We start from the raw sequence: 43,258 nt of genomic DNA, 5'->3' as shown, positions 1-43,258 counted from the left end.
CGAAAAAATCTACGCCAATCTGACGGACTTCATTTTATCAGCGATTCCTAAAGATTTCGTTAAGGCAACGAGAAATTACTTGTTCTGGTCAATGAGTGCCTGAACTTCGGCAGCCTTGCCGTCGGAGCCAAGAACCTCTTTGATCTTGTGGGAAACGAGCTCCTTGATGTAGCTGCGGCCGTCGGTCAGATACTGGCGCGGGTCGAAGTGTCCCGGCTCCTTCTTGAAGTGCTCGCGAATGCCCGCCGTCATTGCAAGACGGAGGTCGGAGTCGATGTTGATCTTGCAGACGGAGGACTTTGCCGCACGGCGCAGCTGATCCTCGGGGATGCCGACGGCATCCGGCATATGTCCGCCGTTCTCGTTGATGATCTTCACATACTTCGGAATGACGGAGGACGCTCCGTGGAGAACAATGGGGAAACCGGGGATGCGCTTCTCGATCTCCTCCAGGATGTCGAAACGGAGTGGGGGCGGAACGAGAACACCGTCTGCGTTGCGCGTGCACTGATCCGCCGTAAATTTGAACGCGCCGTGCGAGGTGCCGATCGCAATTGCGAGGGAGTCAACACCCGTCTTCTCGACGAAGTCCTGCACTTCCTCGGGCTTCGTGTAGGACGCATCCTCTGCCGAGACATTGACATCGTCCTCAATGCCTGCGAGCTGACCGAGCTCTGCCTCGACAACAACGCCGTGTGCGTGTGCGTACTCGGCAACGCGCTTTGCAAGCGCGACATTCTCGGCGTACGGGAGGTGGGAGCCGTCAATCATGACGGATGTGAAGCCGCCGTCGATGCAGGACTTGCAGATGTCGAAGTCCGCGCCGTGATCGAGGTGCAGTGCGATGGGAATATCGTTGATTTCAAGAGCTGCCTTGACGAGATGGACAAGGTACTCATGACGAGCGTACTTGCGTGCACCCGCAGAGACCTGCAGGATCAGAGGGGACTTGAGCTCTCCTGCAGCATCGGTGATGCCCTGGACGATCTCCATGTTGTTGACGTTGAAAGCACCGATGGCGTAGCCGCCCTCATAGGCTTTCTTAAACATTTCCTTTGTTCCAACAAGTGGCATGTGATTACCCCCTATTAAAGCTAAAAACATCTCACGAACGATCTTATTATAGCATAGTTTATTTACGGAAGATACCGTTTTTTGAAATTTCCCATCCATTCTGCTATAATGAGTGGACTAATTTATAAAGGCAGGTGCGTTGCGTGCAGTTAAAGCGCTTGGAAGCGTACGGATTCAAGTCATTCGCCGAGCGGATTGTCGTCCAATTCGATCAGGGGATCACTGCAGTCGTTGGACCGAATGGGAGCGGCAAAAGCAATATTACGGACGCCGTTCGCTGGGTTCTGGGCGAGCAGAATATTCGTATGCTGCGCGGGCTGCGCTCTGAAGACATTATTTTTGCGGGCTCTGCCGCCCGACGTGCACTCAGTGTTGCCGAGGTTGTGCTGGTCTTTGACAATACGGATAAGAAACTGCCCATCGACTACGATGAGGTCGTCGTGAAGCGCCGTCTTTATCGAAACGGCGACAGCGAAGTATATCTGAATGATTCGCGCTGCCGTATCAAGGATATCTATCAGCTCTTTGCGGATACGGGAATTGGTCACGATGGCATGAGCATCATCGGACAGAATCGATTGAATGACATCCTGGACAGTCGTCCCGAGGAGCGCCGCGTGTTCTTCGAGGAGACGGCGGGTATCACGAAGTACCGTACACGCAAGCAGGAAGCTCTGCGCAAACTGCGTGAGAACGAGGGCGATCTCGTTCGCCTGAACGATATCATGTATACCCAGGCAGCAGAGCTTGAGCCGCTTGCCGTGCAGTCGGAAAAAACGATGCAGTTTCGCCAGCTCGATGCCGAGCGGCGGAAATATCAGCTTACCTCGCTTGTGCAGCAGCATGAGAGACTCTTGCGGGAGCAGGAGTCTCTCATGCAGACACTGAACGAGCATCGTGATGAGGAGGCGCGCGAGATGCGTGCGCGCAGGGAGGCTGAAGAGAAAAAGAATGCGCTCGAGGCGGACATTGCGCTGATTGACGGGCGTATGCAGGAGAACACCCGAAAGCTCCGCAGACAGCAGGAGAAACTGGACGTACTCCGACAGGAGGAGTCCCACATCAAGGGGCGGCAGGATCAAGGATCCAAGCGCAAAACGGACGTTGAGGGGATGCGTCAATCTGCCGTTGCAAAAAAGCAGGCAACGGAGCAGGAAATTGCCCAAATCGATGCGATCTTGGCACAGCAGAACGCTGCGATACAGGAAAAAAAAGCGGAGCAGACGGACGTGCAGCAGGAAATCGCACGTGTGCAGGCGGTGCTTTCCAATGAGGAACGGACGATGGCGCAGCACGCATCATCGCGCACAGCCGTACAGCGTGTACTTGCACGCCTGAGGGAGCGGCTTGCAGTTGCGCGGAATGCTGCGGAGCAGGGGGATGAGAGCAAGGAGCGTCGGCAGGAGGAAATCGAGCGTCGTCGCACGGCCCTTGCGGAGGCACAGACAGAATGTGAGTGCAAAAATCACACGCTCGTACAGTCCGAAAAGAATTTGCAGAGCATATCGCAGGAACAGCGTCGTCTTTATGAAGACATTGAGAAACTGCGCAGTGTGATTGAGCATGGCGAGGCACAGCTTCGAAAGTCGGATGCGGAGCTCCTTCGTCTCCGACAGAATCTTGACTTTCAGCGGCGGATACAGGACAGCTATGAGGGCTTCGGGCGGGATGTGCAGACCGTCCTGCAGGCGACGGAGGGGTGGCGGCGCGGCATCGCGGGAACGGTCGCCGATCTCATTCGCATCCCGGAGCGTTATCTCACGGCGATTGACGTTGCTCTCGGCGGGAGTGTGCGGAATGTCGTCACGGAGGACACGGATACGGCAAAGTCTGCCATATCGTATTTGAAGCGAAAGAACGGCGGACGCGTCACCTTCCTTCCGCTGACGACGATTACCGTGCGTCCGCCCCGTGAGATTAACCTCGGACGCTATCACGGTGTCATCGGATGGGCAAATACGCTGGTTCAGGCAGAGGGGAAGTTTCAGCGGGTCGCGGATCATCTGCTCTCTCAGACGCTTGTGATGGAGACCTTGGATGATGCTCTGATTGCGGCAAAACAGGAGGGCTATCGCCTCCGCATTGTGACGCTCACGGGCGAGCTCCTGAATCCGGGCGGTTCGCTCACGGGCGGCGGACGCAAGAAGGAGCGATCCACACTGCTGAACCGCCGCACGGACATCGAGGCACTGCACAGCCGTCTGCAGGAGCAGGAGGCCGCGCATCGAAAGCTGAATTCCTCGTTGGAGCAGCAAAGACAGCTGTTCAAGGAAAAGAGCGGGCAATCTGCGACTCAAAGGGCTGCGGCGGAGCGTCTGGCGCAGGAACTCATGGAACTGCGTGGAAAATGCGATATTCTAAAGGAACGCATTGTAGATCAGGCGAACACCCTTCATGAGATGGAGCGTGCGGAAGAGGAGCGTTTGGCAAGCGGCGCGAAGCTCATGCAGATACAAATGCGCATGGAACGTCACATTTCCTGCTGTGAGGCGCATGAGGAACGCTTTGCACAGGCAGCCGAGCAGAGCGGTCATCGGTGCGTGGAGCTGCGGAATGAGCAGCAGGGATATGAGGAGCGTTTACACGGGCTGGATGTTTCGATTGCGGCTCTTTCGGCGGAGATCGAGGCTCGCACGCGCAACCGCAAATCCCGTACATTCGACCTTGCAGAAGCGGAACGCACGCTGAAGGAAATTATCACACAGGATGCACTGCTTGCCGATGAGCTGCAAAGGGACAAGGATCGCCTTGCTGAACTGACGAGTGACATTGCGCGTCATGATGCGGTGTTCCAAAAACGTGAGAGACGCGGCGAAGAGCTGAAGGATCAGAGATTGGCGCATGAGGCTGAGAGCCGGATGTTGGACAGTGCCATCAAGAGTGCTGTTGCACGGATTGAGGATATCCGTAGCAAGCAGCATAAATGCGACAACAGTCTGGAGGGCATTCGCATACGTCTGGGAGATTGCCGTGGAACGCTCCTTTCGGAATTTGGGCTGACACCCGAGACTGCGGCTGCAGAGATGATGCACGATGCAGATCCGGATGTCTTGAAAGAGCGTCTGCGCGCTCTCGATACTGCCATTCGTGCGCTCGGTGCGGTGAATCCCAATGCCGTTGAGGAGTATGCGGAGAAGAAGACACGGTACGACGAGGAAGAGAAGCAGATTGCGGATCTCAGAGCGGCAAAACAGGACATCGAGCAAATCATCCAAAAGATCGATCAGGATATGACGCGCACGTTTCGTGAGGCGTTCCGCCAGATTCAGGAGTATTTTAACGAGATTTTCGTGCGTCTCTTTGGCGGCGGCATTGCGGAATTGCGTCTGACCGATAAAGACGATATACTGAGCAGCGGGGTTGAGATCCTTGTGACCCTTCCCGATAAGAAACGACAGAACCTATCGGCTCTTTCGGGCGGTGAGCGAGCACTCACCGTCATTGCGCTCCTCTTCTCGTTCCTGCGGTACCGTCCTTCGCCGTTTTCCATTTTGGACGAGATTGATGCGCCGCTGGATGAGGCGAATGTCTCCCGCTTTGGCGAGTTCCTGCAGGAGTTTGCGAAGCATACACAGTTTATCGTGGTGACACACCGCAAGGGCACGATGCGTGCAGCGGATACAATGTATGGCGTTACGGTTGAAGATGCGGGTGTTTCCAAGGTTCTCTCCATACGGCTGAAGGATTATGAAGCGGAACAGACCGCATAGCACAGAAAGGAGTTATTGTGGGATTCTTTGATCGGCTCAAAAAAGGCCTGACGAAAACACGCGAGAACTTCACACATAATATCGAACGGCTTATCATCGGATATGCCGACATTGACGATGAACTCATCGATGATCTCGAAGAGACCCTGTTGATGGCGGATGTGGGCGTCAAGACGACGGAGACGCTCATCGCAGCGGTACGCAAGGGCATCAAGCAGAAGGAGATCCGTACACCCGAGGATCTGATTCCGTTTTTGGAAAAGGAAATTGTTCGCATCCTTGAAGAGGGTGAGAACACATTTCACATGGCGGAACAAGGACCGACGGTGCTGCTCGTGGTTGGTACGAACGGTGTCGGAAAGACGACGACGATTGGGAAGCTGAGTGCCTATTATCGCAGACAGGGGAAATCTGTACTGCTCGCGGCGGCGGACACCTTCCGTGCGGCTGCCATCGACCAGCTGGAGATCTGGGGCAAGCGTGCGGATGCACAGGTCATCAAGCACGGCGAGGGCTCAGACCCTGCTGCCGTTGTCTTTGATGCACTGCAGGCGGCAAAGGCACGCAATATCGACATTGTCATTGTCGATACAGCAGGGCGGCTTCAGACAAAGTCGAACCTGATGCAGGAGCTTGAGAAGATCTATCGCGTGATTGGGCGCGAGATTCCTGCGGCACCTCATGAGACACTGCTGGTTCTCGATGCAGGCACGGGGCAGAATGCGATTAGTCAGGCGGAACTCTTTACACAGGCAGCACCTGTGTCGGGGGTTGTTCTCACAAAACTGGACGGAACGGCAAAGGGCGGTGTGACGATCGGAATCAAGTCACAGCTCTCGATTCCGATTAAATGGATTGGAGTTGGTGAGGGGATGGATGATCTTCGCCCCTTCCATGCAGAGGATTTTGTGAGCGCTTTGTTTGTAAAACGTTCGGACGAAGCCCAGGAATAGGGGTTTTTGTATGTTTGATGGGAGGGGAGTCCACTATGTATGAGGATCTTGTAGAAGTAAAATGCAGCAGTGAGAATATTTTTGACGGAACGCTGCTTCATGTCCGCCGTGATGTGGTGCGTCTGCCGAATGGGAAAGAGTCCGTCCGCGAGTGGATTCATCATCCGGGGGCGGCGGCAGTGCTGCCTGTCCTGCCGAACGGCAACGTCATCTTGGTGCGCCAGTTCCGTTATCCCATCGGGAAGGTGACCCTCGAGGTTCCGGCGGGGAAGCTCGATATGGTGGGGGAAGACCCTCTGCATTGTGCGCGACGTGAGCTGTCGGAGGAGACCGGTTACACAGCTGAGAAATATGATAAACTGACCGTGATCGCGACAACGGTCGGATTTTCCAATGAGTATATCCATCTGTATCTTGCCCAGAACCTATCGGTTGGAAAACAGCATACCGATGAGGATGAATTTGTCAACGTCGTTCAAATGCCGTTCTCCGATGCGCTGGCGATGGTAAAGTCGGGGGAGATTATAGACTCGAAGACGATCATCTCGCTGATGATGGCAGAAGAACGTCTGCGTGGTTAATGAGTGGGAGAAGTGTATGTTCGGATTTAACTTTGAAGAGATGCTGCTCGGTATCCCCGGGCTCATCATTGCCATGACGTTTCACGAGTACGCACACGCACGCGCTGCTGTATCGCTCGGGGATTTTACGCCGCGCCTTATGGGCCGTCTGACGCTTGACCCGCGTGCGCACATTGACCCAATCGGGCTGATTATGCTGTTTCTCGTGCGCTTTGGTTGGGCGAAACCCGTGATGGTCAATCCCAGTAATTTCCGCCAGCCGAAACGGGATGATATTCTCGTGTCCGTCGCAGGCCCTGCGATGAATCTGCTTCTTGGGTTCATTGCATTCTACATCATCCTGTTCATCCGCACGCACAATGTTGACGTTTCTTCCATTACCTATGGGATCATTCAGATGATTTTCGTCTACAATGTCAACTTTGCAATTTTTAACATGCTCCCGATTCCGCCGCTCGACGGTTCGCACATTCTGCGCAACCTGCTTCCGCCGGATCTCGCCTATCGCTATCAGTCGATCGAACGATACAGTCTGCTCATTATGATTGTGTTCATTGCAACACCGCTGCTGAGTGTTGTCCTGATGCCGCTTTTTCAATTGGTGTACAGCGTCTATAAGATTGCCGGCAGCATTCTTCTGTTCTAGGATCCTCTATGGCGACAGATTACCTTGTGAAATTGGATGCGTTTGAGGGGCCGATGGCTCTCCTCATGCATCTGATTGAAAAGAATAAGATCGATCTCTATGACATTCCTATTGCAGACCTGACACGTCAGTATCTTGACTACATCGATACACTGTACCAATTTGATATTGAATATGCGAGCGAGTTTTTGGTGATGGCGGCGACCCTTCTGCGGATCAAATCGCGTATGCTGCTGCCGAAGACCAATGCGGAGGAGGAGACGGAAGAAGATCCACGCATGGAGCTCGTGGAGCGTTTGCTTGAATACCGATGCTTCAAAGAGGTGTCATCCATTCTCTTTTCTCTGAGCGATGCGCAGAGCCCCTATGTGGAACGTGCTCCAATGCCGCTTCCCGCACATCGTCTTCCGATTACGGGTCTGTCGGCGGAGTCCCTGATGCGGATCTTCTCCGATGTGCAGCGCATTCGTGAGGAGCCTGTGATCCCGGCAATTGTCGTATCTGCGGAGGAATACCGTGTGCAGGACAAGATGTCGGACATCCTCACGCTGCTGCGCCGCAGGAACGGCAGAATCAAGCTGAACGATGCCTTTCCCACAGGAACGCGTGAGGAACTGTTATCTGCATTTTTGGCACTTTTGGAGCTTGCCAAGATGCAGATGGTCTATCTCTCGCAGGAGCATCTTTACTATGAAATTGTGATTTCGGAAAAGGAGGGAAGCCGTGCAGTCTCTTAGTCGGGCAGCTATTTTGGAAGCCGTGCTGTTTGCTGCCGGACTTCCGCTCTCCCTGTCGAAACTGGCTGAAATCATCGAAGCTCCCGAATGGGAGGTACAGGAGACCTTGACGCAGTTGGAACACATCCTGTCGGATCGGGGGAGCGGCATATTTTTACGCAGATCTGCAGGTGGCTATCAGCTCGCGACGCATCCGAATGCCTTTCCATGGGTGAAAAAACTGTCGGAAACAGTGCAGCCGACGCTGTCGTCCTCGGCGATGGAGACGCTTTCCATCATTGCCTACAAGCAGCCGATTACGAAGCAGGAAATAGAGCACATCCGCGGTGTTCGTGCAGAACGTTCGATCGGGCGTCTGCTTGAACTTGAGCTGATCTGTGAAATGGGGCGCAAGCAGGTGATCGGACGCCCGATTCTCTACGGGACGACCGATCTGTTCCTGCGTGCATTTGGATTGGAGCAGATTGCGGATCTTCCTGCATTGCCCGATATGGATGATGTCAAGGACACACTGGACGACGACCAGCTGCGTCTTTTCGAGGAGATGCGTGCTGCTGCGGACATAGTGGAACACGATGCGACGCATGACGATATGGACATGGGGGAACAGAATGTCTCTGTACTTTCGCATACTGCAAAGGATTGAATGGATTGGTTGAATTACTCGCTCCTGCGGGGACAAAGGAAGCGTTTCTTGCGGCGGTTGAAAACGGTGCGAATGCTGTCTATCTGGCGGGAAAAATGTTCGGTGCACGAGCCTACGCCTCCAACTTCGATGAAGATGCGATGGCGGAGGTCATTCGTCATGCGCATCTGAAAAATGTGCAGGTTCATGTTGCGGTCAATACGATTGTCGACGGCGAAGAACTCCCGCAATTAAAAGAGTACCTCTCCTTTCTCTACGATGTGGGAGCGAATGCGATTCTCTTACAGGATCTCGGTGCTGTGCGTCTGGCAAAAGAGATTGTGCCGCAGATGCCGCTTCACGCGAGCACGCAGATGACAGTACATAATCTTGCAGGTGTTCAGGCACTTGAGGAACTTGGCTTCTCACGTGTGGTGCTGGCGCGTGAGCTCTCCATTGCCGAGATTCGGGATATCTGCAGGAAAAGCCGTGTTGAGATCGAGAGCTTTGTACACGGTGCGCTTTGCGTCTGCTATTCGGGGCAGTGCCTGATGAGCAGCATGATCGGCGGCCGCAGCGGAAATCGTGGACGCTGTGCACAGCCCTGCCGGCTGCCCTATACGCTGGTTGATGCAAAGGGAAGTGACGTGCTCGGCGAATCCGCCGGCAACTTCCTGCTCTCACCGCGCGATCTGAATGCAGTCGAACTCATTCCGCAGCTCCTTGATGCGGGGATTGATTCGCTCAAAATCGAAGGGCGGATGAAGCGTCCGGAGTATGTTGCGACGATTGTGCATACCTATCGCAAGGCAATTGACCACCATCTCAATACCAAACAGGATGCTGTCGATGATACGGATCGCGATCATCTGGCGCAGGTGTTCAACCGTGATTTTACAACGGCATATATGGAAAAACGGCAGGGTAGGTATATGATGAGCGACCGCCGTCCGAACAATCGCGGACTTCTGATTGGACGCGTTACGACATATGACCACGCTGCACAGATGGTTTCCGTGAAGCTTACCAGAGCACTCGCCGTACACGATCAGGTGGATTTCTGGGTCAAGGTCGGCGGGCGTGTCAGTGCTGAGATCGAGCACCTGTATGATAAGAGCAGAAAGGAATGTGCGGAGGCTGCTGCGGGGGATATTGTTTCATTTCCCATACGGGGAAAAGTTCACATTCATGACCGTGTATTCAAGGTCTATGATGCAAAACTCATGAATGCGGCAAGGCACTCCTATGATGCCGACTCCTGTGAACGTATCCCTCTTCGTGCCGTTCTTCATGCGCGACTTGGAGAGAGGCTGTGCCTATCACTTACGGACGATGAGGGGAACACAGCGACGGCAGAAAGCGACTACATTGTTGTTTCGGCGAACAATCGGCCGCTCACGGTCGAGACCGCTGAAAAGCAGATGGGGCGTCTTGGTACGACCTTGTTTTCCCTTGCGGAGCTTTCCTGTGATATGGATGATGCGGTAATGGTGCCGGTCAGTGAACTGAACAATCTGCGTCGCTCCGCGATTTCTGCACTGGAAGAGATGCGTATACAGCACTTTGAGGAAAACCGTACCTCCAGCGTGCATTTTGCACAACAGATCGCAGTGGATTCACTCCTGCCATCCTCGGGGTTTGATGCGCTGCAGCCGGCGACACTCATGGTTGCCGTTGATGATATGGAGGCGATGAAGACCGCTGTTGCTGCAGGTGCGGACGGCATTCTCTACGGCGGGGAATCGTTTCGTGGAGTGGCACTCCAACCGAGGGATTATGCGGCTGCTTGGTATTATGCGAAGGACTGCGGAATCCGCATCGACTACAATACGCCGCGCATTGTACGAGGGGACGAGCAGGCTGCTCTGATCCGCCTGTTTGAGAGCTTTGGAGAAAAACAGCCCGCAGCCCTGCACGTTCATCACGTTGGAACGGCATATCTTGCGCGGGATCGTGTGCCCGTAACACTCCATGCGGATTATTCGATGATCTCCTATAATCCGTCTGCACTTCGGTTTCTGTATGCGCATGGATTTGGTGAGGCAACGCTGTCACCGGAGCTCAACGGCAGACAGATGGAACGTCTTGTCAAGGATTGTTCCATTCCGCTCACCGTGGTTGTCAGCGGGCGTCTCCCGCTCATGATTTCGGAATACTGTGTCTTGGGAAGCTTTCTCGGGGGGCTTGATACGGGAAAGTGCTCCATGCCATGCCGCAGACAGGAATTTTTCCTCCGTGACCGCAAGAATGTGGACTTCCCTGTGATGACGGATCAGTTCTGTCGTATGCACATACTCAACAGCAAAAAGCTGTCCCTGCTGCCCTATGTGCATCAGATTCGGCGCATGGGGGTCGCAACCCTGCGAATCGAGGGTCGCGGCCTTTCCTGCAGCGATTTGCAGAGCATCGTTCAGATGTATCGGGATGTACTCGGGCGCAAAGCCCCGCGCAGCGAGGAAGATGAGGAATATCTGCGTATGCAGGAGGGCAAAGACATTACGCGCGGGCATTATTTCCGCGGCATTTTATAAGAGGTACACATGGACACGGCGTCATTTAAGGTTTTGGAATACGGAAAAATCACAAATTGGCTTGCTTCGTTTGCCTCCACCATGCGCGGCAAGGAACTTTGCCGCAGCGTCATACCAAGTGGAGCTTATGATGAAGTCGTGCGCCTCCATCAGGAAACGGCGGAGGCAGTGCAGGTGCAGCAGATGCAGTCGCCGCCGTTCGGAGGTGTTTATGATCTGCGTACACTGCTGAAAAAAGCGTCGATGGGTGCTGTCCTTGAGATCGATGAATTGCGCTCCGTGATGAGCACGATGTGCGGGGTGCGGAATGTGAAATACTTCTTTCGCGATCTCGCATTGGATGTCCCGCATCTGAAGGCGATGGCAAAATCAATTGAAATTCTCGGCATGGTGGAGCGTCATCTCAAAGATACGATTGATGAACACGGCAATTTCCGTGACGATGCCAGCCCCGAACTGCGCAGGATCACACGCGAACTCCAAACGGCGCAGGCACGCGTCAAGGATCGCCTCTCTGCGATTCTGCACGATGCAGCGAATCAGAAATACTTTCAGGAAGCCATTGTTACCGTACGCGATGAGCGCTATGTCATTCCGGTCAAGCAGGAATACCGCAATTATTTTCCGGGCGTAATTCACGATCAGTCTGCCAGCGGAGCGACACTCTTTGTAGAGCCGCTTGCGACTGTGGAGCTGAACAACACCGTACGGCAGATGGAACTTGCACGCGAGCAGGAAATCCAACGGATCTTGCAGAAGCTTTCGACTGAGATTGCACAGAGTGCAGACATCCTTTTGGAAAACTGCACGGTTCTCTCGGAGATGGATCTTATCTTTGCCCGTGCAGGGCTTGCACGTGAAATGCAGGCGTATCCGCCCACATTGAATCAAAGCGGTGTTGTTCATCTGAAGAGGGCACGACATCCGCTGCTCCCGAAGGATAAGGTTGTCCCGATTGACATCGAGCTCGGGCAGAACTTCTCCATTCTGCTGATTACAGGTCCGAACACGGGCGGCAAGACCGTGAGTATGAAAACGCTTGGTCTTCTCGCACTGCTCGCACAGTCCGGCTGCTTCCTGCCGACCGCACCCGATTCGGAGATTCCCGTTTATCGCAATATCTATGCGGACATTGGAGACGAGCAGAGCATCGAGCAAAGTCTCTCCACCTTTTCGGCGCATACGCGAAACATTGTCCGTATCATCGACAAGGCGGAGCAGGGCGACCTCATCCTGCTGGACGAGGTCGGGGCGGGCACCGATCCGGATGAGGGGGCTGCTCTTGCACGCAGCATCATCGCACATTTTTTGCAGCAGGGCATTGCTGTGGTTGCCACAACGCATTATGCCGTATTAAAAACCTATGCCTATGCAGAGTCGGGGATTGAAAATGCCTCCGTCGAGTTTGATCTCAAGACACTGCGCCCGACCTATCGACTTCTGATCGGGATTCCAGGGGCGAGCAACGCCTTTTCCATCAGCCGTCAGCTTGGTCTGCCGCAGGATATTGTTACGCGTGCTGAGATCTATATCAGCGAGGAACACACGCATTTTGAACATGTCGTCAACGAACTCGAACGGGAAAAGCAGGATTACGAGACCAAAAACTGCGAACTGCGCAATAAAGAGGCGGAGATAAAATCCGTGGAGGCGCGTCTCCGTGCCGAACGCGAAACGCTCTCAAATACGCGGCAGGAACTTCTGCATAAGGCGCGCGAAGAGGCGAACAACATTGTTCGTGAAGCGCGTCGCAGCGCAGAGGAAACGATCAAGTCGCTCAAGGAGCAGTTTGACGATCACGGGGTGAAGGCGCGGCGCAAGGCGATTCAGGAGGCAAGAAACCGACTGGACGAAGCATATATCCATGATTCGCTGCCCCAAAAACCGGTGGTCGGAAAAACAATCCATCCCGACGATATTCGGAGTGGCGATATTGTCTATATCGAAAGTCTTGCACAGGAGGGAACGGTTCTGTCTGTTCAAGGCAAGGAACTCACTGTTCAGGTGGGTGGACTGCGTACCATCGTCAAGATGAGTGCGTGTACATTTGTCACGCGAAAAAAAACAAAGAAGAATACCAAGGTGCATGTCGGAACGTCGATTGCGCAAAAAACGTCGGAAATTCGACCCGAAATTGATGTACGCGGCATGACCGTACTGGAAGCGGAGGCCGTCCTCGGGAAGTTTATTGACGACGCTGTATTTACGGGGCTGTCCAAGATCCTTGTGATTCACGGAAAGGGGACGGGGGCACTGCGGCAGGGGTTGCAGGACTACCTGAAACAGCATCGGTCTGTGCTGCGTTTTTCATTCGCCGATATCTCTGAGGGCGGAACGGGTGCGAGTGTTGTCGAGTTGAGATGAGTAGGAGGATTGTCCTTTTTCATAAAATATCCTTACAAAAATTGCAGTTTGTGATAGAATAAAGGAATTGGATTGTAGTCGGGCGCAGTGGAGAAATCTACGAACAGGAAGGTATCTATGCAGAAAAGCGAAAAGAAAGCGACAAAGAAGTCAAAGAACGGCTCCGTTCTCGGAAAAGCAATTCTCGCCATAGGGCTGACACTGTTTGTCATGATTATTGGCGTTGGCTGCGGATTCCTCACGGCAAGTCTGAATACCAGGCCGAATCTGGCAGAGGATATCGTCCCGCCGGCATCGTCGCAGATTTATGACATCAACGGGAACGAGATCGCCAACATTCATGCGGCTGAGAATCGCAGACCTGTCGGCATCAACGAGATTCCAAAAAATCTCCAGAATGCTTTTATTGCCGTTGAGGACAATCGCTTCTACGAGCATATTGGAATCGACCCACGCGGGATCGTGCGTGCCGTCTGGGCGAATATTCGCGGACGCGAAGTCACAGAGGGTGGCTCGACCATCACACAGCAGCTCGCAAAGAATGCGTACCTGACGCAAGATCGAACGATGAAGCGCAAGATACAGGAGGTGTTTCTCGCACTTCAGCTCGAACGACAGTATACGAAGCAGGAAATCCTCGAGCTCTACATGAACCAAATCTATTTTGGTCAGGGAGCCTATGGGGTTCAGGCGGCAGCACGTACCTATTTCGGCAAGGATGTCAAGGATCTGACGCTGAATGAATGTGCGATGCTCGCAGGGATTCCAAAGAGTCCGAACTACTATTCGCCTCTCAACAACATGGAGGCAGCGACAGAGCGCAAAGCTGTCGTCCTCGATCAGATGGTCAAGTATGGCTATATCAGTGCGGGAGAGGCAAGTGCAGCCAAGAAGGAAACACTTGCCATTGTGAAGAACAACAACGATAGTGTCGAGGGGCCTTCCTATTTTGTTGACTATGTGCTTCAGCAGCTCGCAGAGAAATACGGAGACGATGCCATCTACAAGGATGGTCTGAAGATCTACACAACCATCGATATGGACTTGCAGGCAGCGGCAGAGAAAGCCATGCAGAACCTTCCGACGTATTTTACCGATGCAAACGGCATCGTGCAGCCGCAGGGCGCACTCGTTGCGATCGACCCGCATACGGGATACATCAAGGCAATGGTCGGCGGACGTGGCACGGATCAGTTCAATCGTGCCGCACAGGCAGTGCGGCAGCCCGGCTCTGCGTTCAAGCCCTTTGTCTTTGCGGCGGCACTTGAGAATAAATATACGGCAGATTCCATCATTGACGATAAGCCTCTGAAAATTGGCGGATGGGAACCGCAGAACTACAGCCGCAACTTCTCCGGAAAGGTTCGTCTGCGCGACGTTGTGCGTTGGTCGCTCAATGTGCCGACGGTTCGGATCGCACAGGATATCGGCATCGACAAGGCGATTTACTATGCACAGGAGATGGGGATATCGACCTTTGTCCTCGACGGAGCGACAAACGACCGCAATCTCGCGATTGCCCTTGGCGGTATGACGCGCGGCGTCACGCCGCTCGAGCTCACGAGTGCATATGGTACCTTTGCAAATCGCGGTATCCATGTCGATCCGGTTGCCGTCATCCGCGTTGTCTCGCGTACAGGGAAGGTGCTTGAAGAGGTACAGCGGAAGGAAAAAAGCGTCATTTCTGCTGCGAACGCCGCCACGATGACCGCGATGATGGAGGAGGTTATCCGACGCGGTACAGGCACGCGTGCCAACATCGGCAGACCGGCAGCGGGGAAGACCGGAACCACGAGCGACTATCATGACGCGTGGTTCGTCGGATATACGCCCGATCTGGTCGCAGGTGTCTGGATCGGCAATGACAGCAATGGCGACTTACATGGCATGGCGGGAGGAATGACCCCTGCCGTCATCTGGCAGTCGTTTATGCTGAAAGCGCATGCGGGTCTGCCCGTGCGTCACTTTGAAGGTGCTCCTTCTTTTGCCGCATCCTCGGATGATCTCCCCATCGAAGATTCCGAAAAGGAAAAAGACGACAAGAAAAAAACGGATGAGAAGGGGAAGGAAACAGGGAAGTCCGGTGCATCTGCCACAGGAAAGAGCGGAGCAGGTGCAAATCCTGCGCCCGCAGTGCAGTCCACACCGTTTACCGCCGAGGTTCCAGAGCCTGGCATGGGCGTAGAAAAAGGGCAGAACTGAGAAAGAGGTAATAGATTGAATGCCATTGATATACTGAAAGAACGCGGCTTTCTTGCGCAGTGTACGGATGAGGAAGGTCTGCGCAACCTTTTCGAACAGGAGCAGGTTTCCTTTTACACCGGGTTTGATCCGACGGCGGACAGCCTTCATGCAGGCCATTTGATTGCACTCATGGCGATGTCGCATCTGCAGAGAGCAGGGCATCGTCCGATCTGTCTTGTCGGCGGCGGCACAGGAACGGTCGGTGACCCCTCGGGGCGTACGGATATGCGCAAGGTGATGACCGATGATATCATCCGCCATAACTGCGAGTGTTTCCGCAAACAGATATCGCGCTTCATAGACTTTACGGATGAGCGTGCGATTATGGTGGACAATGGGGATTGGCTGCGTAAGCTCAACTATATCGACCTGCTCCGTGATATCGGGGCGCATTTCACCGTCAACCGTATGCTTGCGGCAGAGAGCTATAAGCAGCGGTGGGAGAAGGGGCTGACCTTCCTTGAGTTCAACTATATGATTATGCAGGCATACGACTTCATGGAGCTCAACGAACGCTACGGCTGTAAGCTGGAGATGGGCGGCGATGATCAGTGGTCGAACATCATCGCGGGCGTAGAACTTTGCCGCCGCAAGAGGAATATTACGGTCTTTGGTCTTACCAACAAGCTGCTCACAAAGAGCGACGGGACGAAGATGGGCAAGACGGCGGGCAGTGCGCTCTGGTTGGATGCGGAAAAGACTTCGCCCTACGACTTCTACCAGTATTGGCGCAATATTGACGACGCTGATGTCGAGATCTGTCTCTCGCTGCTCACCTATCTTCCAATGGATGAGGTGCACCGTCTTGCCGCCGCTGAGGGACAGGAGATCAATCGCTCCAAAGAGATCCTTGCATACGAGGCGACCAAGATCGTTCACGGGGATCAGGAGGTGCAGAAGGCGCAGGAAACGGCAAAGGCACTCTTCAGCGGCGGTGCATCGGCGGCTCTTCCGCAGATTCGCGTGGAGCTTGGTGAAAAGCTCGTGGATGCGCTCACACGCGGGAATGTATTCCCGTCCAAGGGGGAGGCTCGCCGTCTGATTCAGCAGGGGGGTCTCACGCTCAACGATGTGCGTGTTGCGGACGAGCATTATGTACTCAGCGAAGCGGATTTCTCTGATGGTACTGCATTGATCAAAAAAGGAAAAAAGAAGCACTATCAGCTTGTATATTGAGAAGGAGATCGAAGCGATGTCAGGACATTCCAAATGGGCCAATATCAAACGCAAGAAGGGCGCAAATGATGCCATTCGCGGCAAGATTACGACGAAGATTGGGCGTGAGATCACGATTGCCGTCCGTATGGGCGGCGGCGACCCGACGGGCAATATGCGTCTGAAACTTGCGCTTTCCAAGGCGAAGGCAAACAATATCCCGAAGGACAATATCAACCGTGCCATACAGAAGGGACTTGGCGCAACTGAGGGGAGCAACTACGAAGAACTCTTTTACGAGGGCTATGGTCCCGGCGGCACGGCTGTCATGCTCGATATTCTGACGGACAACCGTAACCGTACGGCGGCAGATGTTCGTCATCTCTTCTCAAAGTATGGCGGCAATCTCGGTCAGGACGGCTGCGTGTCATGGATGTTCAAGAAGAAGGCGGTCTTTATTGTCGAGCGTGAATCGTTCGATGATGAGGATGCTCTCCTTGAGATCGTCCTTGAGGCAGGTGCGGAGGATATGCGTTCGGAGGACGATGTCTTTGAAATTACTGCCGAGCCGGAAGCTTTTGAGGCGATTGAGGCGGTTCTCGGAGAAAAGGGAATTGAGACGGCATCTGCCGAGGTGACAATGGTTCCGGATACCACGGTTCATCTTGCCGACAAGGATGCGGAAAAGATGCAGACCCTGATCGATGCGCTCGAGGACAACGACGATGTCCAGAACGTCTACAGCAACTATGAAATGGACGAATAAACGGAGGTTCACCGATGAAAGTGCAGACAAGGTGTCTGCACTTTTTTAGGGAAATAAGATGTTAGTACTCGGTATCGATCCAGGCACTGCGATCTGCGGCTACGGCTTTGTAGAGCAGAATGGCTCACATCTGCGGGCACATGCCTACGGCGCAATCACAACGCCATCGAAAATGGCGGTGGAAAAACGACTTTTGAAAATTCATACCGAACTGGTATCACTTATTCAAACGTATTCCCCTGATGCAATGGGGGTGGAACAACTTTTCTTCAATCGGAATGTGACGACAGCGATTCCGGTCGGACAGGTGCGCGGTATTGTTCTTCTAGCTGCGGCTCAGAACAATATTCCAATCGTGGAGCGGACGCCGTTGCAGGTGAAGCAGTCGGTAACAGGGTATGGAAAGGCGACGAAGGAACAGGTTATATACATGGTGACGAAGCTTTTGAACCTGCCTGCTCCGCCTCATCCTGACGATACGGCAGACGCGCTTGCCGTTGCCATCAGTGCGGCACACTGTGTGGACAGCATCGCTTGGCGCAATCGAATGTAGACGGGGAGTACAGAGTCAATGATTGGATTTTTACGCGGAAGAGTTGCATATACATTTCCGGACTATTGTTTTTTGGATGTGCACGATGTTGGCTATCGTGTGTTTATCTCTCATCAGACGCGCAATCAGCTCTCTGTTGGCACAGAGGTCACGCTCTATATCCATACCCATGTGCGCGAGGATGCAATTCTCCTTTATGGGTTCTTTTCACAGGAGGAGTATGACCTCTTTCAGCACTTGATTGGGATTTCCGGCATCGGACCGAAGGTGGCACAGGGGATTCTGTCCGCGACTACGGCAAATGATTTTTATCACCTGATTCATCGGAAGGATGTCAAGGCGATTACGAAGCTTCCCGGGATCGGGAAAAAGACGGCCGAACGCATCATCTTAGAACTCAAGGATAAGCTCTCGGCTTCCTCCTTTGATGTGTCCGATGCAGCCGATGACACGGCCGCCTTGGGGGATGCGATGGGGGATATGGTTTCGGAGGCGATCGAGGCACTCCTCAGTCTTGGCTTCCAGCAGAGTGAAGTCCAGTCTGTGCTCAAGAAAAGGTCCGATTGGGAAAGCACGGAAGAAATCATCCGTTACGCATTGGCAGAACTGCAGCGTTTTTGAGAAAGGGGGGATTCACCGTTGGATATGTACGAGGATGAGGCGCTGGTGTCTTTCGAGGAGCAAAGTACGGACGGATGGCAGTACAGTCTGCGCCCGCGTCGGCTGAGTGAGTACATCGGGCAGGACAAGGCAAAGTCGAATCTGTCCAAATTTATACAGGCGGCACTTTCCCGCAACGAAGCTCTGGATCACGTCCTCCTCTATGGCCCCCCCGGGCTTGGCAAAACAACACTCGCGGCGATTATCGCAAATGAGATGGGAGCAAATTTTCGTCAAACGTCTGCTCCTGCCATCGAGAGACAGGGGGATCTTGCCTCTCTGCTCACGAACTTGCAGGCACACGATGTCCTGTTTATCGATGAGATTCACCGTCTCTCTCATCATGTCGAGGAGATCCTCTATTCGGCGATGGAGGATCACGCGATTGACATCATCATCGGCAAGGGGCCGAGTGCTCGCTCTCTGCGGCTGGATCTTGCGCCGTTTACTCTGGTTGGTGCAACGACAAAGACAGGGGCTCTTTCTGCTCCGCTACGTGACCGATTCGGGATTCAGTCGCGTCTGGAATACTATACCCCTGAGGCTCTTTTGCTCATCATTGAGCGTACGGCGGAGATTCTTTCCGTACGTATCGAGCGTGAGGGTGCTCTGGAGATCGCGCGTCGCTCGCGCGGAACGCCGCGCGTCGCGAACCGCATTCTGAAGCGTGTCCGTGACATCGCACAGGTGGCAGGAGAGAGCATTATCTCCAAAGCGGTGACGATGGAGGCACTGGAAGCCCTTGAGGTTGATGAGATGGGGCTTGAAAACAAGGATCGTCATATGCTCGAAGTCATGATCCAAAAGTTCTCCGGCGGTCCCGTCGGACTGAAGACGCTCGCAGCGGCACTCAGTGAAATGGTGGAGACCATCGAGGATGTCTACGAGCCGTACTTGATCCAACTCGGCTTTATTGCACGTACGGCACGCGGGCGGGTTGTCACGCGCGGCGGATACGAGCATATGGGGATGATGTTTCCCCAAAATGATAACAGACAAGGAGAATTGCTCTGAGATGAAACTGCTCATGCACATGTGCTGCGGACCATGCTCCTGCTATCCACTCAAAAAACTGCGTTTCGATGGCATTGAGCCGACCGGCTATTTTTTCAATCCAAATATTCACCCCTATAAGGAGTGGGAGGAGAGACTGGAAAATGCAAGGAAGTTTGCGGATCTGATGCAGATGGACTTCATTGCGGATGAGACGTATTCCATGCGCGAATTCCTCAAAAAAGCTCTCCCGGCGGAGGGTACAAAGAAGGGACGCTGCCGTATGTGCTATACATGGCGTCTGGAAGAATCAGCACGGTATGCGGCAGAACAAGGATTTGACAGTTTTACCTCGACGCTGTTTTACAGCATTTATCAGCAGCATGATCTGATGCGCTCTGTTGCGGAGCACTTTGCAAAAGAATACGGGATTTCCTTTTACTACGAGGACTTCCGCGTTGGTTGGCAGGAGGGCATCGATCTGAGCAAGGAGCTCGGGCTCTATCGCCAATCCTACTGCGGCTGTGTGTTCAGCGAGGAGGAGCGGTACAGTCGGGTGCTTCGGAAGCTCCAACGCAAGGAGAACAAAGAGAAGAAACGTCTGCGCCTGATGGCATGATAAGCGAAAGAAGGGCTTACGATGAAATCTTATCTTCGCCTGTGTATGTTCTTCCTCTGTGCCGTGTTTATCATGCTGCCACAGCAGGTGTCTGCTTCATGGCAGCCGGAAATCTCTGTAGGGATTAGTCAGGGGATATCTGAGATTCAGCTTTCGGCAACAAACGGAAAGCTGTCTGTCTATGAGAATCCGGAGCAAAAGCCGATTCTTGTGGTGCCGCAGGGGGGAACACTCGATGTTCGTATGATGCGGGAACAGCTTGTCGTAAACGGACGGGAGATCAAAGGGGAGCGTCTGGTGATTCAGCCCGAGTCCTCCGGATTTATCCAGGTAAATCATACCCCGTATCGTGGCTACATCGCCATTCTAAAGAGGACAGGGCTTACCGTTGTCAATTATGTCCTTGTAGAGGACTATCTCTACGGCGTCGTCCCGAAAGAGATGCCGCCGAGCTGGAATGTGGAGGCGTTGCGAGCGCAGAGCGTGGCGGCGCGCACCTTTGCCCTGAAAAATCGCAAGCGTCACAGCGCGGAAGGGTTTGATCTCTGCAGCACCTCGCATTGTCAGGTCTATGAGGGGATGCCGGCAGAGATGCGGACGACAACAGAGGCGGTTGACAGCACGCGTGGAGAAGTCCTTTTCTATAAGGGTGCAATCATGGATGCGCTCTTTCATACAGATTCCGGTGGCATGACGGAGTCCAGCGAATATGTATGGGGCAGCCCTGTGCCGTACCTGCGTGCGGTGACGGAGGTTCAAATGCAGACACAGCCATGGAACCGCACCATTTCCATGAGTGAATTTGCACAAAAACTGGAAAAGAATGGAAGGGCGATTGGAACGCTGAAAGAAGTCCGCTTGTCACCGCTGACTGTGGGCAAGGGGAGTTCTGACCGAAGCCCCTCCGGACGCGTTCGTTCGGCAGAGTTTGTCGGAACAAAGGGGCGCATCACACTTTCGGGCAACGAGCTGCGCTCTACATTTTCCCTCCCGAGCACGCTGTTTTCCATACGCGTCGGCAAGACGGACATAAACTTCAGCGGCTATGGTTCCGGTCATGGCCTTGGACTCTCCCAGTGGGGAGCAAAGGCCTTCGCGGACAAGGGGAAGAGCTACAAGGACATCCTCTTTCACTACTATACGGACGTTACCCTTGAGAAGCTATACTAGGCCAGGTGAACTACGAGATGGATATTTCTGATTTTGACTATGATCTGCCGGAGGAACGTATCGCTCAGATACCGCTAGAGCCGCGTGACAGCGCACGCCTTATGGTTTTGCACCCCAATGAGCATAGGATTGAGCATCGGCATTTTTATGAACTTGGCGATTTTCTAAGAAGCGGCGACGTTCTGATCTTCAACGATACGCGTGTCATCCCTGCACGGCTCATCGGTGCGCGCAGTCAAACGGGCGGGAAGGTCGAGGTCTTTCTCCTGCGCCAAATCGACAAAGACCAATGGGAAGTACTTGTTAAACCGGGGAAAAAAGCGCGTGTTGGCTCTGTCATTCAGTTTGGTGATGAACTTTCCTGTGAGATCATTGCCGATACGGATTTTGGCGGACGTATCGTACGATTTATCTACCACGGTATCTTTGAAGAAATTCTGGATCGCTTGGGTTCCATGCCTCTGCCGCCCTACATTCATGAAAAACTCGAAGACCGTGAGCGATACCAGACGATCTACAGCCGTGTAAAAGGCTCTGCAGCTGCGCCGACGGCAGGTCTCCATTTTACGGGAAATCTCATGGAACGACTGCGCGAACAGGGCATCCAATTCGGCTTTATCACCCTCCATGTCGGATTGGGGACATTCCGACCGGTTCATGTGGATGTGATTGAAGACCATGTGATGCACCGCGAATTTTATTCTGTTCCCACTGAGACGGCGGAGCTTATCCAACGGGCAAAAATTGAAGGGCGACGTGTTGTCGCGGTCGGTACAACGTCGATTCGCACGCTTGAGGCATCGGCTGCAAGCACGGGGCATGTTGAGGCAGGATCGGGATGGACGGATATATTTATCTACCCCGGATATGAATTCAAAGTCGTGGATGCTGTGATTACGAATTTTCATCTGCCGAAATCCACATTGATTATGCTCATCAGTGCATTTGCAGGACGGACGTTTACGCTTGAAGCATATCGGACGGCAGTGGAAGAACAGTATCGCTTTTTTTCCTTTGGCGACGCGATGTTCATTCCATCCAAATCGTAAAAAAGCAACGCGATCAAAAATCGCGTTGCTTTGCATTATGGAAGTTCTTGGAAAACGTCGCGGTGTTGATGGATGATTTCCGCCATCATCCGTTTCCCGTCGATATCCGGGTGCAGCCCATCGGTGGAAAGGTGTGGATCAAGAATCTGCTTCTGTGCATCATAGAAATACGGTTCGATGTCGATGTAGAAATCCTGTGACCGAATCCACATATTGACGGCAGTCATCTTCCACCTCCATGAGAGATCTGTTTCGGAATGGAAGGCGAGTGCAATGCGTTCCGGGTTGAGCGGCAGAAGTGTCAGGAAGATCGGGCGGATGTCATGGGCAAGGCATTTTTTTTGTAGTTCATCCAAATCATCGATGATGTCCTGCGCGGTTATGCCTGTTGCCCGCAGGCTGTTTGATCCCGTCAGGATCAGTAGGTTTGCGGGATGCAGGGGAAGCACGTCCTGCTCGAAGCGTTCCAGCGTTGTATGGGCGGTATCACCGCTCCGTCCGAGGTTGAGGCAGGCAAACGGCAGATATGTGGTATAGCTGTACTCAAGGAATGCGGGCGAGCTTGAGATTGCGCCTCCTCCGTGTGTGATGCTGTCCCCGAGTGCTGCTGCATAGAGGCGATTCTCAGGTGGTGCATCGACAGTGAATGAGGCAAGATCGGACCACGTTCCCACGGTATTTCCCTGCGTATCTACGCCGCGCACACGCCAGTAATACTTACCTGCATAAGGTCGCGCATATTCATCGTAGATGGCATTGGTGGCAGTGATCGTCTGTGCCCATGCCCGATTTGGATCGGGCAGTGTCCCGTGCTCCTGTGCAGGGGGATCGGTCAGCAACTCCACCTCATAATGCGTTACACCATTCAGCGGAATCCATTGATAGACGGGATAGATTGGCTGATGAAAATTTAGTATCAGATCGTATGTATTTGGGATGGGACGGTTCGGAAGCTCGGCGGATTTATCCAGATACAGCGGCTCTGCTGCGGAAAACTCTCCGATTGGCTCATGTTTGAGACCGAGGGCGCGAACACGCCAATACAGTTTTTCATAAGATGAATAGGAACGCAGATCCGCCTGCCATCCATTCGTGAAAATATTGCGCGTGCTCATTAGGTGATTCGTTGGGGAAAGCTCCGTACCGCCTTCTTTTTTTGGGGGGGCAGACAGGATCTCGACCTCGTAGAGAACGGCATTTGGAATGCTGTGCCACACGAGGAAGGGCTTGAGGCTTGCGGGCTGCTCCCTCGTATAGTGGTAGATGGGAATCGGGGCTTTTGCCATAAAGTAGGGCGTTGGAATCGGCGATGATGGGGAAGTTACCGCACCAAACATACCGTAGGCTGTAATCCGATAATAAAACGGGATCGGTGCGGAGGAGATCGGACAGGAAGGTGATGTAGTAAACTCTGTCTTTACATGCTCGTAGATTGACTCGTCAGAAACCGTTCCTGTCGTCTTGAGGTATGTATCAACGCGATAATAGCAGGGGTAGGGAAGACGATCCCATAAGAGTGTTGCGTCTCCATCTGTCTCCTGCACATGGGCGGTCACGTCAATCTGCCTCAGATTCAGGAGATCCATCCGCTCAATGCCAAAGATACATCCAAGAACGGCAAGGAAAATAATGCCCGTGAAGAAAAAATAATGCTTCATGTATTCACCTAACATACATCATTCAGAAAGTTGAGGGATTCCTATGGAAAACAAAGGCCTCGTCATTGTTCATACCGGTGACGGAAAGGGAAAAACAACGGCGGCTCTCGGGATGGCAATGCGCGCATGGGGGAATCATCTGCGCGTGCTCATTCTCCAATTCATCAAGGGCAGCTGGAAGTATGGAGAACTCGAATCCATCAAGACGCTCGCGTCCGTCCATAATTACATTGAAATTCGGCAGGGCGGTCTCGGATTCTCACAGAGAGGCAGCGGCGCAGAGGAAGCGCATCGGTGTGCCGCCGCAGAGCTTCTTCAGACCGCCATGGCTGAGCTTCAGAGCAATGCGTGGGATATGATCATCCTCGATGAATTTAACTATGCCTATTCCTTTGGATTCATCTCATTGGACGACTTGGAGCAGCTGCTTTCCGTACGTCCCGAGAAAACACATCTGATCTTTACGGGGCGAAATGCGGCGCAGGAACTCATCGACCGTGCGGATCTCGTCACCGAAATGCGTCTTGTCAAGCATCCCTTTCAGCAGGGGATCAAAGCGCAAAAGGGAATTGAGTTTTAAGAAACAATCAGATTATAACATATTCCCCATGTGTATGCCAAAACTCTATTTTGCCAAGCTATTGAAAAAAAACATGGAATGCGTTAAAATCTCTGTCATATCTTTGTAAATCATGATTTGTTTATGGATATGTGTATCATCCATAAATGATAGTAGAGGAGAGCTTTATATGAGAAGTGATGTTGTCAAAAAGGGAGCGACACGATGTGCGCATCGCTCACTTTTTCATGCCAATGGATATGGTTCAGATGATCTCAGAAAGCCTCTGATTGGTGTCTGCAACTCGTTCAACGAGATCATTCCGGGGCACTTTCATCTGAATACGATTGCGGAAGCAGTAAAACTCGGCGTGGCAGCCGCAGGTGGAACACCGATTGAATTTCCGTCGATCGGTGTCTGTGATGGTATTGCCATGGGGCATACGGGGATGAAATACTCCCTCGCGAGTCGTGAGCTGATTGCGGACTCAATCGAAGCCGTTGCGATGGCATCGGGATTTGACGGCCTTGTCCTTATTCCGAACTGCGATAAGGTTGTGCCGGGGATGCTCATGGCAGCGGCACGTCTCAATATCCCGGCGATCCTCGTCAGTGGAGGTCCCATGCTTGCAGGACGCCACCGCGGACGCGACATCAGTGTCAGTCAGGCGTTCGAGGCTGCGGGGATGTTTGCTGCAGGTAAGATGGACGCGCATGAAATGACGGCGATTGAGGAACACGCCTGCCCGAGCTGCGGTTCCTGTTCCGGACTGTTCACAGCGAATACGATGAACTCCCTGACCGAAGTGCTCGGCATGGGGCTTCCCGGCAACGGCACGATTCCCGCACCCTATACGGGTGAGCGTCGCTTGCTTGCAAAACAGGCGGGGGCAGTCATCCTCGATCTCGTTGAGAAAAATATCTGTCCGCGTGATATTATGACGCTTGAAGCCTTCGAGAATGCGATTACGGTCGATATGGGCATTGGCGGCTCATCGAACACGGTACTGCACCTCACTGCGATCGCGCACGAGGTAGGGATCGAGCTCCCGCCGCCGCTCTTCGATGAGATCAGCAGACGTACGCCGTATATTACGAAGCTGAGCCCTGCGGGAACACATCATATGCAGGATCTGAACGAGGCGGGCGGGATCTCTGCCGTTATGAAGGAACTCTCGAAGAAGAATCTGTTGCATATGGATGCGCTGACGGTTACGGGGACGGTGCGTGAGCGCATTGCCCATGCTGAGATCCTTGATCCCACGGTGATTCACAGTGTCGAGAACCCCTATCGTCCCGAGGGCGGTCTTGCAATTCTGCGCGGCAACCTCGCACCCGATTGCGCGGTTGTCAAGGCATCGGCGGTTGCGGACGATATGCTCACCTATCGTGGAACGGCACGCTGCTTTAACTCCGAAGAGGAGGGCGTCAATGCCATCATTGAGGGGAAGATACACGATGGTGATGTTGTTGTCATCCGCTACGAAGGACCAAAGGGCGGTCCCGGAATGCAGGAGATGCTAAACCCGACAGCGGTCATTACGGGCATGGGGCTGAAGGTCGGTCTGATTACAGACGGACGGTTTAGCGGCGCAAGTCAGGGGGCTTGTGTTGGTCATGTATCACCGGAGGCGATGTCGGGCGGGCCGATTGCACTGATCGAAGACGGTGATATGATTACGATTGATATTCCGAATCGTAAACTGGAACTCGAAATCAGTGACGAAGAACTTGCAAAGCGTCGCGCAAACTGGGTACAGCCCGAACCTAAGATCAAAACGGGCTATCTTGCCCGCTATGCGAAGCTGACGACATCTGCAAATGCAGGTGCTGTTTTGCGGTGAATGATTCCAACCCACGGGAGTTTCTATGCCTGTGGGTTGTTTTTATATGTGTAATTCGCTATAATGACGGTGCATTATTTTTGAAAGAGAGTGGAGGCTCATACCATATGCACATTGTCCTGGTCGAGCCGGAGATTCCGGGGAATACGGGGAACATTGCACGGCTCTGTGCCGGAACGGGCATCGAGCTTCATCTCGTGCGGCCGCTTGGATTCTCGACGGATGACAAGCATTTGAAACGTGCGGGACTGGACTATTGGCATCTTGTCAAGGTGCATTATCACGACAGCTTTGACGAGGTTCAAACGAAGTATGAGGGGCATCCATTTTATTTCTGTACGACGAAAGCAGCACAGATCTACTCCGACATTGCCTATACATCGGACGTGTTTCTCGTCTTTGGCAAGGAGACGGCGGGTCTGCCGGAATCGTTGCTGGCTGCCAATGAGGCACACACGATTCGTATTCCGATGCATGCGGGGGCACGTTCTTTGAATTTGTCCAATGCTGTTGCTGTTGTTACATACGAGGCTCTGCGTCAAAACGCTTTTGTTGAGTTAAGTCTTGCCGGAACAGGATGTGGGGGATCGCATAAAATATGAACAAGGAATTCGTTCGTGTCTGTTATCAGGAATTCGATTCATCGCGTCTCTTTACGGATGCGCCCCTTCGTTTTCACACGACCTTTCGGATCGGTGGCCCTGCCGATCTGCTCTTTTATCCGCGAAATACGGAAGAAGTACAGAAGATCATCGGTCTTGCAAGGGAATATGGTGAGCCGATCACATGGCTCGGCAACGGGTCGAATATATTGGTGCGCGATGGCGGTATTCGCGGTCTTGTGATACGATTCAGCCGTAAGATGGCATCCATATCGCGTGAGGATACGGATCTCGTCGTTGGTGCGGGGGCTCTGCTGAGGGATGTTGCTGCATATGCGCAGGAGAATGGTCTTGCGGGGCTCGAATTTGCCTGTGGAATTCCGGGGAGCATCGGCGGTGCAATCTTTATGAATGCAGGGGCTTATGATGATGAGATGAAGTCTGTCGTCGTTTCGGTAACGACCGTTTCCCCAAGGGGGGAGGTTCGGACGTATTCTGCCGAGGAGCTTGATTTCGGCTATCGTCACAGCATCTTTCAGTGCTGCGATGAGGCGATTTGCGAAACACGTCTGCATTTACGCGAAGATGACCGTGCACAGATCTTGACGCGTATGGAGGATCTGAACCAGCGACGTGAAAGCAAGCAGCCCCTGGCATATCCGAGTGCAGGAAGCACATTCAAGCGTCCTCCGGGATATTTTGCCGGAACACTGATCGATCAGACGGGGCTAAAGGGGCTTACCGTCGGCGGTGCACAGGTTTCGCAGAAACATGCGGGGTTCATCATCAACATTGGCAATGCGACGGCAGATGACGTTCAGCGACTGATCGCCGCCGTGCAGAAACGGGTTTATGCGAAACACACGGTAGAACTTTTTCCGGAGCTGCGCGTTATCGGAGAGCTTTGAGGAATTACGAGATATACATATGAGGAGAATGCTTTTTCCCCATGGAAAAATATAAAGAGCTTGCTGATTTTTCATCAAAATATTCAAATATTGTAATTGCACTTGGTATGTTTGATGGCATCCATATCGGTCATCAGGAAATCATACGGACGGCAGTTGCAAAGGCGCAGGAGATCAATGGGGCTGCGCTTGTTTTTTCATTTTCCAACCACCCGCGTTCCATCATTGCTCCGAATGCCGTACCGCACCGCATTGCAAGCGACGCCATACGCTTTTGCGTTCTGAAGAATCTCGGTGTGAACGCCTTGGTAGAAATCCCTTTTACGGCTGATTTTGCTGAGACGGGCGCAGTGGATTTTATCGGACTTTTGCAGCGGCATTTTTCGCCGAAATACGTTGTTGTGGGGGAGAATTATACCTTTGGCAGAGGGGGACACGGGACACCGAAATTGTTGCAGGACAGTGCTGAGAAATACGGTTTTCAGGTGCTTGTATGCCAATCGGTCATGCGTGACGGCGCACCGGTAAGCAGTACACGGATTCGTGCCCTCATTGCAAACGGGGAGTTATCCAAAGTCAATGAATATCTCGGCTATCCGTTTACCATCAATGGGACGGTGATTCACGGACAGGAACGCGGCCGCAGGCTTGGCTTTCCGACAGCGAATCTGGCACTGCGCGAAGAATTTGAGCATCTGCCGAATGGTGTCTATGCCGTAACGGTTCTCTATCAGGGGCATCTTTATCGTGCGGCAGCAAACATCGGAAACAATCCTACCTTTGATGGATGCGACCGACGGCTGGAAGTTCATATCATGGAGTTTTCAGGAGATCTTTACGGGGAAGAACTCATGATTTCATTTTACAAAAAAATACGAAATGAACAGCGTTTTTCTTCGATCGATGACTTGATTCGGCAGATTTCAGTGGATAAGGAAACAGCCGTGTATGTACTCACAAAAACTTTTCATTTACAAGAAAATGTTTCTATGGTAATATGATGAACGCTAACAGAACCGTGACTCAGATAACGACTAATCCGACGTTTTCTTGGTCAGTGGTGAAAAATTATGAGGAGGATTTAATATGCTCACCCAGGAAAAGAAACAGGAAATCATCAAGGAACATGCTGTACATGAGGGAGATACAGGATCCCCCGAGGTGCAGATTGCTGTTCTAACGGCACGCATCCAGTACCTGACGGAACATCTGAAGGAACACAAAAAAGATCATCACTCACGCCGTGGGCTTTTGAAGATGGTTGGTCATCGCCGTCGCCTTCTGAGCTATCTGTATCAGACGGATATTGAGCGCTATCGCTCGATCATTACGAAGCTCAACCTGCGTAAGTAATATTTCAGGACAAAGAGTAAGAGCGGGGGCTTCCCCGCTTTTTTGCTATCGGGACAAGGATTCTATGATATTTTGTCGAATGCTTTTGTTATATGGAACGATTTAAGAAACGAATCTAGGAGGATTTGTATGCAATGCTTTGAGATTGATCTGGGCGGACGAAAACTTACCATAGAACAGGGAAAGATGGCAAAGCAGGCGAACGGTGCTGTCTTGGTTCGCTATGGCGACACCGTTGTCTTGGTGACGGCAACTGCTTCGAGTGCACCGCGCGAGGGAGTCGATTTCTTCCCGCTGACGGTGGACTATGAAGAGAAGATGTATGCGGCAGGAAAGATTCCCGGCGGCTTTATCAAGCGTGAGGGGCGTCCGAGTAACGATGCCGTCCTCTGTGCGCGTCTCATCGATCGCCCCATTCGTCCTCTTTTTCCCGATGGCTTTCGGAACGATGTCCAGATTGTTGCGACAGTCTTGTGCGTGGAACAGGACAATCCTCCGGAAATTGCCGCGATGATCGGTGCTTCCTGTGCGCTGACGGTATCGGACATTCCTTTCATGGGACCGATTGCGGGCGTTCGCGTCGGCTATGTTGATGGCGCGTTTGTCATCAACCCGACGGAGGAGCAGCGTGCTGTTTCGGAGCTAAATCTCACTGTAGCCGGCTCTCATGATGCCGTGATGATGGTAGAAGCAGGCGCTAATGAACTTTCCGAAGAAGTCGTTCTCGACGCGATCCTCTTCGGTCATGCTGAGATTCGTCGCCTTGTCGAGTTTCAGAACGATATTCGGAGTTCCTGTGGAAAAGAAAAGATCGTTCCTGCAATTTTCGCTGTTTCCGAGGAACTGGAGTCCAAGGTACGTGCATATGCACAGGAGCGTCTTGATGCCGCAACGCGCAACAGTGACAAGCTCATGCGTGATGCTGATATCGCAGCGATTAAGGCGGAGACGGTCGAGCATTTCATTGAGGAGTATCCGGAAGCGGCAAAGGAAATCTCGCAGATCCTCTACAAGATCGAAAAGGGCATTGTCCGTCATATGATTACGCACGAGAAGATCCGTCCGGACGGACGTGCGCTGGACGAGGTGCGCCCTGTCAGCTGCGAGGTCGGCATCCTGCCGCGTACGCACGGCTCGGGGCTCTTCACCAGAGGACAGACGCAGGTGCTTACCGTCACGACGCTTGGCTCCATTGGAGATGAGCAGATCATTGACGGTCTGGGCCCTGAGACAACGAAGCACTATCTGCATCACTATAACTTCCCAGGGTACAGCGTTGGTGAGGCGCGTCCCATGCGAAGCCCCGGACGGCGTGAGATCGGGCACGGAGCACTCGCGGAGCGTGCTCTCTTTCCGATGATTCCATCGATCGAGGACTTCCCCTATACGATCCGTCTCGTCTCGGAGATCCTCGAATCGAACGGCTCGAGCTCTATGGGGAGCGTCTGCGGGAGCACGCTGTCGCTTATGTGTGCTGGCGTTCCGATCAAGCGGCCTGTGTCCGGCGTTGCAATGGGACTCGTGCGCGATGGCGATGACTATTCCATCCTGACGGATATTCAGGGGATGGAGGATGCGCTCGGCGATATGGACTTTAAGGTCGCCGGAACGACCAAGGGGATTACGGCAATTCAGATGGACATCAAGATTGCTGGAATCACGCGAGATATTCTCGCATCCGCTTTGGCTCAAGCAAAGCAGGGACGTGCGTTCATCCTTGAGAAAATGCTTGCGTGCATTGACAAGCCGGCAGCAGAGCTCTCCCCCTATGCACCGCGTGTGGAAGTCATTACCATTGACATTGATAAGATTCGCGATGTCATTGGAACGGGCGGCAAGGTTGTCCGTAAGATCATTGATGAAACCGGTGTGGATGTCGATATTCACGAGGATGGAAATATTTTCATCACATCTCCGAATATGGATGCGATGGATCGCGCCCGCAAGATGATCGAAGACATTGTGCGCGAGGTCGAGGTGGGAGAGGTCTATACGGGGCGTGTTACACGTTTCCTGAAGTTCGGTGCCTTCGTTGAACTTCTGCCCGGCAAGGAAGGGCTTTGCCACATCTCACAGCTCGCAAAACACCGCGTGGAAAGTGTCGAGGATGTTGTCAAGATCGGCGACCAGCTTGAGGTCAAGGTCATTGAGATTGACGATAAGGGGCGTATCAACGTCAGCCACAAGGCTCTTCTCTGATGATTCAGGTCTACACCGGAAACGGCAAGGGAAAGACAACAGCGGCAATTGGTCTTGCCATACGTGCTCTCGGGGCAGGACGACATGTCTTCATGATGCAGTTTATGAAGAGCCTTGCGTATAGCGAGCAGGACGTCTTGCGTGAACTGCCCAATATGACACTCGAAACCAGCGGAAAACCCTTCTTTATTGCAGAAGAGGGAATGATGGATGAAAAAGCGCGGGAACAGCTTGGCGATGATGTCGTTATCTTTCCAAAAGGGCATCCGCCTGCCGATTACGTTTCCTTGCTTACCGCCGGTTTCCATCGAGTGATAGATGTCATTGCCAGGCACGAGGCAGATGTCGTCATCTTGGATGAGGTTAATATTGCTCTGTCTTTTGAGCTCTTGCAGAGGCAGCAGACGGAGCAGCTTCTACAAGTCCTGCCTGCTGAAACAGAACTTGTATGTACCGGCAGAAATGCGCCTGAATGGCTGCTTGACCGCGCCGATTTGATTACGGAAATGCGGGAAGTGCGCCACTATTACGAGCGGGGTGTTTCTGCACGAAAAGGAATTGAAAATTGAAGGGGGACGTATGATGGAGTCGATGATTCGGGATATTGCACTCGCACCGTCCGGTCACGCAAAGATTGATTGGGTGAAGCGGTTTATGCCGGTAATGGCGGCAGCCGATAAGGAGTATTCGGTCACGAAGCCGTTTGCCGGCATCAAGATGGTCATTACCCTGCATCTTGAAGCCAAGACCGCCTATATGGCGACGATCTTCAAGCATGCCGGCGCAGAGGTTGCCGTTACGGGCAGCAATCCGCTGTCCACGCAGGACGATGTTGCAGCTGCGCTTGTCGAGGAGGGCATTCACGTCTTTGCATGGCATGGCTGCACGGAGGAAGAGTATTCCGTATTCCTCAATAAGGCACTCGATATCAAGCCGGACATCGTCATTGATGACGGCGGCGATCTGGTCGATATGCTCCATACGACGCGGCGTGATCTTCTCCCCGGACTCATTGGTGGCTCGGAGGAGACGACGACGGGCGTGCATCGCCTAAAGGCGTTGGAACGTCAGGGCAAGCTTGAGTTCCCGATGATTGCGGCAAATGACGCATACTGCAAGTATCTCTTTGACAACCGCTATGGGACGGGGCAGTCCACATGGGACGGCATCATGCGCACGACGAACCTCGTCATAGCGGGGAAGACGGTCGTTATCGCAGGATATGGATGGTGCGGCAAGGGCGGAGCGATGCGTGCACGCGGACTCGGCGCAAATGTCATCATCACGGAAGTCGATCCCATCAAGGCGATTGAGGCGGTCTTTGACGGTTTCTATGTCATGCCGATGGACGAGGCGGCAAAGGTGGGTGATATTTTCCTGACGCTTACGGGCAATAAGGACATCCTCTGCAAGCGTCACTTCGACGTGATGAAGGACGGAGCTATGATGGCGAACTCCGGACACTTCGATGTTGAGATCAACATTCCGGAGCTGACCGAGGGCTCGGCATCCAATAAAGTCGTACGCGAGAATATCAGGGAGTTCGTCCAACCGGATGGGCGCCGACTCTATCTCTTGGCAGAGGGGCGACTGGTCAACCTCGCAGCGGGAGATGGGCATCCTGCAGAGATCATGGATCTCTCCTTTGGTGTACAGTTCTTCTCTGCTCTTCATCTGGTGCGGCATGGAAAAGAAATGAAGAAGGGCGTTCATCTGATGCCGGATGAGATCAACGTTGAGATCGCAAATATCAAGTTGAATTCTCTTGGTGTCACCATCGATGAACTCAGCGCGGATCAAAAAGAATACCTTGGACTGGCATAGGAGAGACTGTATTGAATACACTGATCAAAAATGCCACTGTGCTTTTGCCTGACGGGACAACTCCGGTTGCCAACATTGCCGTTACCGATGATCGGATTGCGGCCGTGGGAGACGTTCCAGAGAGCTTCCAAGCGGATAAGGTTATTGATGGGACACAGCATTTTGCAATTCCCGGATTTGTCAATGCGCATACACACGCGTCCATGACGCTCCTGCGCAGCTATGCGGACGATATGAAGCTGATGGATTGGCTGGAGCAGATGATTTGGCCAATCGAAGCAAAGCTGCGTTCAGATGATATCTACTGGGGTGCAATGCTTGCGGCAGTCGAAATGATCCGCAGTGGTACGACGGCGTTTGCCGATATGTACGGACCAGATATGGAGCGCGTTGCCGAGGTCGTTGAGGTCTCAGGTCTGCGCGGTGTGCTCTCACGTGGTCTTATCGGTGTTGCGCCCGACAGTGACAAGAAGCTGGAGGAGAATGCTGCACTCTATGAGAACTATCATGGAGCGGCACAGGGGCGCATTACCGTTATGTTTGGCCCCCACGCTCTCTATACCTGTCCGCCGGACTACCTGAAAAAGATTGCTGCTAAGGCACAGGCACTTGGTGCTGAGGTTCATATCCATATGTCGGAGACCGTGGGTGAGATCGAGAACTGTCTCAAGGAATATGGCAAGCGGCCGTTTGCCCATGTCGCTTCGACAGGTATGTTTGAGAACGGAACGCTTGCGGCGCACTGTGTGCATCTGGATGATGAGGATATCGATATCATCAAGAAGTACCGAATCCGTGTTGCACATAATCCCGGCAGCAATATGAAGCTCGCCAGCGGAACAGCCCCCGTACCTCGTTTGTTGGAAGAGGGCATCTGTGTTGCGCTCGGTACAGATGGGGCATCCAGCAACAATAATCTGGATATGCTGGACGAAGTACAGTTAACAGCTCTGATGCACAAGGTGCATACGCTTGATCCGCTTGCCGTTCCTGCGCTCACTGCGGTCAAGATGGGGACGGAGTACGGTGCACAGGCACTTTCCCTCTACGATGTTGGTCGTCTGCAGGCGGGGGATAAGGCGGATATCGTACTTTTCTCCATGCACGGGGCGGCATGGACGCCGTGCCACAATCCCGTGTCACTCCTCGCATATTCTGCAAAATCCTCGTCCGTTGACACAGTGATGGTGGATGGAAAACTCCTCATGGAGAATGGTGCACTCACGACTTTGGATGAAGAGCGCATCCTGTTTGAAGCACAAAAAGTTGCAGATCGCCTGACAAAATAGTATACTGATGTACCGTAGACAAAGGTGATTTCATTTGCTATGCCTCCGCCCTCCTAGGGCGGGGGCATAATGTGATATGGAGGGATTGTTGTTGGGCAAGAAAAGTTCTGGCCGACGAACGTCGCGGTCTGTTTCCACCAAACGGAGGAGTACGGCGCCGAACGGATCAGGACGGAAATATGAACTCATTGGTCTTATCCTTCTTGCGTTTGCTCTGATTTCAGGGGTTGGGATTCTCGGACTGAATGTTGGTTTTGTCGGATTCTTTTTCGCGGACTTCTTTCGCTATCTCTTTGGTTGGGGTGCACCATTCGCTCTTTTGATCATCGCCCTCATAAGCCTGCAGTACATCATACATCATCGCGGGCTGCTCTATACAAAAAAATTCTTTGGTGTCATCGGCTTGTTCATTTCACTTCTTGCCGTATGGCATCACGTTGTTGTTCCTGTTGACGAGGAGATTCTCCCGCAGAATCTTGCAGATGGCGGGGGATTGATTGGCGGTGGGGTTCTCTTCCTGCTTCGCACCTGCTTTGGTGTGGATGGTGCAATTATTTTGCTGAGTACCATCATTGTCGGATCGGTTCTTTTGGCTACGACATGGTCGCTTGCCTCCGGCTATATGAAAACGAAAGAACAGGCAAAAAAAGGGGCAAATGCAGCGGGGGCAGCCCTCCAAACGACGCGCGAAAAGGTGAGCGTGGCGGCAGAGAAAATCGAAACGAAAACATCGGCGATTGTCCATGATACGCTGTCCGCCGTTCCGTATAATCAGGCAAACGATCCCATGTTTGCAGAGGAACACAAAGAACCTGACCATCCGGCCGTGGAAGAGAGCATGGAAACACCATCGCTTGAACCGGAAGCACAATCCGTTCCCCATGAAGAAAATGAGGTACATGAAGCAGAGCCTGTGCACGTGCATGATGCGCTTGTTACGACCGCAGAGTCAATTCCTATAGAGGAAGAGCAGGAAGATCCCACGCCATTTCTCTTTGACTATGAACGGGAAATTGAAACACAGGATGATGCGCCTGTTATGCCTGTGGAGTCGCCTCCTGTCAACATGGATGAGAGTGTGTCACAGGAGGAAGAGGATGCCGATGAGACTGCGGAGTATGCGGATGTTTCCGCCATTTCTTCGGAAGACGTGGTTGTTCCACCAAATTCCCCGCTTCCCACACCTCCAGCCACTGTCATCGCTGATGAGACGGGGGAGCGCCCTTATGAACTTCCCAAAGTCACGCATATTCTTTCCAAACACATCAAGAAAGAGAATGATACGCTGGCACAGGAAATCAAGGAAAATGCACAGGTTTTACAGCATACCCTTGAGAGCTTTCATGTGAATGCAAAGGTTGTCAGTTTCTGTCATGGTCCTGCAGTAACACGATATGACCTTGAACCTGCACCCGGGGTTAAGGTCAGCAAGATCACAAATCTTGCCGAGGACATTGCACTCCAGCTTGCTACCTCCTCGGTTCGTATTGAGCCGGTTCCGGGCAAGGCGGCCATCGGCATTGAGATCCCAAATCGCACACTGGAAAGCGTTCAGCTTCGTGAGGTTTTGGAGAATCCACAGTTTCAGGAGGCATCATCTAAACTTACGGTTGGTCTTGGTATGGACATCAGCGGACAAGCCATTTTTGCCGATATCGGAAAAATGCCGCATCTCTTGGTTGCAGGGGCAACAGGCTCGGGAAAATCCGTCTGCATCAACACCTTGATTTCGAGCATCCTGTTTAAGGCAACCCCCGATGAAGTAAAGCTCATCCTGATCGATCCGAAGATGGTGGAACTCTCAAATTATAATGGGATTCCACATCTCATGGTTCCCGTTGTGACCGATCCGAAAAAAGCGTCCTCTGTCCTGAATTGGGCGGTACAGGAGATGGAAAAACGCTATTCGATCTTCGCAAATCACGGTGTTCGCGATATCAAGTCCTTCAACCGTCGTTATGCGGAGGAAAAGCTCCCGCTTATCGTCATTGTCATTGACGAGTTGGCGGATCTGATGATGGTATCGCCAAAGGACGTGGAGGATGCCATTTGCCGTATCCTGCAAAAAGCACGTGCAGCGGGCATTCACATGATACTTGCAACGCAGCGTCCATCGGTCAATGTCATCACAGGGATTATCAAGGCAAATCTTCCGTCGCGCATTTCGTTTGCGGTTTCGTCTCAGGTAGATTCGCGCACAATCTTGGACCGCGGCGGGGCAGAGACTCTTCTTGGAAAGGGAGATATGCTTTTCTCTCCGCAGGGCGCACCTAAGCCGATTCGCGTGCAGGGCGCATTCATCAGCGATGAAGAAGTCGAAATGCTGTTGGACTTCATTCGCGCACAGGGACAGGAGATCAGCGAGAATGAGGAACTGATCGATTTTATGGAGAGTGAGGCGGCGGAAGACGAAAGTGCAGACGCAGACGAGGTTTCTGTACGGTATGATGAACTTCTTCCCAATGCGATAGAACTCGTCATGTCTACGGGTCAAGCATCTTCATCCAATATTCAGCGCAGGCTCGGTGTTGGCTATACGAGAGCGGCACGTCTGGTCGATACAATGGAGGAACTGCGGATCATCGGTCCCAGTGCCGGCGGCAATAAGCCGCGGGAAATTCTTATGACATCAGAACAGGCAAAAGAACTGGTAAAAAGTCTCATGTGATGTGGGGCAGCGTATCATGTATACTGGTTTCTGATGCTTGGATTTCTATATTTTTTCTTGATTTTATGCTATACTTACGCACACTCAAGTTCTTGATGAACATGATTTTAGGAGGGCGATTACGTTGAAGTACATGACCGGAAATGAACTGCGTGAAGCATATTTGCAGTACTTTGCAGAAAAAAAAGGACACCTTCGCTTGCCTAGTTACTCCCTTGTGCCGGAAAACGACCCTACACTTCTTTTGATTGGGGCTGGTATGGCACCCCTGAAGCCTTTTTTTACTGGTAAGGTGAAACCTCCACTCCCTCGTATTACAACCTGCCAGCGTTCTGTTCGTACAGGAGATATTGAGAATGTCGGACGTACCGCACGTCATCAGACGTTTTTTGAGATGCTTGGAAACTTTTCCTTCGGTGATTACTTCAAGAAGGAGGCAATTCCGTGGGCATGGGAATTCCTGACAGAGGTTATTGAACTTCCAAAAGATAAACTCTGGGTTTCCATCTATCCAGAGGATGATGAGGCGCGCTCCATCTGGCTCTCAGAGACGGATGTGCTGCCGGAACATATCGTCGCCTTGGAGGACAATTTCTGGGAGATCGGTTCTGGTCCCTGCGGACCGGATTCTGAGATCTATATCGATCTCGGCGAGGAGCGTGGCTGTGGTGAACCAACCTGTGGGGTTGGCTGTGACTGTGACCGCTTCCTCGAGATCTGGAATCTCGTGTTTACGCAGTATGATCGTACAGAGGAGGGGGAGTACAACCTCCTTGCACACAAGAACATTGATACGGGCTGTGGCTTAGAGCGGCTTGCCTCGGTCGTTCAGAACAAGAGAACGAACTTTGAGACGGATCTCCTCTATCCGATCATCGAATATACGTCTAAAATTGCAGACGTGCCCTATGGAGCAGATCCGAAAAAGGATATTTCGCTCAAAGTCATTGCAGACCATGCGCGCTCTGTTGCTATCATGATTATGGATGGCATTCTGCCGTCGAACGAGGGGCGCGGCTATGTTCTGCGCCGTACACTGCGCCGTGCGATTCGTCACGGACGTATGCTTGGGATCACAAAGCCATTCCTTGACGGCACTGTAGATGCAGTCGTTGAGATTTTCCGTGATGCAAAGGATTTCAGCGAACTCCTGACAAAACAGGATTATATCAAACGCGTAATTCGAGTGGAAGAGGATCGGTTTGCCTCTACGCTGGCGCAGGGGATTGAGCTTTTGAATGAAGAAATCACCCGTTTGAAGGATGCGCATGAGACGGTTCTGCACGGTGAGGTTGGTTTCAAGCTCTATGATACCTATGGATTTCCACGGGAACTCACCGAGGAGATTCTTCACGAACATGGAATCACCTTGGATGATGAGGGCTTTCACTGTGAGATGGAGAAGCAGCGCACACGGGCACGCAGTGCACGCGGAGAAAATCAGGCGGTTGCTGTTCCGGATCTCTCGAGCATCGATACCGGAAGCCTTACAGAGGATGCCACGGCCACGAGTGCTGTAGTTGTTGCGATCTGGCGTGAGGGTGAACTTGTTGATTCGCTGCACGATGGTGAGAGTGCCGGCATTATCCTGAGCACGACGCCGTTTCATGCAGAAGGCGGCGGACAGGTCGGCGATGAAGGTGTCCTTCGCAGTGAACTGGGATACCTCTCCGTCAGCAATACGAAGAGACTTCCTGATGGAACGGTCTATCACCTTGCCTATGTCGAAGAGGGGCAGATACAGTGTGGCGACACCGTAGAGATTGGACTTGATACGAAGAAAAAACTCTCGTCCGCTCGTAACCACACGGCGACGCATCTCCTGCACGCAGCTCTTCAGCGCGTTGTCGGCGATCATGTTCAGCAAGCGGGCTCTCTTGTCACACCGGAACGACTGCGTTTTGACTTCACGAATTTTGAGCCTGTGAGCGAGCAGCAGCTGCGCGATGTTGAGGAGCTGGTCAACGAGGAGATTCTGCGGTCAACCGATCTTCATATCTCCATGATGCCGATTGATGAGGCGAAGGCACTGGGGGCTATGGCACTCTTTGGAGAGAAGTACGGCGATATCGTTCGTGTGGTTCGTGTTGCGGACTTCAGTATTGAGCTTTGCGGCGGTTCTCATGTGACAAATACAGGGCAGCTTGGCCTGTTCAAGATTGTCAGTGAGTCGGGTGTCGCTGCGGGGGTGCGCCGCATAGAGGCGATTACCGGGCGTGCTGCATGTGCATATGCGGCAGAGATGGCAAGGACTGTTCAGGAACTTTCGCATAAACTGAAGGCGAGACCCGAGGAACTTTGTGCTCAGGTTGATAAGTTTATGAGTGAGCGCAAGAGCATGCAGGAACAGCTGCGCAGTTTTGCTGAATTCCGTGATAAGGCAGATGCACAGAAACTGCTTATGGGGGTTCAAGAGATTGGGAACTTCCATGTAGTCCTTGGGAAAGCCAATGTGGACGCGATGGATGAACTTCGTAACATTGCAGATTTGACGTGTGAGAAACTTGAGACAGGCATTGTCGTCCTTGGAGCTGTTATTGACGATAAGGTCAGCCTTGTCGTCAAGGCGGATAAGGATGCTGTAAAACGTGGGGCTCATGCGGGCAATATCATTAAGGCTGCTGCAAAAGCGGTCGGCGGCGGGGGCGGCGGACGTCCCGATATGGCACAGGCGGGCGGCAAGAATCCAGAAAAACTCCCGCAGGCATTTGAAGAGGCGATTGCTGTGATCCGTCAGCAGGTCTCAGCCGAATAAAGGAATTGGTCTATGGCTGTCACTGGTTGACAGCCATATTTTTTAGAAGGGGTTTCATGGAAAATGACATCACCGAGCTGCTAAAAAAGCGAGTGTACCTATTCCTTATCGTTCTGCTGCTTATCGTCTTCTGTGCGTCGTTTATCCTGCTGCATCAACGAGGCGGATCGAATGAGTTCACGTTGTCCAATGCGCACCTCGTCTATGAACAAAGTGAGTTGCAGGCGGCGAATACGTCCATCGTTCAAGAGCTCCATATTGCGGAGGGCGACCATGTAACAGCAGGGGTGCTCCTTGTCACGGTACAGAGTGTGTTTTCGGATGAAGAGCTCACCCGATTGCAAAAGAATGTCGAGCTTGCACAAAGGAATGTCGAACAGATTCGATACGGCGCAGTTGCGGTATCTCAGAATCCCCGCGCATCCTCCGAAGGGCTGGATGCCGCACGAATGCGTATGGAGCGTATGAACGAACTCTATGAGATGGGGGCAGTCAGTGCAGCCAAAAGGAATGAGGCGGCTGCGGCATATGAGCAGGAAAAGAACGCGCTGACGATGGGAAGTGGACAAATGGCCGTACCGAATGCCGTGGCACTCAAGGCAGCAGAGGAGCAGCTGAAAAAGGCGGAGGAGACCCTAGCAAAAGCGCGCGATCATGCGGGGACAACAGGGCTCTTTGCTGTGCGAGAAAGTGTGGTTTCGAAGATCCACGTAAAAAAAGGGGACCTTATCGACAGTGGAGCTTCGATTCTCACACTCGATCTTGTGGAGAGCTGCTGGATTGAAGCCGAGATTTCTGTAGAGGATATGAATAGGATCTATCCGGGGCAGATTGTCCGATATCAACTGAGCGGTCGGCCTGCTGAGGCTACCGTTGAAGAAATTACAGATTCTGACACGGAGCCTGAAGACAAAAAAATTGTTCGCATATCTGTGCCGCATGATCGAATTACAGGGCATGAGGAAAACATTACACTCCATTTTCTGCCTTGAAAGAGCATGCGACTGAACTTTTCGGGCATCTTATTCTGTGCTATACTGTGAACGAATAGCAAGGCAAGATGGGGCACTCATGAGAGGAATCTGCATATGGTAAATGAAAAATTGAGAGATGATCTGACCGATCAGCTGTGTCGTGCAATCCTTTCATTGGATACAATGGAGGAATGCTATCAATTCTTTGAAGACATCTGTACGATAGGAGAGCTTCGTGCCATGACACAGCGTCTGGACGTTGCCCGTATGCTGCACGAGGGAAAGACTTACGACGATATCGTTGCACATACCGGTGCCAGCACTGCGACCATTAGCCGTGTCAAACGCTGTCTGAACTACGGTGCGGATGGATACACCCTCGTGCTGGAAAAAGGCATTTCTACGACGGATATTCATAAGGAGAAGAGCGATGAATTCTGAACAATTGATTTTAGAGACACCATATGGCACGCGCGATCTTCTTCCTGCAGATGCGGCGGCAATGCGCCATATGGAGAATATGTTGTCCTCCTTGTTCCTATGCTGGGGATATCATGAGGTTGTGACACCGACGATTGAACACTTGGAAACGCTTGCTCCACGAATGCAGGATGAGAACTCTCTTTTCATGTTGCTCGGCAACAAAAATAAGCTTCTTGCGCTTCGCAACGAAATGACGACACCGATTGCACGCCTTGTCAGCAGCCGTCTGAAGGATGATCCAAGACCGTTGAAGTTATCCTATATTGGCAATGTGTTCCGTATGGAGCAGACCCAGATGGGGCGACAGTGCGAATTTCATCAGGCAGGAGTCGAACTGATGGGGAGTGACAGCCCTGCTTCGGATGCAGAAATTATCGCGCTTGCAATCGAAGCAATTTTGAAGTCCGGAATCAAGGACTTTCAGATCCATATGGGGCAGATTGCCTTTCTCGATGCTGTCTTGTCCTATTTTGAGATTGAGGATGTGCAAAGAAAGGCGCTGAAGTCTGCAATCGAATGTCACGATATTGTGCTCATGGATCGAATCGTTGATGCATTGCCGCTCTCTGAACAGGATAAGCTGGCGATCAAACAGCTTCCTCTTCTGAACGGGAAAGAGGATCTCCTGCAAAAACTTTATGACTTCCCGCGCAGTGAGCAAAGTCACTCTGCCATTGACAATTTAGAAGAGATATATCGAATTTTGAAATCCTACGGATTCTCGGACTACGTCCGTTTTGATTTGGGCATCATTCGCGATTTCAACTATTATACGGGGATGGTTTTTGAGGGATACGCACCCGGGTTGGGATTCCCTCTCTGCGGAGGCGGACGATACGACCGCCTTTTGACAGAGTATGGACATCCCATGCCGGCAACGGGATTTGCACTCGGGATCGAGCGGCTTTTATTGACGCTTGAACGCCAGGGGGGGCGCGTACCGTCTCCATCCAAGAATTTCTATGTTGGGTATGGGGAATCATCCATCGGCAGCGCGATTCAGCGGGCATCTGAATTGCGTCATGCAGGCAATACCGTAGAGCTCGGTCTTCGCTCGCAGTCCTATGAGGAAGCGGAATCTTCGTGTGTGGAGCGCGGATGTGAGCAGCTTGAGTATTTTGAATGAAACAGCGTGTAAGGCAGTTCCTGCGGGCATTGTTCGGTCGCTTGGATGCGGAAGGACATACGTTCATCAAATCCTATTTGAGTGCAGCAGAGCAAAAACTGTTCTACGCAATGCACGAAGCGGATCAGTACCATGCCTTTCGCGTCGCTCTTACGGCAAAAAGAATCTATCTTCAGCAAGGATATTCGGATTCAGATGTGTATATCCTGCTGATACGATGCGCATTGCTTCACGATATCGGTCGTATCAAAGGGATGGCAGATATCTGGGGCAAGGTATTCGCCGTTCTTGCAGATCGGTTTTTTCCTTTTGCATCCCCTTATTTCCTACGGTGCAAGGATTCCCATGATGTGTGTGGACGCATAGGGATGGCACTCTATGTCCATATTGCCCATCCCTATATCGGAGCAGCGGCACTGCGTGAGATCGGAGATATCCGTGAGGCGGCAATTGTTGAGCAGCATCAAAAAAAAGCAGCACCGGAGGATTCTCCGGTGCTGTCCATATTAAAGCTGGCGGATGCACAGAATTGAGGAAGCACTGATAAATTCAGCCACGCCATCTTGACGCATCTTTTTTGCCCGCAC

Annotated in this window: 35 protein-coding genes; 33 read left to right on the top strand and 2 right to left on the bottom strand. The window is 52.5% G+C overall.

Features of this window, described 5'->3' with window-relative positions; genetic code table 11:
- Nucleotides 1-75 precede the first annotated feature (75 nt).
- Nucleotides 76-1,074: a class II fructose-1,6-bisphosphate aldolase gene (gene fba, locus ACO6BQ_RS03085; RefSeq protein ID WP_489119462.1), complete on the bottom strand. Its 999-nt coding sequence runs from the start codon at nt 1,072-1,074 to the stop codon at nt 76-78.
- A 143-nt stretch (nt 1,075-1,217) separates the two neighbouring features.
- Between fba and smc the strand changes: the two genes are divergently transcribed.
- From smc to queA, 17 genes are all read left to right on the top strand, one after another.
- Complete coding sequence (gene smc / locus ACO6BQ_RS03080; protein ID WP_489119461.1) at nt 1,218-4,784, top strand: chromosome segregation protein SMC; 3,567 nt, start codon at nt 1,218-1,220, stop codon at nt 4,782-4,784.
- 17 nt (nt 4,785-4,801) lie between these two features.
- Complete coding sequence (gene ftsY, locus ACO6BQ_RS03075; RefSeq protein WP_489119460.1) at nt 4,802-5,737, top strand: signal recognition particle-docking protein FtsY; 936 nt, start codon at nt 4,802-4,804, stop codon at nt 5,735-5,737.
- Nucleotides 5,738-5,772: 35 nt separating this feature from the next.
- On the top strand, nt 5,773-6,318 hold the full coding sequence (locus ACO6BQ_RS03070) for an NUDIX domain-containing protein (protein WP_489119459.1): 546 nt from the start codon (nt 5,773-5,775) through the stop codon (nt 6,316-6,318).
- Between the two features lie 16 nt (nt 6,319-6,334).
- Nucleotides 6,335-6,964, top strand: a complete 630-nt coding sequence (locus tag ACO6BQ_RS03065) for a site-2 protease family protein (protein ID WP_489119458.1) — start codon at nt 6,335-6,337, stop codon at nt 6,962-6,964.
- 8 nt (nt 6,965-6,972) lie between these two features.
- The gene (locus ACO6BQ_RS03060; protein WP_489119457.1) at nt 6,973-7,701 is read left to right on the top strand and encodes a segregation and condensation protein A; all 729 of its coding nucleotides are present in this window, start codon (nt 6,973-6,975) and stop codon (nt 7,699-7,701) included.
- Entirely contained in the window at nt 7,688-8,347 is a 660-nt protein-coding gene (gene scpB / locus ACO6BQ_RS03055; protein WP_489119456.1) for an SMC-Scp complex subunit ScpB, read from the top strand. Before ACO6BQ_RS03060 ends, scpB begins: the two co-directional genes overlap by 14 nt.
- 5 nt (nt 8,348-8,352) lie before the next feature.
- Nucleotides 8,353-10,857: a U32 family peptidase gene (locus ACO6BQ_RS03050; protein ID WP_489119455.1), complete on the top strand. Its 2,505-nt coding sequence runs from the start codon at nt 8,353-8,355 to the stop codon at nt 10,855-10,857.
- Between the two features lie 9 nt (nt 10,858-10,866).
- Nucleotides 10,867-13,221 (top strand): endonuclease MutS2, encoded by a 2,355-nt coding sequence (locus tag ACO6BQ_RS03045; RefSeq protein WP_489119454.1) that lies wholly within the window; start codon nt 10,867-10,869, stop codon nt 13,219-13,221.
- Nucleotides 13,222-13,338: 117 nt separating this feature from the next.
- Nucleotides 13,339-15,423 carry a transglycosylase domain-containing protein gene (locus tag ACO6BQ_RS03040; RefSeq protein ID WP_489119453.1) on the top strand — a complete coding sequence of 695 codons (2,085 nt, stop codon included), beginning with the start codon at nt 13,339-13,341 and terminating at the stop codon, nt 15,421-15,423.
- 15 nt (nt 15,424-15,438) lie between these two features.
- Nucleotides 15,439-16,641: a tyrosine--tRNA ligase gene (gene tyrS, locus ACO6BQ_RS03035; RefSeq protein ID WP_489119452.1), complete on the top strand. Its 1,203-nt coding sequence runs from the start codon at nt 15,439-15,441 to the stop codon at nt 16,639-16,641.
- Nucleotides 16,642-16,657: 16 nt separating this feature from the next.
- Nucleotides 16,658-17,386, top strand: a complete 729-nt coding sequence (locus ACO6BQ_RS03030) for a YebC/PmpR family DNA-binding transcriptional regulator (RefSeq protein WP_169311784.1) — start codon at nt 16,658-16,660, stop codon at nt 17,384-17,386.
- A gap of 58 nt (nt 17,387-17,444) precedes the next feature.
- Nucleotides 17,445-17,939 (top strand): crossover junction endodeoxyribonuclease RuvC, encoded by a 495-nt coding sequence (ruvC, locus tag ACO6BQ_RS03025; RefSeq protein ID WP_489119451.1) that lies wholly within the window; start codon nt 17,445-17,447, stop codon nt 17,937-17,939.
- A gap of 18 nt (nt 17,940-17,957) precedes the next feature.
- Complete coding sequence (ruvA, locus tag ACO6BQ_RS03020) at nt 17,958-18,560, top strand: Holliday junction branch migration protein RuvA (RefSeq protein ID WP_489119450.1); 603 nt, start codon at nt 17,958-17,960, stop codon at nt 18,558-18,560.
- Between the two features lie 24 nt (nt 18,561-18,584).
- Nucleotides 18,585-19,613: a Holliday junction branch migration DNA helicase RuvB gene (gene ruvB / locus ACO6BQ_RS03015; RefSeq protein WP_489119465.1), complete on the top strand. Its 1,029-nt coding sequence runs from the start codon at nt 18,585-18,587 to the stop codon at nt 19,611-19,613.
- A gap of 1 nt (nt 19,614) precedes the next feature.
- Nucleotides 19,615-20,211: an epoxyqueuosine reductase QueH gene (locus tag ACO6BQ_RS03010; RefSeq protein ID WP_489119449.1), complete on the top strand. Its 597-nt coding sequence runs from the start codon at nt 19,615-19,617 to the stop codon at nt 20,209-20,211.
- Between the two features lie 21 nt (nt 20,212-20,232).
- Nucleotides 20,233-21,381 (top strand): SpoIID/LytB domain-containing protein, encoded by a 1,149-nt coding sequence (locus ACO6BQ_RS03005; RefSeq protein WP_489119448.1) that lies wholly within the window; start codon nt 20,233-20,235, stop codon nt 21,379-21,381.
- Between the two features lie 17 nt (nt 21,382-21,398).
- Complete coding sequence (gene queA, locus ACO6BQ_RS03000; protein WP_489119447.1) at nt 21,399-22,430, top strand: tRNA preQ1(34) S-adenosylmethionine ribosyltransferase-isomerase QueA; 1,032 nt, start codon at nt 21,399-21,401, stop codon at nt 22,428-22,430.
- Nucleotides 22,431-22,465: 35 nt separating this feature from the next.
- On the opposite strand, the gene ACO6BQ_RS02995 is transcribed toward queA, so the two are convergent.
- Nucleotides 22,466-24,088: an SGNH/GDSL hydrolase family protein gene (locus ACO6BQ_RS02995; RefSeq protein WP_489119446.1), complete on the bottom strand. Its 1,623-nt coding sequence runs from the start codon at nt 24,086-24,088 to the stop codon at nt 22,466-22,468.
- 43 nt (nt 24,089-24,131) lie between these two features.
- On the opposite strand from ACO6BQ_RS02995, the gene cobO reads away from it, so the two are divergent.
- From cobO to ACO6BQ_RS02915, 16 genes are all read left to right on the top strand, one after another.
- Complete coding sequence (gene cobO, locus ACO6BQ_RS02990) at nt 24,132-24,668, top strand: cob(I)yrinic acid a,c-diamide adenosyltransferase (protein ID WP_489119445.1); 537 nt, start codon at nt 24,132-24,134, stop codon at nt 24,666-24,668.
- A 169-nt stretch (nt 24,669-24,837) separates the two neighbouring features.
- On the top strand, nt 24,838-26,490 hold the full coding sequence (gene ilvD, locus ACO6BQ_RS02985; protein WP_489119444.1) for a dihydroxy-acid dehydratase: 1,653 nt from the start codon (nt 24,838-24,840) through the stop codon (nt 26,488-26,490).
- A 107-nt stretch (nt 26,491-26,597) separates the two neighbouring features.
- Nucleotides 26,598-27,092, top strand: coding sequence for a tRNA (uridine(34)/cytosine(34)/5-carboxymethylaminomethyluridine(34)-2'-O)-methyltransferase TrmL (trmL, locus tag ACO6BQ_RS02980; protein WP_489119443.1), 495 nt, complete (start codon nt 26,598-26,600; stop codon nt 27,090-27,092).
- Nucleotides 27,089-28,000: a UDP-N-acetylmuramate dehydrogenase gene (murB, locus tag ACO6BQ_RS02975; RefSeq protein WP_489119442.1), complete on the top strand. Its 912-nt coding sequence runs from the start codon at nt 27,089-27,091 to the stop codon at nt 27,998-28,000. The genes trmL and murB overlap by 4 nt, the downstream gene beginning before the upstream one ends.
- Before the next feature lie 41 nt (nt 28,001-28,041).
- Complete coding sequence (locus ACO6BQ_RS02970; protein WP_489119441.1) at nt 28,042-29,001, top strand: bifunctional riboflavin kinase/FAD synthetase; 960 nt, start codon at nt 28,042-28,044, stop codon at nt 28,999-29,001.
- Between the two features lie 85 nt (nt 29,002-29,086).
- The gene (gene rpsO / locus ACO6BQ_RS02965) at nt 29,087-29,353 is read left to right on the top strand and encodes a 30S ribosomal protein S15 (protein ID WP_006306336.1); all 267 of its coding nucleotides are present in this window, start codon (nt 29,087-29,089) and stop codon (nt 29,351-29,353) included.
- Nucleotides 29,354-29,482: 129 nt separating this feature from the next.
- Nucleotides 29,483-31,552 carry a polyribonucleotide nucleotidyltransferase gene (locus tag ACO6BQ_RS02960; RefSeq protein WP_489119440.1) on the top strand — a complete coding sequence of 690 codons (2,070 nt, stop codon included), beginning with the start codon at nt 29,483-29,485 and terminating at the stop codon, nt 31,550-31,552.
- On the top strand, nt 31,552-32,121 hold the full coding sequence (locus tag ACO6BQ_RS02955) for a cob(I)yrinic acid a,c-diamide adenosyltransferase (RefSeq protein WP_489119439.1): 570 nt from the start codon (nt 31,552-31,554) through the stop codon (nt 32,119-32,121). Before ACO6BQ_RS02960 ends, ACO6BQ_RS02955 begins: the two co-directional genes overlap by 1 nt.
- Nucleotides 32,122-32,134: 13 nt before the next feature.
- Complete coding sequence (locus ACO6BQ_RS02950; protein WP_489119464.1) at nt 32,135-33,376, top strand: adenosylhomocysteinase; 1,242 nt, start codon at nt 32,135-32,137, stop codon at nt 33,374-33,376.
- An 11-nt stretch (nt 33,377-33,387) separates the two neighbouring features.
- The gene (locus tag ACO6BQ_RS02945) at nt 33,388-34,665 is read left to right on the top strand and encodes an amidohydrolase (RefSeq protein WP_489119438.1); all 1,278 of its coding nucleotides are present in this window, start codon (nt 33,388-33,390) and stop codon (nt 34,663-34,665) included.
- Nucleotides 34,666-34,741: 76 nt separating this feature from the next.
- On the top strand, nt 34,742-37,333 hold the full coding sequence (locus tag ACO6BQ_RS02940; protein WP_489119437.1) for a DNA translocase FtsK: 2,592 nt from the start codon (nt 34,742-34,744) through the stop codon (nt 37,331-37,333).
- Nucleotides 37,334-37,466: 133 nt separating this feature from the next.
- A complete protein-coding gene (gene alaS / locus ACO6BQ_RS02935; RefSeq protein ID WP_489119463.1) occupies nt 37,467-40,088 on the top strand; it encodes an alanine--tRNA ligase in 2,622 nt (873 codons plus the stop codon).
- Between the two features lie 56 nt (nt 40,089-40,144).
- Complete coding sequence (locus ACO6BQ_RS02930; protein ID WP_489119436.1) at nt 40,145-41,080, top strand: HlyD family secretion protein; 936 nt, start codon at nt 40,145-40,147, stop codon at nt 41,078-41,080.
- Between the two features lie 96 nt (nt 41,081-41,176).
- Nucleotides 41,177-41,503 carry a YerC/YecD family TrpR-related protein gene (locus ACO6BQ_RS02925; RefSeq protein ID WP_489119435.1) on the top strand — a complete coding sequence of 109 codons (327 nt, stop codon included), beginning with the start codon at nt 41,177-41,179 and terminating at the stop codon, nt 41,501-41,503.
- Nucleotides 41,493-42,671: an ATP phosphoribosyltransferase regulatory subunit gene (gene hisZ, locus ACO6BQ_RS02920; protein WP_489119434.1), complete on the top strand. Its 1,179-nt coding sequence runs from the start codon at nt 41,493-41,495 to the stop codon at nt 42,669-42,671. The genes ACO6BQ_RS02925 and hisZ overlap by 11 nt, the downstream gene beginning before the upstream one ends.
- Nucleotides 42,668-43,204 (top strand): phosphohydrolase, encoded by a 537-nt coding sequence (locus tag ACO6BQ_RS02915; protein WP_489119433.1) that lies wholly within the window; start codon nt 42,668-42,670, stop codon nt 43,202-43,204. The genes hisZ and ACO6BQ_RS02915 overlap by 4 nt, the downstream gene beginning before the upstream one ends.
- The last annotated feature ends 54 nt before the right edge of the window (nt 43,205-43,258 follow it).

The organism is Centipeda sp. (in: firmicutes) (assembly GCF_057271695.1).
Note: the sequence above shows the minus strand (reverse complement) of the source record. Positions and strands in the feature narration are given on the sequence as shown.

What these genes read in the sequence shown, in the direction of transcription:
- hisZ (WP_489119434.1), top strand. Translation starts at nt 41,493, where the DNA reads ATGAATTCTGAACAATTGATTTTAGAGACACCATATGGCACGCGCGAT.
- alaS (WP_489119463.1), top strand. Translation starts at nt 37,467, where the DNA reads ATGACCGGAAATGAACTGCGTGAAGCATATTTGCAGTACTTTGCAGAA.
- ACO6BQ_RS03005 (WP_489119448.1), top strand. Translation starts at nt 20,233, where the DNA reads ATGAAATCTTATCTTCGCCTGTGTATGTTCTTCCTCTGTGCCGTGTTT.
- ACO6BQ_RS03045 (WP_489119454.1), top strand. Translation starts at nt 10,867, where the DNA reads ATGGACACGGCGTCATTTAAGGTTTTGGAATACGGAAAAATCACAAAT.
- ruvC (WP_489119451.1), top strand. Translation starts at nt 17,445, where the DNA reads ATGTTAGTACTCGGTATCGATCCAGGCACTGCGATCTGCGGCTACGGC.
- ACO6BQ_RS02995 (WP_489119446.1), bottom strand. Translation starts at nt 24,088, where the DNA reads ATGAAGCATTATTTTTTCTTCACGGGCATTATTTTCCTTGCCGTTCTT.
- ACO6BQ_RS03030 (WP_169311784.1), top strand. Translation starts at nt 16,658, where the DNA reads ATGTCAGGACATTCCAAATGGGCCAATATCAAACGCAAGAAGGGCGCA.
- ACO6BQ_RS03070 (WP_489119459.1), top strand. Translation starts at nt 5,773, where the DNA reads ATGTATGAGGATCTTGTAGAAGTAAAATGCAGCAGTGAGAATATTTTT.
- ACO6BQ_RS02930 (WP_489119436.1), top strand. Translation starts at nt 40,145, where the DNA reads ATGGAAAATGACATCACCGAGCTGCTAAAAAAGCGAGTGTACCTATTC.
- ACO6BQ_RS02940 (WP_489119437.1), top strand. Translation starts at nt 34,742, where the DNA reads ATGGAGGGATTGTTGTTGGGCAAGAAAAGTTCTGGCCGACGAACGTCG.
- ACO6BQ_RS02915 (WP_489119433.1), top strand. Translation starts at nt 42,668, where the DNA reads ATGAAACAGCGTGTAAGGCAGTTCCTGCGGGCATTGTTCGGTCGCTTG.
- fba (WP_489119462.1), bottom strand. Translation starts at nt 1,074, where the DNA reads ATGCCACTTGTTGGAACAAAGGAAATGTTTAAGAAAGCCTATGAGGGC.
- queA (WP_489119447.1), top strand. Translation starts at nt 21,399, where the DNA reads ATGGATATTTCTGATTTTGACTATGATCTGCCGGAGGAACGTATCGCT.
- ACO6BQ_RS03060 (WP_489119457.1), top strand. Translation starts at nt 6,973, where the DNA reads ATGGCGACAGATTACCTTGTGAAATTGGATGCGTTTGAGGGGCCGATG.
- trmL (WP_489119443.1), top strand. Translation starts at nt 26,598, where the DNA reads ATGCACATTGTCCTGGTCGAGCCGGAGATTCCGGGGAATACGGGGAAC.
- ACO6BQ_RS02970 (WP_489119441.1), top strand. Translation starts at nt 28,042, where the DNA reads ATGGAAAAATATAAAGAGCTTGCTGATTTTTCATCAAAATATTCAAAT.
- murB (WP_489119442.1), top strand. Translation starts at nt 27,089, where the DNA reads ATGAACAAGGAATTCGTTCGTGTCTGTTATCAGGAATTCGATTCATCG.
- ACO6BQ_RS02950 (WP_489119464.1), top strand. Translation starts at nt 32,135, where the DNA reads ATGGAGTCGATGATTCGGGATATTGCACTCGCACCGTCCGGTCACGCA.
- rpsO (WP_006306336.1), top strand. Translation starts at nt 29,087, where the DNA reads ATGCTCACCCAGGAAAAGAAACAGGAAATCATCAAGGAACATGCTGTA.
- cobO (WP_489119445.1), top strand. Translation starts at nt 24,132, where the DNA reads ATGGAAAACAAAGGCCTCGTCATTGTTCATACCGGTGACGGAAAGGGA.
- ruvA (WP_489119450.1), top strand. Translation starts at nt 17,958, where the DNA reads ATGATTGGATTTTTACGCGGAAGAGTTGCATATACATTTCCGGACTAT.
- ACO6BQ_RS02955 (WP_489119439.1), top strand. Translation starts at nt 31,552, where the DNA reads ATGATTCAGGTCTACACCGGAAACGGCAAGGGAAAGACAACAGCGGCA.
- ruvB (WP_489119465.1), top strand. Translation starts at nt 18,585, where the DNA reads ATGTACGAGGATGAGGCGCTGGTGTCTTTCGAGGAGCAAAGTACGGAC.
- ACO6BQ_RS03010 (WP_489119449.1), top strand. Translation starts at nt 19,615, where the DNA reads ATGAAACTGCTCATGCACATGTGCTGCGGACCATGCTCCTGCTATCCA.
- ACO6BQ_RS03040 (WP_489119453.1), top strand. Translation starts at nt 13,339, where the DNA reads ATGCAGAAAAGCGAAAAGAAAGCGACAAAGAAGTCAAAGAACGGCTCC.
- ACO6BQ_RS03065 (WP_489119458.1), top strand. Translation starts at nt 6,335, where the DNA reads ATGTTCGGATTTAACTTTGAAGAGATGCTGCTCGGTATCCCCGGGCTC.
- ACO6BQ_RS02925 (WP_489119435.1), top strand. Translation starts at nt 41,177, where the DNA reads ATGGTAAATGAAAAATTGAGAGATGATCTGACCGATCAGCTGTGTCGT.
- ilvD (WP_489119444.1), top strand. Translation starts at nt 24,838, where the DNA reads ATGAGAAGTGATGTTGTCAAAAAGGGAGCGACACGATGTGCGCATCGC.
- ACO6BQ_RS02960 (WP_489119440.1), top strand. Translation starts at nt 29,483, where the DNA reads ATGCAATGCTTTGAGATTGATCTGGGCGGACGAAAACTTACCATAGAA.